This is a genomic window from Mesorhizobium sp. P3_A8 (genome assembly GCF_056402995.1).
On the sequence record NZ_JBFUGI010000002.1, the window covers coordinates 560,693 to 617,581 of the forward strand.

General features: G+C 61.0%; 51 protein-coding genes and 1 tRNA gene (2 of these 52 only partly in view). 20 read left to right on the plus strand and 32 right to left on the minus strand.

The window, feature by feature from the left end; translation table 11 throughout:
- Together AC1DX4_RS06845 and AC1DX4_RS06850 are read left to right on the plus strand one after the other, a co-directional pair.
- A protein-coding gene (locus tag AC1DX4_RS06845) for a glycosyltransferase (RefSeq protein ID WP_477219586.1) crosses the window boundary here: on the plus strand, positions 1–667 show its 3' end. The gene continues 1,673 nt to the left of window position 1, outside the view; 667 of the gene's 2,340 nt are visible here — the last part of the coding sequence; the start codon falls outside the window, past its left edge; it ends in the stop codon at positions 665–667.
- Between the two features lie 32 nt (positions 668–699).
- Positions 700–1,836: a glycosyltransferase gene (locus AC1DX4_RS06850; RefSeq protein ID WP_477219587.1), complete on the plus strand. Its 1,137-nt coding sequence runs from the start codon at positions 700–702 to the stop codon at positions 1,834–1,836.
- Positions 1,837–1,958: 122 nt separating this feature from the next.
- Here the strand turns inward: AC1DX4_RS06850 and AC1DX4_RS06855 are convergent, their stop codons facing one another.
- Positions 1,959–3,677, minus strand: a complete 1,719-nt coding sequence (locus AC1DX4_RS06855; RefSeq protein WP_477219588.1) for an FkbM family methyltransferase — start codon at positions 3,675–3,677, stop codon at positions 1,959–1,961.
- Between the two features lie 183 nt (positions 3,678–3,860).
- Here AC1DX4_RS06855 and AC1DX4_RS06860 point away from each other — a divergent pair, with 183 nt between their 5' ends.
- Both AC1DX4_RS06860 and AC1DX4_RS06865 read left to right on the plus strand, forming a co-directional pair.
- Positions 3,861–4,631 (plus strand): Stf0 family sulfotransferase, encoded by a 771-nt coding sequence (locus AC1DX4_RS06860; protein ID WP_477219589.1) that lies wholly within the window; start codon positions 3,861–3,863, stop codon positions 4,629–4,631.
- Positions 4,632–4,700: 69 nt separating this feature from the next.
- The gene (locus tag AC1DX4_RS06865) at positions 4,701–6,347 is read left to right on the plus strand and encodes a glycosyltransferase family 4 protein (RefSeq protein ID WP_477219590.1); all 1,647 of its coding nucleotides are present in this window, start codon (positions 4,701–4,703) and stop codon (positions 6,345–6,347) included.
- Positions 6,348–6,382: 35 nt separating this feature from the next.
- On the opposite strand, the gene AC1DX4_RS06870 is transcribed toward AC1DX4_RS06865, so the two are convergent.
- The 3 genes from AC1DX4_RS06870 to AC1DX4_RS06880 form a co-directional block, all read right to left on the minus strand.
- Positions 6,383–7,168: a hypothetical protein gene (locus tag AC1DX4_RS06870; protein WP_477219591.1), complete on the minus strand. Its 786-nt coding sequence runs from the start codon at positions 7,166–7,168 to the stop codon at positions 6,383–6,385.
- Positions 7,169–7,356: 188 nt separating this feature from the next.
- A complete protein-coding gene (locus tag AC1DX4_RS06875; protein WP_477219787.1) occupies positions 7,357–8,097 on the minus strand; it encodes an ABC transporter ATP-binding protein in 741 nt (246 codons plus the stop codon).
- Between the two features lie 8 nt (positions 8,098–8,105).
- Positions 8,106–8,915 carry an ABC transporter permease gene (locus AC1DX4_RS06880; RefSeq protein WP_477219592.1) on the minus strand — a complete coding sequence of 270 codons (810 nt, stop codon included), beginning with the start codon at positions 8,913–8,915 and terminating at the stop codon, positions 8,106–8,108.
- Between the two features lie 216 nt (positions 8,916–9,131).
- Here AC1DX4_RS06880 and AC1DX4_RS06885 point away from each other — a divergent pair, with 216 nt between their 5' ends.
- Entirely contained in the window at positions 9,132–9,920 is a 789-nt protein-coding gene (locus tag AC1DX4_RS06885) for a hypothetical protein (protein ID WP_477219593.1), read from the plus strand.
- 101 nt (positions 9,921–10,021) lie between these two features.
- On the opposite strand, the gene AC1DX4_RS06890 is transcribed toward AC1DX4_RS06885, so the two are convergent.
- From AC1DX4_RS06890 to AC1DX4_RS06940, 11 genes are all read right to left on the minus strand, one after another.
- A complete protein-coding gene (locus AC1DX4_RS06890; RefSeq protein WP_477219594.1) occupies positions 10,022–11,266 on the minus strand; it encodes a class I SAM-dependent methyltransferase in 1,245 nt (414 codons plus the stop codon).
- Positions 11,267–11,314: 48 nt separating this feature from the next.
- Positions 11,315–12,271, minus strand: a complete 957-nt coding sequence (locus AC1DX4_RS06895) for an NAD-dependent epimerase/dehydratase family protein (protein WP_477219595.1) — start codon at positions 12,269–12,271, stop codon at positions 11,315–11,317.
- A gap of 21 nt (positions 12,272–12,292) precedes the next feature.
- Complete coding sequence (gmd, locus tag AC1DX4_RS06900) at positions 12,293–13,282, minus strand: GDP-mannose 4,6-dehydratase (protein ID WP_477219788.1); 990 nt, start codon at positions 13,280–13,282, stop codon at positions 12,293–12,295.
- 107 nt (positions 13,283–13,389) lie between these two features.
- Entirely contained in the window at positions 13,390–14,805 is a 1,416-nt protein-coding gene (locus AC1DX4_RS06905) for a mannose-1-phosphate guanylyltransferase/mannose-6-phosphate isomerase (protein WP_477219596.1), read from the minus strand.
- Positions 14,806–14,808: 3 nt separating this feature from the next.
- A complete protein-coding gene (locus AC1DX4_RS06910) occupies positions 14,809–16,233 on the minus strand; it encodes a phosphomannomutase (protein ID WP_477219597.1) in 1,425 nt (474 codons plus the stop codon).
- Positions 16,234–16,659: 426 nt separating this feature from the next.
- On the minus strand, positions 16,660–17,544 hold the full coding sequence (gene rfbD / locus AC1DX4_RS06915) for a dTDP-4-dehydrorhamnose reductase (protein ID WP_477219598.1): 885 nt from the start codon (positions 17,542–17,544) through the stop codon (positions 16,660–16,662).
- A complete protein-coding gene (gene rfbB, locus AC1DX4_RS06920; RefSeq protein WP_477219599.1) occupies positions 17,541–18,611 on the minus strand; it encodes a dTDP-glucose 4,6-dehydratase in 1,071 nt (356 codons plus the stop codon). The genes rfbD and rfbB overlap by 4 nt, the downstream gene beginning before the upstream one ends.
- Positions 18,612–18,624: 13 nt before the next feature.
- The gene (gene rfbC, locus AC1DX4_RS06925; protein ID WP_477219600.1) at positions 18,625–19,176 is read right to left on the minus strand and encodes a dTDP-4-dehydrorhamnose 3,5-epimerase; all 552 of its coding nucleotides are present in this window, start codon (positions 19,174–19,176) and stop codon (positions 18,625–18,627) included.
- 3 nt (positions 19,177–19,179) lie between these two features.
- The gene (rfbA, locus tag AC1DX4_RS06930) at positions 19,180–20,061 is read right to left on the minus strand and encodes a glucose-1-phosphate thymidylyltransferase RfbA (RefSeq protein ID WP_477219601.1); all 882 of its coding nucleotides are present in this window, start codon (positions 20,059–20,061) and stop codon (positions 19,180–19,182) included.
- A gap of 81 nt (positions 20,062–20,142) precedes the next feature.
- Complete coding sequence (locus tag AC1DX4_RS06935; RefSeq protein ID WP_477219602.1) at positions 20,143–21,177, minus strand: NAD-dependent epimerase; 1,035 nt, start codon at positions 21,175–21,177, stop codon at positions 20,143–20,145.
- Positions 21,178–21,241: 64 nt separating this feature from the next.
- Entirely contained in the window at positions 21,242–21,832 is a 591-nt protein-coding gene (locus AC1DX4_RS06940) for a biotin transporter BioY (protein ID WP_172231271.1), read from the minus strand.
- A gap of 115 nt (positions 21,833–21,947) precedes the next feature.
- Here AC1DX4_RS06940 and AC1DX4_RS06945 point away from each other — a divergent pair, with 115 nt between their 5' ends.
- Positions 21,948–22,856 (plus strand): MBL fold metallo-hydrolase, encoded by a 909-nt coding sequence (locus AC1DX4_RS06945; protein WP_477219603.1) that lies wholly within the window; start codon positions 21,948–21,950, stop codon positions 22,854–22,856.
- Positions 22,857–22,912: 56 nt separating this feature from the next.
- Here AC1DX4_RS06945 and AC1DX4_RS06950 read toward each other — a convergent pair whose 3' ends face one another.
- Entirely contained in the window at positions 22,913–23,698 is a 786-nt protein-coding gene (locus tag AC1DX4_RS06950; RefSeq protein ID WP_477219604.1) for a DUF1499 domain-containing protein, read from the minus strand.
- An 80-nt stretch (positions 23,699–23,778) separates the two neighbouring features.
- A complete protein-coding gene (locus tag AC1DX4_RS06955; protein ID WP_477219605.1) occupies positions 23,779–25,407 on the minus strand; it encodes a fatty-acid--CoA ligase in 1,629 nt (542 codons plus the stop codon).
- A 324-nt stretch (positions 25,408–25,731) separates the two neighbouring features.
- Here AC1DX4_RS06955 and AC1DX4_RS06960 point away from each other — a divergent pair, with 324 nt between their 5' ends.
- Positions 25,732–26,088, plus strand: coding sequence for a hypothetical protein (locus AC1DX4_RS06960; protein WP_477219606.1), 357 nt, complete (start codon positions 25,732–25,734; stop codon positions 26,086–26,088).
- A gap of 130 nt (positions 26,089–26,218) precedes the next feature.
- Positions 26,219–26,608 (plus strand): DUF427 domain-containing protein, encoded by a 390-nt coding sequence (locus tag AC1DX4_RS06965; RefSeq protein WP_477219607.1) that lies wholly within the window; start codon positions 26,219–26,221, stop codon positions 26,606–26,608.
- Positions 26,609–26,633: 25 nt separating this feature from the next.
- On the opposite strand, the gene AC1DX4_RS06970 is transcribed toward AC1DX4_RS06965, so the two are convergent.
- The 3 genes from AC1DX4_RS06970 to ppdK form a co-directional block, all read right to left on the minus strand.
- A complete protein-coding gene (locus AC1DX4_RS06970) occupies positions 26,634–27,374 on the minus strand; it encodes a polysaccharide deacetylase family protein (protein ID WP_477219608.1) in 741 nt (246 codons plus the stop codon).
- Positions 27,375–27,531: 157 nt separating this feature from the next.
- Entirely contained in the window at positions 27,532–28,635 is a 1,104-nt protein-coding gene (locus AC1DX4_RS06975; protein ID WP_477219609.1) for a glycosyltransferase family 9 protein, read from the minus strand.
- A gap of 128 nt (positions 28,636–28,763) precedes the next feature.
- Complete coding sequence (gene ppdK, locus AC1DX4_RS06980) at positions 28,764–31,442, minus strand: pyruvate, phosphate dikinase (RefSeq protein WP_477219610.1); 2,679 nt, start codon at positions 31,440–31,442, stop codon at positions 28,764–28,766.
- Positions 31,443–31,667: 225 nt separating this feature from the next.
- Between ppdK and AC1DX4_RS06985 the strand changes: the two genes are divergently transcribed.
- Positions 31,668–32,012 carry a VOC family protein gene (locus tag AC1DX4_RS06985; protein WP_477219611.1) on the plus strand — a complete coding sequence of 115 codons (345 nt, stop codon included), beginning with the start codon at positions 31,668–31,670 and terminating at the stop codon, positions 32,010–32,012.
- 129 nt (positions 32,013–32,141) lie between these two features.
- A tRNA-Gln gene (locus tag AC1DX4_RS06990) sits at positions 32,142–32,216 on the plus strand.
- A gap of 47 nt (positions 32,217–32,263) precedes the next feature.
- Here AC1DX4_RS06990 and AC1DX4_RS06995 read toward each other — a convergent pair.
- From AC1DX4_RS06995 to rffA, 3 genes are all read right to left on the minus strand, one after another.
- The gene (locus AC1DX4_RS06995) at positions 32,264–33,562 is read right to left on the minus strand and encodes a tetratricopeptide repeat protein (RefSeq protein WP_477219612.1); all 1,299 of its coding nucleotides are present in this window, start codon (positions 33,560–33,562) and stop codon (positions 32,264–32,266) included.
- A 706-nt stretch (positions 33,563–34,268) separates the two neighbouring features.
- Positions 34,269–34,964, minus strand: coding sequence for a WbqC family protein (locus tag AC1DX4_RS07000; RefSeq protein ID WP_477219613.1), 696 nt, complete (start codon positions 34,962–34,964; stop codon positions 34,269–34,271).
- 60 nt (positions 34,965–35,024) lie between these two features.
- Positions 35,025–36,155, minus strand: a complete 1,131-nt coding sequence (gene rffA, locus AC1DX4_RS07005; RefSeq protein WP_477219789.1) for a dTDP-4-amino-4,6-dideoxygalactose transaminase — start codon at positions 36,153–36,155, stop codon at positions 35,025–35,027.
- 299 nt (positions 36,156–36,454) lie between these two features.
- Here rffA and AC1DX4_RS07010 point away from each other — a divergent pair, with 299 nt between their 5' ends.
- Entirely contained in the window at positions 36,455–37,459 is a 1,005-nt protein-coding gene (locus AC1DX4_RS07010) for a glycosyltransferase family 2 protein (RefSeq protein ID WP_477219614.1), read from the plus strand.
- Here AC1DX4_RS07010 and AC1DX4_RS07015 read toward each other — a convergent pair.
- A complete protein-coding gene (locus AC1DX4_RS07015) occupies positions 37,427–38,452 on the minus strand; it encodes a class I SAM-dependent methyltransferase (protein ID WP_477219615.1) in 1,026 nt (341 codons plus the stop codon). The genes AC1DX4_RS07010 and AC1DX4_RS07015 overlap by 33 nt on opposite strands.
- 68 nt (positions 38,453–38,520) lie before the next feature.
- Between AC1DX4_RS07015 and AC1DX4_RS07020 the strand changes: the two genes are divergently transcribed.
- The 5 genes from AC1DX4_RS07020 (at position 38,521) to AC1DX4_RS07040 (ending at position 42,589) form a co-directional block, all read left to right on the plus strand.
- Entirely contained in the window at positions 38,521–39,174 is a 654-nt protein-coding gene (locus tag AC1DX4_RS07020; RefSeq protein WP_477219616.1) for a class I SAM-dependent methyltransferase, read from the plus strand.
- The gene (locus AC1DX4_RS07025) at positions 39,171–39,836 is read left to right on the plus strand and encodes an acetyltransferase (protein ID WP_477219617.1); all 666 of its coding nucleotides are present in this window, start codon (positions 39,171–39,173) and stop codon (positions 39,834–39,836) included. Before AC1DX4_RS07020 ends, AC1DX4_RS07025 begins: the two co-directional genes overlap by 4 nt.
- Positions 39,833–40,759 carry a glycoside hydrolase family protein gene (locus AC1DX4_RS07030; RefSeq protein WP_477219618.1) on the plus strand — a complete coding sequence of 309 codons (927 nt, stop codon included), beginning with the start codon at positions 39,833–39,835 and terminating at the stop codon, positions 40,757–40,759. Before AC1DX4_RS07025 ends, AC1DX4_RS07030 begins: the two co-directional genes overlap by 4 nt.
- 120 nt (positions 40,760–40,879) lie before the next feature.
- Entirely contained in the window at positions 40,880–41,710 is an 831-nt protein-coding gene (locus AC1DX4_RS07035; protein ID WP_477219619.1) for a glycoside hydrolase family protein, read from the plus strand.
- A 129-nt stretch (positions 41,711–41,839) separates the two neighbouring features.
- Entirely contained in the window at positions 41,840–42,589 is a 750-nt protein-coding gene (locus AC1DX4_RS07040) for a class I SAM-dependent methyltransferase (RefSeq protein ID WP_477219620.1), read from the plus strand.
- 56 nt (positions 42,590–42,645) lie between these two features.
- Here the strand turns inward: AC1DX4_RS07040 and AC1DX4_RS07045 are convergent, their stop codons facing one another.
- Positions 42,646–43,062 (minus strand): DMT family transporter, encoded by a 417-nt coding sequence (locus tag AC1DX4_RS07045; protein ID WP_477219621.1) that lies wholly within the window; start codon positions 43,060–43,062, stop codon positions 42,646–42,648.
- Positions 43,063–43,396: 334 nt separating this feature from the next.
- On the opposite strand from AC1DX4_RS07045, the gene AC1DX4_RS07050 reads away from it, so the two are divergent.
- Positions 43,397–45,475: a hypothetical protein gene (locus tag AC1DX4_RS07050; RefSeq protein ID WP_477219622.1), complete on the plus strand. Its 2,079-nt coding sequence runs from the start codon at positions 43,397–43,399 to the stop codon at positions 45,473–45,475.
- Positions 45,476–45,509: 34 nt separating this feature from the next.
- Here the strand turns inward: AC1DX4_RS07050 and AC1DX4_RS07055 are convergent, their stop codons facing one another.
- The 5 genes from AC1DX4_RS07055 to AC1DX4_RS07075 form a co-directional block, all read right to left on the minus strand.
- Entirely contained in the window at positions 45,510–46,325 is an 816-nt protein-coding gene (locus AC1DX4_RS07055) for a phytanoyl-CoA dioxygenase family protein (RefSeq protein WP_477219623.1), read from the minus strand.
- On the minus strand, positions 46,322–47,464 hold the full coding sequence (locus AC1DX4_RS07060; RefSeq protein ID WP_477219624.1) for a class I SAM-dependent methyltransferase: 1,143 nt from the start codon (positions 47,462–47,464) through the stop codon (positions 46,322–46,324). Before AC1DX4_RS07060 ends, AC1DX4_RS07055 begins: the two co-directional genes overlap by 4 nt.
- 233 nt (positions 47,465–47,697) lie before the next feature.
- Complete coding sequence (gene smc, locus AC1DX4_RS07065) at positions 47,698–51,156, minus strand: chromosome segregation protein SMC (RefSeq protein ID WP_477219625.1); 3,459 nt, start codon at positions 51,154–51,156, stop codon at positions 47,698–47,700.
- Positions 51,157–51,213: 57 nt separating this feature from the next.
- Positions 51,214–51,957 carry a DsbA family protein gene (locus AC1DX4_RS07070; RefSeq protein WP_477219626.1) on the minus strand — a complete coding sequence of 248 codons (744 nt, stop codon included), beginning with the start codon at positions 51,955–51,957 and terminating at the stop codon, positions 51,214–51,216.
- Between the two features lie 154 nt (positions 51,958–52,111).
- Complete coding sequence (locus tag AC1DX4_RS07075; protein WP_477219627.1) at positions 52,112–52,621, minus strand: DUF721 domain-containing protein; 510 nt, start codon at positions 52,619–52,621, stop codon at positions 52,112–52,114.
- A gap of 114 nt (positions 52,622–52,735) precedes the next feature.
- On the opposite strand from AC1DX4_RS07075, the gene mutY reads away from it, so the two are divergent.
- Together mutY and AC1DX4_RS07085 are read left to right on the plus strand one after the other, a co-directional pair.
- Positions 52,736–53,809, plus strand: a complete 1,074-nt coding sequence (mutY, locus tag AC1DX4_RS07080) for an A/G-specific adenine glycosylase (RefSeq protein WP_477219790.1) — start codon at positions 52,736–52,738, stop codon at positions 53,807–53,809.
- A 10-nt stretch (positions 53,810–53,819) separates the two neighbouring features.
- The gene (locus AC1DX4_RS07085; protein WP_477219628.1) at positions 53,820–54,431 is read left to right on the plus strand and encodes an HAD family hydrolase; all 612 of its coding nucleotides are present in this window, start codon (positions 53,820–53,822) and stop codon (positions 54,429–54,431) included.
- Between the two features lie 66 nt (positions 54,432–54,497).
- Here AC1DX4_RS07085 and AC1DX4_RS07090 read toward each other — a convergent pair whose 3' ends face one another.
- Positions 54,498–55,631, minus strand: a complete 1,134-nt coding sequence (locus AC1DX4_RS07090; protein WP_477219629.1) for a DNA methyltransferase — start codon at positions 55,629–55,631, stop codon at positions 54,498–54,500.
- Between the two features lie 177 nt (positions 55,632–55,808).
- Between AC1DX4_RS07090 and AC1DX4_RS07095 the strand changes: the two genes are divergently transcribed.
- Positions 55,809–56,498 (plus strand): HAD family hydrolase, encoded by a 690-nt coding sequence (locus AC1DX4_RS07095; RefSeq protein WP_477219630.1) that lies wholly within the window; start codon positions 55,809–55,811, stop codon positions 56,496–56,498.
- A 53-nt stretch (positions 56,499–56,551) separates the two neighbouring features.
- Here AC1DX4_RS07095 and AC1DX4_RS07100 read toward each other — a convergent pair whose 3' ends face one another.
- Positions 56,552–56,889, minus strand: the end of a protein-coding gene (locus AC1DX4_RS07100) for a hypothetical protein (RefSeq protein WP_477219631.1). 424 nt of this gene lie beyond the right edge of the window; the window shows 338 of its 762 coding nt (coding positions 425–762); its start codon lies beyond the right edge, outside the window; its stop codon occupies positions 56,552–56,554.

Here is a 56,889-nt window from a genome sequence, read left to right on the forward strand (position 1 = left end):
CGTTCAAGAGCGCTTTTCCAAAATGGCGATCTATCTGCCCTTTTCGATCTATCGGCAGTGGGAGACCGATCCCACCGATCGACGGCTAAAATCAGCCGCCAGACTGAGGCTCGGCATCGCCAAAAAAGAATTTGCGATCATATCGCTTGGTTTTGTCCACTCCAATAAAGCGGCCGAGGAGTGCATTTGGGCCGTTGATCTTCTGCGCAGCTGGGGCATTCCCGCAAAACTGTATTTTGTTGGCGGATTTGCATCGGATGAAGGTCCGTTCAGGGATTTGGTTTCCAACGTCGGCTTGGCAGATCATGTCGTGTTCTCAGCCGACTTTGTCGGCGAGGCGCAATATCGAGACTATCTGCTTGCAGCCGACGCCGCCGTTCAGCTGAGAACCCACTTCTTCGGAGGCTTGTCCGGTGCGCTGCTCGACTGCATCGCCGTTGGGCTGCCCACCGTCGCAAACGAGGACTTGGCGCTGGCAATGGAGGGGCCGACATTTGTCTCTACCGTGCCGGATCACCCTAGCCCCGTTCTCATCGCGGAAGCGCTGGCCAAGATCAGCCGGAAAGGTGCCAGTCGGTCCCAATTCGACGATGAGCGGCGACATTACTGCGACGTTCATAGTTTCAAAAACTATGCGCAGCAGCTGTGCGAGGGGCTAGGATTCTGAGACTGTCGCCAAAGACCGTAAAGAGAAGCGAATTGTCACGAGCCCCAATCTTTGTCGATCTGACCGAGCTGACGGCCCATCCGTTGCGCACGGGTATCCAGCGGGTGGAACGCGAGATCTTGCGCCGCTGGAGCGGTCCGCGGCCGCTCGTCCCGTGTCGGTTCGACTCGGAGAAATTGGGTTTTTGCGCGCTCCCGGACGCGGTGGTGGAAATACTCACCAGTGACAGCGAGCACTCGGTCGAGGACGAAACAGAACGACTTCTGCCACATCTCCAAAAGGGCACCTCGATTTCCACGACCGATCTGAAAGCCGGACTGCACAACCCCGAGGTGTTTTTCGATCCGCAACGTGCCGAAGCATACCGGGCTCTGTGCCATGAGGACACCGCCTCGGTCAGTTGGCTGGTATACGATTTCCTGCCCTATCTTCATCCGCAGGACTGGGAGCCGCGCACGACAGGGCGACTGATGCACTATCTGCGCGCGCTTCGCGAAATACCGCGCGCTGCGTTTATCAGTGAACAGACCCGCCGCGAGTACGTGCATCGCGTCATACGAAAGGTTGGTCGCGCAGGTCCCGCGATCCCGCTGGGCGGCGATGGCGTAGCGATGTCCCGGCAAACGTTCGACGCCCAAAAGCGAATGTTCACATATGTCGGGACAATCGAGCCCAGGAAAAACGTTGCCGATATTCTCGAGGCCTTTGAGCTGCTTTGGCAGCAAGATATCGACGTCGAATTGACCGTCATTGGTCGGATAGAAAGCCGATCGACGCGCGAGCCTGTGATCCTGGAACGCCTCAAGGCCGAACCGCGCTTCAGATATCTGGGGCATGCAAGCGATGATGCGATCAGGCAAACCCTGGAAAAAACGCGAGCAACCCTGTTCGTCAGTTCACTGGAGGGCTTTGGCATTCCGCCCTATGAAAGCCTGGCAAGCGGCATTCCGGTCATTGCATCCGCAAACCTGCCCAGCCTCGACGTGCTGCCACCAGGCGGCCGTGTCATCCTCGACGAGATAAGCCCCACCGCGATTGCCAGCGCGGTGCATCAACTGCTTGACGATCCGTTCGCGGAAAGGCTTTGGGGTGAGGTGACGAGACTGCGAATACCGACTTGGGACGGGTTTGTGCACAAACTTGCATCGTGGCTGCACGGCGCAGGCTAGAGCAGTTCACCGCTTCACGGAAACAGCGAATCGCTCCAAGTCCTTGTTTTGACGCAACTCCCCAGGGAAAGCGCTGTCCACTTTTCCCGAGAAAGCCGTTTCACGCTTTTGCTGAAATTGCTCTAACGGCCTCGCGGCGGGTTTGACGCTATCGTCAGAGCTAGCGCTTCCAAGCTCCTCACGAGTTGAGCCTGCTCTTGTCGCAATGCCTGGATGTCATCCGAGCGTGCATGATTTTCCAGGCTCCTCGCGAGCTGGGCCTGCTCCTGTCGCAGCGCCTGGATGTCATCCGAGCGTGCATGATTTTCCAAGCTCCTCGCAAGCTCATATGAGCGATCGAGGTGTTCCTGGACGGGTCGCAACAGAAATGTTCTGGTCCGCCACATCACTGGACGCACGAAAGGCCTGAAAAGAGCCTTGTAGACGGCGAGAGCGCCCTTCTTCACGGTTGAGCGCAGGCGACCTGGAGCAGGGCTGGAGGGCGGCTCAGAACTAGCCTGTGAAACCATGGAACTCTCCATAGGAGTGACATCAATCGCATTATCACGACCGACAGCATGATGAAACCGGCGTAAAAGCCTCGCCAATGGCAGAACGCTCCCCAAGGCACGCGGCGCCGCCTCATCACGAAGTTCAAGGACGAGGCGATCGTAACGTGCGGCAAGCGAGGTCGCCGAAGCACGTGAATGACGCTCCTGCTCCAGCTGTCCGGACAGGGCTGCAATATCGGCCGCCTGACGCCTGCCGTCCTCCTCCGCCCGCTCGCGTTCTTGCTCCAGTTGCTTGGACAGAGCTGCCGCGTGGGTCGTCAGGCGTATGCCCTCGGCTCCGGCCTGCCGCTGTTCTTGCTCCAGTTGCGCAGACAGGGCCGCCGCTTGGGCTGTCAGGCGCTTGCGTTCGGCCTCCGCCTGCTTTTGTTCCCGCGCAAGGCGTTTGGTCAGAGCCGCTGCGTGGACTGTCAGACGCTGGCTTTCTGCCTTCACCTGCTCGATTGCCGCCGTGAGCTCAACCGATCGTTTTTGAATTTCCGCGCTCTCTTGGCGTTGGGCTTCGCATTCCGCGGAAAATTGATCTCGCTGCGCAATGATCTCACTGCGTTCGGCCGTCAGTTGTTCCACGGCTACGCTCGAATGCCATTGTTCGAATGTAACATGGCCATCGAGAACGTTTACCGGCACATGGAAGTGGCGGAGCAGCTCTTTGCTCTCGGCCCTCACATAAAAGACATTGATGCCGTCGAAGTACGCACGCAAGAACCCGCTCGCGAGCAGAACTGGCTCCCAACTCTGATTGACGAGCTCGTTCGACCACGGCGCAGTTGCTTCGATCACCAGAACCAGCGGTCGAATCAAGCTCCAGTCTGTCGCTCCAATGATTGCAGCTTCCGACCCTTCCGCATCGATCTTGAGAAAGTTGATCTCTTGTCCAATGGCATGCTGGGCGACGAGACCGTCGAGCGTCACAGCCCGAACTCGAAGCATCTCCCCTTCGCCGTCCGCCGTGACCGGCTCTTCGGCCACTTTGGACATGCCGGGATCGGATCGATTCTGGAAGAAACCGACTTCACCGTCCTGATCCGTGACCACGGCCTTTACATTCGTGTCACGCGATCGCTCCCGCGCCAACTCGTCGAAAACCGCTCCCGGTTCGACGTTTATGCCGGACCATCCGCGATCGTAGAAAGTTTTGGTGACGGATCCTATGGTCGGGTGATAGGCGCCGATGTCGATATAGAAACCTGTCGCGGCGTCCTTGAAAACGCGCTCGAGCAGAACGTCTTCACAATTTTGCGCGTAGCTGATCATTGCGGGCGCTGCCGGCGGGGTTGCGTCGGCGCCCATGGTTTTTCCGTGCATTTCATTCGAATCGAAAAAGCTCCATTGGGCCCCGCAGCCCCGTTGTTTTCTAACTTAGCTGAAGCCGTTTGACATCAGCGGGAAACTCGCAACCGAGGCAGGTCTGCAGCCCCTCTTTGTTGGACCGTCCATCAGCACACCTGCGGTCGGCTGCGCTTTGCTGGTCGCATGCTGCCGTGTCCGAAAATTGTCGAACTGTTTGCTGAAAACGGGACATCGGCTAAAAACCTGCCGATGGATCAGGATCGTCCTCTCTTGCGCGGTTTCGCGATCTGCACGGCGCCACGGTCGGGCAGCAATTTCCTGTCACAACTGCTTTCCAGTACCGGCCAACTCGGCCGTCCGCTGGAATATTTCAACGGCCCGGGACGACGCTATTTCGACGATCCGGACTACCCCGACGACAGGGGCATGCAGATCGACAGAATCCTGACCATGGGCGCCACGTCCAACGGGATCTACGGGCTGAAGATCTTCGCGCATCAGTACGACTGGATCGAAGGCCAAACCCAATGGACCTCGATGCTTCCGAACCTGCGATTCATATTCCTGCGCAGGCGCGATATGCTGGGCCAGGCGATGTCCTGGGCGCGGGCTTTGCAGACCGGCCAGTATCGGCATGGGCAAACGTCGACGGGTGAAGCGGAATTTGATGGTGAGGCAATTTTGGGCCGTCTTCGCGCGATCGCGACCGAATATGCCCGGTGGGAAATGTATTTCGCCAGAAACGAGATAGCAGCGCTTCACTTCGTCTACGAGGAGATCGTTGATGCTCCGCAGCAGGCAATCGATAGGGTAGCCGGGCTCTTCGACCTGCATCCTGTGCACATCGATTCGCGTCAGGTCGGCGTCATTGTGCAGCGTGACGAAATCACCGAAAGCTGGCGTAAGCGCTTTGTCGAGGAATTCGGCGATCCGAATAGCGTTGATAAGTTATAGAGTTGGTCGTGGCGCCGTGCGCCGTGGACTGCCTGAGCGGACAGTTCGTCGTAGGGAGCCTGCAGATCCATGACCTTCGAACAGCCGCTGACGGTCCTGATCGCCAACATTTATCTGACAGGCCGCTCGGGAACCGAGATCGTCACCCGGGAAGTCGCCTTCGCCCTCATGCGCGCCGGGCACAGGCCGATCGTCTATGCGCCCGGGCTGGGACCGATCGCGGAAGAGATTCAGGCTCGCGGCATACCTGTCACCGACGACATCTCGACCATCGCCGCAGACATTGACATCATCCACGGCAATCACACCCAGGTTACTGCGATCGCCACGGCGCGCTTTCCGAATGCCCCGGCCGTTTACTTCGCACACGATTTCGTCGCCTGGCACAGCGCCCCGCCGCTTCTCGCCAACATCCGCAAATACGTTGCCGTCGACGACACGGTTGCCGAGCGGCTGCAGTTCGAAGCCGGCATTCCGGCAGACCGTATCGTCACGCTGCTCAATGCTGTCGACACCGACCGTTTCGTCCCCGGGCCGCCGCTGCCGGAGCGTCCACGCCGAGCCCTGGCTTTTGCCAAGAACACGCAGCATTTGCACGCGGTGCGCGCCGCCTGCGCGGAGCGCGGCATTGAGCTCGATGTGATAGGAGCCTCCATCGGCAGCATCGCGAGCGAACCCGAAACCCTGCTGCCGCAATATGACCTCGTGTTCGCGTCTGCGCTAAGCGCCCTTGAAGCCATGGCATGCGGACGCGCAGTCATCGTCTGCGACGGCCGCGGCCTTGCCGGAATGGCTCGTTCCGACACTTGGGATGGATGGCGGCGGCGCAACTTCGGACTGCGGGTGCTGCAACAGCGCCTGTCGACCGAGGCGGTCGCAGCCGAGATCGACCGCTACGATGCCGTCGATGCGGCGGAAATCTCGAGCAGAACCCGCCAAGAGGCAGGCATGTCAAAGTGGCTGAACACTTGCCTGTCGCTCTATCGCGAAGCACTGAGCCAACACCGCGCCGCGCCTGCGGACAAGGACGAATTGAACCTGTCGCTGGCGCGTCACATGCAGACCTGGCTGCCGAAGCCCGGGCCGATATGGCCGTGGATGACGGAGCGTGAGGATCTGCTGGCGCAGCTGGCTCGCATGCGGGCCGAGTTGGAGCAGGCCGAGATGATGACGCAGGCCGCGTTGGAACAGGCCAAGCTGGCGCAGGCCGAGCTGGCGCAAGCCGAACCGGAACAAGCCGGGCCGGAACAGGGTGCGCTGCAACCGGTCGAGGCGAGCAAGGTGTTATCGTTCGCCAAGGCCGACGATCCCCAAAGATTTGTGCGCCTGACGGGATTCTCCGCGGTTGAACATTGGGGAGTCTGGACTGACGGCGACCTGGCGACAGTCGAATTCAAAATGTCCTCCACGGCTGCGCCGACCTGGTTAAGACTGGGTTTGGTGGCTTTTCTTCATGAGAACCATCCGGAAGTGTCCGCTGAGCTCTTCATCAACGGAATCTCGATTGAACGACGGGTGTTTGGGTCGACCACTCCCGGCGTACCGCTTTTCCTTCAGCAAGACTGGCAGGTGGCGTTGCCGCCCGACGCTGCACTGGCCCGCAGTCTCTCCGTTGGTCTGCGGATTGAGAACCCGGCAAGTCCGCTGGAGGTGGGGCTGTCAGACGATCGGCGGCGGCTTGGATTGGGGCTATGCCTGATCGAACTTGGCGAATGAGGTCCTGACCTTCGGCCAGGACGCTCGTTCGGGATTCAGATCGCCAGTCGCCTGGCTAGCGGCTCGACGTGTTCCTTGAAGCGAAGCACCGTCTTGTAGTAGCCGCTTTTCACTCGCTCCGTGCCCCAACGCTCATAGGCCGGCGGCTGCTCGGAACATTCTGAAATGTCCAGGTGGTAGTCGACCGGGGTGAGGTGTTCCACGCTGAAGCTCGTAAGACCATGCGCAGCGCGCAGACGGTCGGCCTCCTCGGTCAATTCCGGATAATTGTCGACGGCCCTGAGCTTGCGCTCGAAGGCGCCGGCGTCGAGATGAAGCTCTATTCCCTCCCGTGTGGCGGTTTGGCGCCGCAGTACAACCGCCTCGAGCGGAAATTCGAGATTGGGCAGATCGCGGCCATTTCGGTCGCGCAGCCGCGCCAGCGCTGCGTTGACGAGCAGCCGACAGACGTCATGCCCCGGATTGAACCCCTCGACCGCGTCGGCAGCGACATAGTCGATCGCCTCATCGGCGAGGATCTCGGCTATTTCGTCAACGAGCACCCTGAACGTCTCCACTTCGCCGGCCAGAATGGCCCGGTAGAGATCGCGGTCCGCCATCCTGCCGAAGAACGTTGCCGCTGGACGCGCGCCGGCGCCGGCCAGCACTTCGGCCGTGCGGTCGAGCCGGCCGGCATCGAGATGCCCCGAGCCGTCTGTCAGCACCAGGACCAGAGGCTTGCTGGTCTCCATCCAATGATGGACCCGCAATTCATGCCCCGGATGAGCAACGATCAATGCAGCCTTCCTGCTGCGCCACCAGCCTTGCTCGCTGCTAGCCATGAGACGCCGGTTCCGGCGGTAGGCTCGAGGCGGCGGCAACGGTGAATGCATCCCGTGCGGGCATTGCCTGGATCTCCATTATTTCTCCGTACATTTCATTCGAATCGTACGAGTTCCAGCGACCGCATGACTATTGATTGCTATTGTCGATCTCAACCGAGATCGTTCTACCTCCATTCGAAAAACTATCAACCGAAATAAGCTGGCAGAACCTCATTGGGGGGACCGTCCATCCGCACTCGACCATGTTCCATCCACAGGATGCGGTTGCAATTCTTTTGCAGCAGCTCGCGTGAGTGGCTGGCAAGCACAAGTATCTTGGTCGTCTCCACAATCTCGCGCAGCCGCCTGTCGGCCTTTTGCTTGAAGTCCTCGTCCCCGGTCGAAAGCCATTCGTCCATGACGAGTATTTCCGGCCGGATCGCCGTGGATGTCGAGAAAGCCAGGCGAAGCTGCATGCCCGACGAGTAGGTCCGGAACGGCATGTCAAGAAAATCACCCAGTCCGGTGAACTCGGCAATCCCATCGAACTGCTCGCGCAATTCGATCGGCCGCATGCCCATCATCGCTGCCCGCAGCCTGATGTTTTCGCGGCCCGTTGCTTCCGGGTCGATACCCAGAGAGATGTTGATAAGGGATACGCATTCGCCGTCGATCACCGCCGATCCGCTCGTCGGCTTGTAGATGCCCGACAGCACGCGCAGCAGTGTCGTCTTGCCGGAACCATTGTGGCCGACGAGGCCGATCCGGTCCCCCTCGTTCACAGAAAAGCTCACATCCTCCAGTCCGCGCACGATGACATGACCATCAACCCGACGGTCGATCGCACCTCCTGTGGCGACGCTCAGCACCCTGTTCTTGAGAGAGCGGCTTGCCGCGTTGAAGACCGGAAATTCGACCGAGACACCGGTCAGTATGATTGAGGTCATAGCAGGGATCATAGCCAATAGGGGATGCGATGACGATAACGGCCGAACAGCAACAGGGCGACCGTCCAGCCAATGATCGCAAACACGATGCACGCCATCCAGCTCGTCGCGGACGCAAGCTCGCCCAGCAGCGGGTCGCGCACGACGCTGATGAGGTGGTAGAAGGGATTGAGATCCAGCAACAGCCGCGAAATGCCCCCGGGCAGCGTTCGTGCCATCCACATCACCGGGGTCAGGTACATGATGACCTGCAGGAGATTCTGCATGACCTGCGTCATGTCGCGATAGCGGGCGCATAAGACACCCAGGATCACCATGATCCAGAGCAAATTGAGCGACAAGATGACAAAGCCCGGCAGCGCCAGGAAAACGTGCCATGTCGGCACGCGCCAGAAGACCAGGAGAACGAGAGGATAGATGAGGATGTTGTGGCCGAGAATGATGGCGTTGCGGTAGAGCGTGCGCAGTACGTGCGTGAACAATGGCATGCGCACCTGAAGGATGATGCCTTCGGCACCGATAAAGGTGGTGCACCCCTCGTTGATCGACGACGAAATGTACCCCCAGAAGATCAAGCTGACGCAGATGTAGGGCAGAAACTCCTGCATCGGCGCACGGAAGAGCGTGCCGAAGACGAGCCCAAGCGCGCTGATCAGGACGCCCATATTGATGGTCAGCCAAAACGCTCCGACCCGTGAACGCCGATATCGCTGGGCCACGTCCTGCCAGCTGAAAGTTGTCGCCAGGTGGTGTTTCTTCAGCGAGGCTCTTATGTCGGCGAAAGCCTCTGCGAGGACGCCTGTCTCAGTCGGCAGCATATGTCGAGATATCCCGATCGTGTGTTCTGCCCAGGCCCGGCGGTGTGCGACAGGTTCGATACATTATTGCCTCCAGGACATCAAGTTGATGGCTTTATCAAACTGATTGAGCAAAGCGCGCGATTCGCGGCGAAATTGCACGACGCATTCAATGGAAGGCTTCTTACGAAATCGTCGGGAGAGGCTACAAGTGGCCGGCGCAGAAGGAAAAAGACTATGGTATCTCGCGTCAGAGGCTGGATCGAAAGGCGGGCACGCGCACGCTTGCAGGGCCTCCCGATCTACTTCCAGCATATCCCGAAAACGGCCGGCGTTTCTGTCAGGACGTGGCTGCATTCCCACTACGGCGACAACCTCTGCCCGGCTTGGCTTGCGGACGATTTGGTGATGTGTCCACCGGAAACGCTTCGCGACTACCAGGCATTCGCCGGCCACTTCCATAGCTATCTCAAGCCCTATCTTGGTCGCGACGTCGTGACGGTGACTGTCTTGCGGGAGCCCGTCGCCAGGACGCGCTCGCACTGGCACCACGTTCGCCGGGCGCGTGAGCACCCGCATCATCTCAGGGTATTGGGCCAAACGTTCACCGACTTCGTGATGGACGATCTTAATCGGGTTATGATCGAGGAATATCAGGCTCGCTACCTTGTGAAACTGCCGCTCAGCCTGGCGGTGCTCGGTAGCCGCTACTCAGAGGCCGATCACGCACTGTTCGCCCTCTCCGAGGCGCTGGAGCAAACGTCACTGCCTCTGCTTAAGCCGGAGCTGCTGGAGGGGGCCAGGGCAGTGCTCAAGGGTATGGCGGTCGTCGGAGTGACCGAGCGCCTTCACGACTTCCTTGTCCGGGTCGCGGAAGTGGCAGATATCCCTCCACCCATTGCGGCGGAAGTACCTCGTGCGAACGGCACCGAACGCGACGACGCCGAGGAACTGCCGGAGGAAGCGCTTCGGAGACTGCGAGACCTCACGCGAGTTGACCAGGAACTCTATGATGCGGCCATTTGACTCCCCATGCCAGGCCTCATCATCTGATCACGACGCGGACGCGGCGCTGGACGGCGCCCAGAGCAGCGCTTGTAAAAAGCACGCGCTCTCCAACTGCCGATCTAGATTATCTCTATCTCGGGGAACGGGAAAATAAACCGCCCGCCGTCGGCGAGATATTCGCGCTCACGACGCAGGATACCGTCCTTGAAATGCCAAGGCAGGACCAGAAAATAGTCCGGCTTCATCGCACGCGCTTCGGCTTCAGAAATGATCGGTATGTGCGTCCCAGGGGTCATGCGGCCAAACTTCTCCGGATTGACTTCGGCGATGGCCGGGATTTCGGCTGACGTGAAGTTGCAGAATTGCAGGACGACATTGCCTTTGGTCGAGGCGCCGTAGCCCAGCACTTTCTTGCCGTCGGCCACGAGTGTCCTGATAAGACGTGACAGGTCGTCCTTGTGCCGGAACACGCGCTCCTCGAAGTCGCGAAAAGGCCGCGGTGTGGACAGGCCCATGCGGTCTTCCTGTTGCAGCAGCCAATCGATGACCGGCTGATCGGATTTGAGACTTGTGTTGCCCTTATGGGTGGCCGTGACAGCGAAACTGCCGCCGTTGATGTTGTTCATGACAACGTTGACGACCTTGAGACCAGCCGCCTCCAGTATCTTCGCCACGACTCCGAGGGAGTAATACTCGACATGCTCGTGGCAAATCGTGTCATAGGAGTTGAGGCGAAGCATCGACGGCATGTAGCTTTGTTCGAAATGCCAGATGCCGTCTTCGGCGAGGACCTCGGCCACCTGACGCGCAAAGGCGATGGGATCCTCAAGATCATAGAACATCGCAATGGATGTCACGATCTTGGCGCGCTTTTGTGAGATGCCACGATAGGCTTCGGCCGAGAAAAAGTCCGGCACCAGTTTCACATCGTCCGGATAATACTGCGCAAACTTCTTGCCCGTCGGATCGATGCCTATGCGCGTCAACCCTGCGGTCGAATAGGCCTTGAGGGTCGTGCAATCGTTGCTACCGATGTCGAGAACGACGTCACCGCCGCGTGGCGAGGCCAGCCTCTCCAGGAAGCGAACCTTGTGCGTCAGATGATCGACCATCGACTGGTTCAGACCCGAGCGATAGCCGTAATTGTCGCCGTACATTTCGCTCGGCTCATAGGAATGTCTCAACTGCAGAAGTCCGCTGGAGGCAGACCAGACCAGTTCGAGCGGCCCTTTGGTCACAGGTTCAGACGCCGATTTGGGAAACACCCCGGTGAGCGCCTGCTCGCCGAGATTGAGCACGGAGACCAGATCCTTGGCCTTGCCGACACGGCAGGTCTCGATGGCGTGATACCTTACCTCGTTCATGAATTCTGACTCTCAATTTGTTGGTGAAAGGGCATTGATTGCAGTTCTCTAAGCTTGGGCCACCCGTGCGCGGCAATCCTTCAGAACCGCGGCAAGGGCCTCCTCGAAGGGATGCTCCGGCACCCAGCCAAGACGCGTTCGGGCGCGGGTTGCATCCCCCACAATAGACGGCAGATCACTCGGTCGCAGCCGCAGCGGATCTTGTTCGGTGACGATCTTGACACTGCTTTGCGCCAGGAGCTGGTCCAAAATATCTCCCATCCGCCATGAGATGCCGGATGCAACATTGAAGATGGTGTTTGGCTGGAGACCATCGCTGTTCAAGGCGACGTGCGCATAAGCACTGGCGACGTCTCGCGCGTCCAGGAAATCCCGCTCCGCGTCAAGATTGCCGACGCGAATGACGGGCGGGGCCAGGCCTGCTTCAATCCGCGCGATCTGCATGGCGAAGGCAGGTACGGCAAAGGCCTCGGTTTGCCCTGGTCCGGTGTGATTGAAGGGGCGCAGACGAATGCATTTAAGGCCGTGACGGGAAAGCGCACCCAATGCGAGGTCGGCCGCGGCCTTGGTCACGGCATAATCGTCCATCGGCGCAAGCAGCGCATTTTCATCAAGCGGCCGGCCAGCTTTCGCGCTCTCGCCATAGACCAGGCCCGATCCGACGTAGAGCAGCCAACATCCCGGCGCCTCGTCAAGAATGGAATGGGCCACGTTGAGCGCGCCCTGGACGTGGATGCGCCAGGTGTTTTCAGGATCAGCCTGGGCGGCGCCAAGCGCGGCGACGGCCGCCAGGTGGACAACATGGGTCGGCTTGTGACGGGCAATCGCCTCATGAACGGCGGCCTTGTCCGTCACGTCGAGCGCTGCGATTTGACCGAACACGGGATGCGGTCCTGCATCCTTGGAGGTCGCAATAATCGTCAGGTCGCGACCGCAGATGCTGTGCAACGCTTCATAGACATAGGGACCGACAAAGCCCCGTGCGCCCGTGATCAAAACTCGCATGCCGACCTCGCTAACCGCACCTCAAAGGTGTTGGTCACGTCTTACACGCTCAAGATCGGCTTCGACCATCTCGATGACGAGTTCCTTGAGGCTCGTCTTTGCCTCCCAGCCCAATTTCTCCTTGGCCTTGGTCGGATTGCCATGCAGGACTTCAACTTCCGCAGGCCGCAGGAAGCGTTCGTCGATGGAGACGTGATCCTCCATATTGAGACCGGCATGTTCGAAGGCGAGCTTGCAGAAGTCCCGAACGGAGACGGTCTTGCCCGTGGCGACCACATAGTCGCTTGCCGTGTCTTGCTGCACCATCAGCCACATGGCTTCGACATAGTCGCGTGCGTGGCCCCAGTCGCGCTTGGCGTCCAAATTGCCGAGCGCCAGCTTGTCCTGCAGTCCAAGCTTAATGCGGGCGACAGCGTCGGTAATCTTGCGGGTGACGAATTCGATGCCGCGCAGGGGCGATTCATGATTGAAGAGAATGCCGCTCGACGCGTGGAGCCCAAAGCTTTCGCGATAATTGACCGTCATCCAATGTGCATAGAGCTTGGCTGCGGCGTAGGGAGAGCGCGGGTAAAAGGGGGTTTTTTCCGACTGGATGGGTTCCTGGATCAGCCCAAACATTTCCGAAGAAGATGCCTGGTAGAAACGGGTTTCAGGACACGTTATCCGCACCGCTTCCAGCACATTGGCGGCGCCAATGCCCGTCACGTTGCCAGTCAAAAGCGGTTGCTGCCAAGACGATTTGACGAAAGATTGCGCGGCAAGATTGTAGACTTCGGCCGGACGAACGTCCTGGAGGACCCGGATGAGACCGGAGAGATCCGTCAGATTGCCGTCGTGAAGCACGATCTTGTCGGCAATTCCAAGCCATTTCAGCCGTGAACCGACCACATCGGCCGAGGCACTGCGCCGCAGAAGGCCGTGGACCTCGTATCCCTTCTCAAGCAGAAACTTCGAGAGATAGGCTCCATCCTGCCCGGTCACGCCGGTGATAAACGCTATTTTGGAAGTCATGATGAACCTGTCTCTACTTTCTTGATCGCCATCTTCAGGAATGCAAACCATCTGCCCGATAACAGAAACATATCCAGATCGGGATGTTGCCTGGGCAACCTTACAAGTTACGTGCGTCCGTAAACATCATCGAACCGCACAATATCGTCTTCGCCAAGATATTCCCCGCTTTGCACTTCGATCATGACGAGCGGAAGAATGCCGGGATTTTCGAGGCGGTGCTTGTGGCCGCAAGGGATATAGGTGGACTGGTTGGTCGCCAGCAGGATTTCACTCTGGCCATTGACGACCTTCGCGGTCCCGCTCACCACCACCCAGTGCTCGGAGCGGTGATGATGCGCCTGAAGGCTCAGGCGCGCGTTCGGTTTCACCTCGATCCGCTTGATCTTGAAGCGCGGACCTTCCTCCAGGACGGTGTAGGTACCCCAAGGGCGATGCACGGTGCGATGCACGGTTGCCGACTCATGCCCCTCCGCCTTGAGGCGGTTGTAGAGGTCCTTGACTTCCTGCGCCTTGTCCTTGTGGGCAATAAGAAGCGCATCCGGCGTGTCGACGATCAACAGATCCGAAACGCCGACAAGACCGACAAGCCGGTCTTCGCTGTGCACGTAACAGTTGGTCACGCCATGGAGTATTGTCTCGCCGATCGTGCGGTTGCCGTTGTCGTCGGCGGGAACAAGCTTCGACAAAACGGTCCAGGAGCCGATGTCGGACCAATCGAAACTGCAGGGCACGAAACCCACGTTCTTTGCTTTCTCCATGACCGCATAGTCGATGGAAACAGCAGGAACAGCCGCGAAACCATCCTTGTCTATCTCAACAGTGGTGCGGTCCGCGGCCTCGCTTGTCCTGGCCGCCTCAAGCGCCGTGCGCGCATTGGACAACACATCCGGACACAGTTCCTGCATCGCGGCGATCATGGAGCGGGCCGCAAAACAGAACATGCCCGAATTCCAGAAGAACCGACCGCTGGCGATGAATTGGGCCGCTCGTTCCGCATTCGGCTTTTCCACGAACCGAAGGACCGTATCTCCCTCGGCCTCGATATAGCCAAACCCCGTTTCAGGGCTTTCTGCCTTCATGCCAAACGTGACGATCCGTCCCGTGGCCGCGATCGCCGCCGCCTTCGCCACGGCCGCGCCAAAGCCTGCTTCGTCCATGATCAGGTGATCCGCAGGCAGCACAACCAGAACCGCGTCTGGATTGTCGCGGGCGACCTGCAACGCAGCGAGCGCGACCGCGGCTGCCGTGTCACGGCCGAAAGGCTCCAGCAGGAACGTGTTCCTTACACCTGGCGCCGCCACCTCCGCATACTCGTCCGCCGTCAGGAACAGCAGATCGCGATTGGTGACCGTCACAATTTGATCAACGCCTGCAAGTCCGGCTGCGCGGGCGTAGGTCCTGCGAATGAGGGTCCCGCCTCCCGGCAAGGGGATGAACGGCTTGGGGTGCAAGGCACGCGAAATAGGCCAGAGGCGGGAACCGACACCGCCACTTATGATGACAGGAACGATATTGGTCAAACTTCAGCTTTCCAGGATTTGAGTTCGGCTGAGGTCAAGACCCCAACCGAGCAATTCGTCTGCGCGGGTTTCTGTCTTTGCCTCGATGTAGCACCGCAATTCGGGCGCGTTGCCTGACGCACGGAAGTGAACAACCTCTCCGTTGCGGGCGGTGATACGCACGCCGTCGCGATTGTCAATATCAGCGACGCCGCCCAGAACCTCGAAGAGAGTGTCGGCATAGACGGCATCCGTTGCCAGTCTTTTGAGGAAGGACGCGCTATTTTCCGCCGATACGCCTTCAAGCCGGCCACTTGACGCGGCAAGGAATCCGAAACCGGCCGCGATCTCGGCGAGCGGGCGACCTGTCGCCGCAATCGTTGATAGCGCACAGAGAATTGGCAACAGCGAATCCCGGGTTCGCAAGGCTGCGAGCCTGCGGCCATCCTTCTCGACGGATGACCCCAGAAGAACGCCGCCATTTGCCTCGAAGCCAACGACGCATTTTGCCCCTTGAGCGAAAGCTGCGCCGATCCCCTCGATGACATAGGGCGAACCTATGCGTGTGCGCAGCACGGTTGCGAAATGCCCGCAACGCTCCAAGGCAGAGTTGGAGCTGACCGGCGTAACGATGCAGTCGGCATCAAGAAAACGCGCCGTGATCGCGCCGATCAGGTCGCCGCGCACGAAACTGCCCTGCGCATCCGCCACAAGCGGCCGGTCGCCATCGCCATCAGCCGACACGATGGCATCGAACGGCCCCGCCGCCGCCCAGTTCTTGAGAAGCAGTAGATCCTCTTGCCTGAGTGCTTCGGTGTCCACCGGAATGAAATGCGTGGACCTGCCGAGCGGCACCGCCTCGGCCCCCAGCGCACGAAGGATATCGACAATGATGTCCCTTGCTACCGACGAATGCTGGTAGACCCCGACACGGAGACCAGACAGGCTACCTGGCTGAAAGAAACCAAGAAAATGATCCTTGTAGCCTGCGGACGGTTCGGAGCCCGGCTGTACGGGTTCGACGGATGGCTGTGATCGGTCGGCTATCTGCAAGCCTGCGTGGATGGCCACAATTTCAAGCTCATCGCGCTTGTCGATCTCGCCGTCCGCCCGGTAGAATTTCAGCCCATTCCTGTCGTCGGGAATATGACTGCCGGTCACCATGATCGCCGGAGCTCTGCCTGCTGCATAAAGTGCGAGTGCTGGCGTGGGCAAGGCTCCGCAATCGACCGGCACCAAACCGGCTTCGGCGATCGCTGCATGGACAATCCCCGCAATCTCGGGACTGGAAGAGCGAAGGTCGCGCCCGACAAGGATCTGGTCGCCCGCGCTCAACACACCACGCGCCATAAGCATGCGTGCGAAGGCAATCGTATAGGTGCGCGCCGGTGGTCCCATGAGCTCGCTGACGAGACCGCGCAGCCCGCTGGTGCCGAACTTCAAAGTCACTGATTGCTCCCTTTTTCCGGGAATGCCGCCCCAGCACAAATTGCGGCAAGGCCCCTCACCTGCCGCAGCCTGTCCTGGTGAGCGGAGACGTCGGACAGCGTGCTACTATAGATCAAAGCCACGCGACCTGATCTTCATGAATGGGCAGTTTTTGCTTAGAGGCCGCTAATATTATTGGGTACAGCCGGCTCTCATTGCCTCCAGCAAGGATTTTTCCTTTCAAGAAGCTCTCCGTGAATTGCCAAGCCCCCACCTGACACCCGAGTTGCCCGTGCTTAGGTTTCAGGCAATGGCTTGTCAATCTCGGACGCGGGACCGAGTTCGATTTCAACACGCTGCGGGAGATTCAGGTGACCTCGGCCGTGAAAAGCTATTGAGCAAGCCTACCGAGTTCAGGCAAATCGAACGCCGATCGAACCCTCGAGCTCACTGACGATCCAGGATGCGGCGCACGACCCGCTCGGTGGATTTTCGCCATTCCGGCGCGTTCCATCCGAATATGGCCGCGAATTTCGCGCTCGACAGGCGCGAACTGGCCGGGCGTCGCGCCTTGGTCGGATAGTCCTTGGTGGCAATATCCCGCACCTGCGCCCAGGGACCGCCAGCCGCTTGGCTTGTGTCCAGGATGTGACGGGCAAAGCCGCTCCAGTTGGTCTCACCCGTGCCGGCCAGGTGATAAGTACCGAACGCACCACTCTTGTCGTCATGCAGCATCGCCGCCGCATGCAGGATAGCGTCGGCGATATCGAGCGCCGAGGTGGGATTGCCCCACTGATCGGCCACCACCGAAATCTCGTCGCGGTCGGCAGCCAGCCGCAGCATGGTTTTGACGAAATTCTTGCCGAACGGGCTGTAGACCCATGCGGTTCGCAGGATCAGGTGACGCGGGCCGGCAGCGGCCACCGCCTGCTCGCCGGCGAGCTTGGAGGCGCCGTAGACGCCAAGGGGTGCCGTCGCGTCGGTCTCGACATACGCGTGAGGGCCACTGCCGTCGAAAACATAGTCGGTCGAAAGATGGATGATCGGAACGCCAAGGCGTGCGGCTGCCTGCGCCACCTTGCCGGCGCCGGTCGCGTTGACCGCAAAGGCAAGGTCGGGCTCGTCCTCGGCCTGATCCACGGCCGTGTAAGCGGCGGCCGAGACGACGATATCCGGTTTGCCCGCCGCGATGGCGTCGATGATCGTCCCAGGTCTTGCCAGGTCGAGATCCGGACGGCCGATGGCGACGACCTCCACGCCGGTGCGCGCCTGGCGGGCCTCCAGCAGGCTTGCCGCAACCTGACCGTCGCGTCCGGTGACGACGAGCCTCACGCGCCACCCTTGCGCGCTTCGCCCAGTCTTTCACCGGCGTAGCGCTGCTCGCGGATCGGCCCCCACCACCATTTGTTGTCGAGGAACCAGTCCACGGTTCTGGTCAGGCCGCTGTCGAAATTCTCCCTCGGCGCCCAGCCGAGTTCGCGGCCGATCTTGGAGGCATCGATGGCGTAGCGGCGGTCGTGGCCGGGGCGATCGGTGACGAAGGAGATCAGGTCGCGGTAGCTCTTGCCCCCGGCCCGAGGACGCCTGACATCGAGCAGGTCGCAGATCGTCTCGACGACGGCGAGGTTCGTCCGTTCCGAATTGCCGCCGACATTGTAGCTCTCGCCCGGTGTGCCCTTGGTGGCGACGAGTTCCAGGGCCCGCGCATGATCCTCGACGAACAGCCAATCGCGCACATTGGCGCCGGCGCCATAGACCGGCAGCGGCTTTTCGTCGAGCGCGTTGAGAATGACGAGGGGGATCAGTTTTTCGGGAAAATGATAGGGGCCGTAATTGTTCGAACAATTGGAGAGCACGACCGGCAAGCCATAGGTCTCGTGCCAGGCCCGCACCAGATGGTCCGAGGCTGCCTTCGAGGCGGAATAGGGCGAGGACGGTGCGTAAGGCGTCTCCTCGACGAACATGCCGCCATCAAAAGGCAGATCGCCGAACACCTCGTCGGTCGAGACATGATGGAAGCGGAAGCGGTTTTTCCTGTCATCGGCAAGGCCGCGCCAGTATTCGAGCGCCGCATTGAGGATCCGGTAGGTGCCGACGATGTTGGTCTCGATGAAGGCGCCAGGCCCGTCGATCGAACGGTCGACATGGCTCTCGGCGGCAAGGTTCATGACGATGTCGATATCGTCGTGGCGCAGGAGATCGAGCACCGCCCTCTCGTCGCAGATATCGGCATGGGCGAAGCTGTAATTATGCGCGTTTTCGATCGGCCGCAGCGAAGCCAGGTTGCCGGCATAGGTCAGCTTGTCGAGATTGGTCACCCGGTAGGCCGGATTGGCGCACAGATGCCGGCACACCGCCGAACCGATGAAGCCGGCACCGCCTGTCACCAGAAAGTTCATGCCCCTATCCCCATCAGGCAAACACCTCTGCGGCAGCAAGCATCGGTGCCTTGAGGTCCTTGTCCGAAAGCTGGAACCCACCAGCGATCGACGGCCACTTGATGCCGATGGCGGGATCATCGAAACGGATCGAGCGTTCATGGTCGGGCGAATAGGTGTCGGTGACCTTGTAGAGGACCTCGGTGTCGGGCACGAGCGTCACAAAACCATGTGCAAAGCCTCTTGGCACCAGAATCTGGTTGCCCTTTTCGGCCGAAATCTCGTGGGCGATCCATTTTCCAAAGGTCTTCGAGCTGCGGCGGATGTCGACACAAACATCCAGAATCCGGCCGCGGATCACACGCAGCAACTTGTCCTGGGTGCGGGGCGCAAGCTGATAATGCAGCCCGCGCAAGACGCCCGCCGCCGCGGAATAGGAATGGTTGTCCTGGATGAAATGCAATTTTATTCCGGCCTGCGCAAAGCGCTCGGCATTGTATGTCTCCATGAAGAAGCCACGTGCATCGCCATGCCGCTTTGGAACGATTTCCAGCACGCCTTCGAGGCCGAGGGACCTGATCTCCAACGCTCAGCCCTCCGACAGATCGGCGACGCGCCGGCGCAGATAGGCGGCATATTCATTTTTGCCCAACCGGGTTGCCCGTTCCAGCACTTGGTCTGCCGTCAACCAGCCCTGCTCGAAGGCGATCTCCTCAGGGCAAGCGACCTTGATGCCTTGCCGATGCTCGATCGTACGCACGAAGGAAGACGCGTCGTTCAGACTGTCATGGGTCCCGGTGTCGAGCCAGGCATAGCCGCGCCCCAATCGGTGCACATGCAGCAGGCCGCGATCGAGATAGGCGTTGTTGACCGCGGTGATCTCGAGCTCGCCGCGGGCCGAAGGTTTAATGGAGGAAGCGATATCGACGACGGTGTTGTCGTAGAAATACAGCCCTGTGACAGCCCAGTTGGATTTCGGCTTTTGCGGCTTTTCCTCGATCGTGAGCGCGGTTCCGGTGGCCTTGTCGAAGGACACGACGCCATATCGTTCTGGATCATCGACGCGGTAGGCGAACACCGAAGCGCCGGTCTCCCGCGCAGCGGCGCTGCGGCAAAGCTGCGACAGCCCGTCGCCAAAATAGATGTTGTCGCCCAGGATCATCGACACGCTGTCCTTGCCGATGAAGTCGCGGCCGATGATGAAAGCTTCCGCGAGCCCATTGGGTTGCGGCTGCTCCGCATAAGAGATATCCAGCCCAAAATCCGATCCGTCGCCGAGTAAATCGCGGAAAACGGGCAGATCACGGGGCGTCGAAATAACCAGGATCTCGCGAATTTCCGCGAGCATCAGTACGCTCAGCGGATAGTAGATCATCGGCTTGTCGTATACCGGAAGAATTTGTTTAGAGACTGCCAATGTCAGCGGATAAAGGCGCGTTCCACTACCTCCCGCAAGGATAATTCCTTTCAAGAAGCTCTCCCTGACATGCCCAAATCCCCTCGGCAGCAGTGGTAGCCATACGACACCTGAAAAGCTGCTGCCAGCGCCCGCTTATACCCTAGAGTCGTTACCAAAATACGCCTGGTACCACTCGACGAACCGCCCTACCCCGTCGGACACCGACGTACCGGGCCGATAGCCGACCGCCGCTTGGAGAGCCGAGGTGTCGGCGAAGGTGTCCGGCACGTCGCCGGGCTGCAGCGGCAAGAACTCGATGATGGCCTTGCGGCCAAGCGCGTTTTCCAGCGCCTCGACATAGGCGGTCAGCTTCACCGGATTGTTGTTGCCGATGTTGAAGATGCGCCAGGGCGCACTGCTCGTTGCCGGATCCGGATGGCCGGAATCCCAGGCAGGGTTGCCGGCGGCAGGGCTGTCGCTGGTTCGGATCACGCCTTCGGCGATGTCATCGACATAGGTGAAGTCGCGCGTGTGGTTGCCATTGTTGAACAGCTTGATCGGCTCGCCGGCCAGGATGCTCCTGGTGAACAGGAACAGCGCCATGTCGGGACGCCCCCAGGGGCCGTACACAGTGAAGAACCGCAGCCCGGTGGTCGGCAGCCCGAACAGATGGCTGTAACTGTGCGCCATCAGTTCGTTGGCGCGCTTGGTCGCGGCGTAGAACTGCAGCGGATGATCGGCCGGGCGGTGCTCGGAAAACGGCATGTCGGTGTTGGCGCCGTAGACACTCGAGGTGCTGGCATAGGTCAGATGCGCTATGCCGCCGCTGCGACAAGCCTCCAGCATGTTGGTGAAAGCGACGATGTTGCTTTCGACATAGGCGCGGGGGTTTTCCAGGCTGTAGCGGACCCCGGCCTGGGCGGCGAGATGGATCACCCGGTCGAAGGCGTGGTCGGCAAAGCAGCCGTCCACGATCTCTCTGTCGGCAAGATTGCCGTGGATGAAATGATATCCGGCATTGGTGCTTCGGCTTGCTTCGGTCAGCAGCCGCAGTCGCGCCTGCTTGATCGCTGGATCGTAGTAGTCGTTGACGCTGTCGATGCCGACAACCTCGTCGCCACGCTCCAGGAGCCGCCTGGCGACGTGATAGCCTATGAAGCCGGCGGCGCCGGTGACCAGAACCTTCATCAGAAGCGCCCGCCCTCGGGAATGGACCCCTGCCGTCTATGGCACGCCAAGCTTCCGACAGACCTCAGGAGCGCTTCAGCAGCGACCACACGGCCGGCACAAGGCTTGCCGCCAGCGCAACCTTGATCAGGTCGCCGACGATGAACGGCACCACGCCGAACTGCCAGGACTTTTCCGGACCGATCAGCAGCGCCAGCCAGGCGAAGCCCATCGCCATCATCACCACTTCGGCAACCAGCATCGCGTTGAAAAGCTTGATCGGGTGGCGATCCCAGCCGCGATCGGCAGCCCAGCCGACAATCGCCGCCATGACCACGAAGCCAGCGAGATAGCCACCGGTCGAGCCGAGCATGTAGGCGATGCCGACGCCCTTTTCCGGCGTACCCTGGAAGACCGGGAAGCCCATCGCGCCCTCCGCCATGTAGAGCAGCAGCGTGGCGACGCCGAGGCGCATGCCGAAGGCTGCGGCGATCAGCAAGACGGCGAGCGTCTGCATCGAGATGTCGACGGGGCCCAGCACGACCTTGGTCTTGGCCGACAGGGTCAAAAGCAGCGTGCCGGCGATCGCCAGCAAAAGCTGTGTTGCCAGTCGCGCCGCGCCTTCTTGCGGCAAAGCCAGAAAAACAAGCGGGCGCATCGTCGTTGCAGTTGCCATGATCTTCCCCAATCCGATCTGTCGCGATCCGATAATCGCGGTCTCAGCGTTTTCCTATATTGGCTTGCGTGCTATGCGGCAATCGGTTTTGCCGTTCCGGGAACATTGTGCCGATATGGCTCTCAAATTCGATACCAGCTTCGATCCGCACTACGGCCAGGGCGTGAGCGTGGCACCGGACATACAGCGCGTCACGGTTCGAAATCCCAGCCCCTTCACTTTTCATGGCACCAACAGCTATGTCGTCGGGCGCGATACGCTGGCGGTGATCGATCCCGGGCCGGAAGACGAGGCACATCTTCAGACCTTGCTCGACGTGATCGCCGGCAGGCCGGTCAGCCATATCTTCGTCAGCCACACGCATCGTGACCATTCGCCTCTGGCGGCCCGGCTGAAGGAACGCACTGGCGCTTTGGTGATGGCGGAAGGGCCGCACCGGCCGGCAAGACCATTGCATATCGGCGAGACCAATGCGCTCGACGCCAGCGCCGACACCGCTTTCGTTCCCGACATCGCGCTGCCGGACGGGGCGTTGGTCGACGGCGACGGCTGGGCGATCCGCACGGTTCTGACCCCCGGCCACACCGCCAATCATGCGGTGTTCGCCCTGGAAGGAACCGGCATCCTGTTTTCGGCCGATCATGTCATGGCGTGGGCGACATCCATTGTCGCGCCGCCGGACGGAGCGATGGCCGATTACATGGCATCGCTGGACAGGCTCATCGCGCGCGACGACAGCCTGCTGCTGCCTGGCCATGGCGGGCCGGTGACGAAGCCACGCGCTTTCATGCGCGGGTTGAAGACGCATCGCAAGATGCGCGAGCGGGCCATATTGGAGCGGGTCAGAGCCGGCGACCGGACCATTCCCGACATGGTCAAGGCAATCTATCGCGACACCGATCCCCGGCTGCATGGCGCCGCCGGACTGTCGGTGCTTGCCCATCTCGAGGACCTGGTGGCGCGCGGCATGGTGTCGACGGAAGACGCCCCCGCCATCGACGGCATTTTCACGCCAACCCGGTAGCCCTGCGCGGCCCGAGCCCTACCTCCCCGCAGGCGCGGAATTCGCAGGAAAGATGACTATTCGGCAGGCGCCGCCCCGACCTGGCCGGCGACTTCCTGGTCCAGTTCCGCCAGGAAATCGGTGACGCGCGCGGCATTGTCGCCAAGGTCATAGCGGCCGTAACGCGAAGCCGACCGCATGTCGACGATCACCGTATCGCCGTCGTCCGTCACGCGGATCGCCACATCAGCTGGCAGGCCGAGCACAAAGCCCTTGGCGACAGCGGTAATGGTGACGTCGGTTTGCCCGGCGAGGTCGGGATAGGGTTCGGAAAGTTCCCAGCTGCGCCGGTCGAGCACGGTTTCGACGGCATTGACGATGGTCTCGAATGGCAGGTCGTAGCTGCGTGCGGTGACCAGCGGATAGCTGTCGGTCTGCAGCCGCTGTTCGCCTGGTGTGGATGGGACAAGCACATTCATGTCCTTTGTCCGGTCGCTGACATCGAGCACGGGCGGATCTTCGAAATCGGTCGAGATATCCCTGAGCGGCGGATAGATCGTCGCCCAGTAGGCGGCAACGCCATAGGGGACCAGCACCAGCAGTGCCAGCAAGGCGCCGACGGTGAGGTCGCGGCCGCCGCGGTCGCCAAATTTCCACAGCCTCGAAAAGGCAAAGGCGGCAAACAGCAGCGCCAGCGCCGCCAGCAGCGCGACAATGCCCAACACCCACAGGAACACCGGCGTTTCGACGAGATCGAAGCGATGGCCGACGAAGTCGGTCAGCAAAAGCACCGCTGAAAATGCCGCCGTGCGCCGCGACCAGCCGGCAGCCTTCGACGTTTGCCGTTCGGGAATGCTAACCATTGTTCTCTGCGCTGCCCCAACCCGGACGGAGGTTTAGTGAATTTTCGCGGCGGCTTGAAGCCGAAACACGCAACATCCCCTCAATCCGTCGGCAAGCGATAATCCCTGAACTGCTGGCGCAAGGTGATTTTCTGGATCTTGCCGGTGGCGGTGTGCGGTATTTCGCCGACAAAAGCGACATCGTCGGGCATCCACCACTTGGCTACCTTGCCATCCATGAAGCCGAGAATATCCGCCTTGGTCGGTTCCTTGCCCGGCTTGGCAACGACGACCAGCAAGGGCCGCTCGCCCCATTTCGAGTGATGGACGCCGATGGCCGCCGCTTCTGCTACGTCCGGATGGCCGACGGCCAGATTCTCGAGATCGATGGTCGAAATCCATTCGCCGCCGGACTTGATGACGTCCTTGGCCCGGTCGGTGATCTGCATGTAGCCGCCGGCATCGATGTGAGCGACGTCTCCGGTATCGAACCAGCCGTCCTCATCGAATTGCTCCGCGCCGACGCCACCATAGTACGCACGAGCGACCGCCGGGCCGCGCACCTTCAGGCGGCCAAAGGTCTTGCCATCCCAGGGTTGCGCATTGTTCTCGTCATCGGTCACCTTCATTTCGACGCCGAAGGGCGGGTAGCCCTGCTTCTGCTTGACATCGAGCCGGGCCTCGCCCTGGAGATCGTCATATTCGGGCTTCAAGGTGCACAGCGTGCCGAGCGGCGACATTTCTGTCATGCCCCAGGCGTGGATGACCTGGACGTCGTAATTGTCCTGGAATTTGGTCATGATCGCCCGCGGGCAGGACGAGCCGCCGATCACGACCTTGTTCAGATAGGGCAGCTTCTTGCCGGTCTCCTCCAGATATTGCAGCAGCATCATCCATACCGTCGGCACGGCGGCGCTGAAGGTCACCTTCTCGGTGTCGAGCAATTCATAGATCGAGGCGCCGTCCATCTTGCAGCCGGGCATGACCAGCTTGGCGCCGATCATCGGGCCGGCTTGGCCAAGGCCCCAGGCATTGGCGTGGAACATCGGCACCACCGGCAGGATCGTGTCGCGCGACGACAGGCCCATCGCGTCGGGCATGGCGGCGATCATGGCGTGCAGCACGTTCGAGCGGTGGCTGTAGACGACGCCCTTGGGATCGCCCGTCGTGCCCGATGTGTAGCACATGCCGGCGGCGGTGCCTTCGTCGAAGGTCTTCCAGGCGAAATCGCCATCGGCCTCATCAAGCCAGTCCTCATAGGCGACGGCATTGGGCAAGGTCGTTTGCGGCATGTGCGCCTTGTCGGTCAGCACGATCACCTTTTTCAGCGATTTGACGGCACCGGCGATCTTCTCGAGCAACGGTATGAAGGTGAGGTCGACGAAGACAACCTTGTCTTCGGCATGGTTCATGATCCAGACGATCTGCTCGGGAAACAGCCGCGGATTGAGCGTGTGATAGATCGCGCCGATGCCCATGATGCCGTACCAGGCCTCGATGTGGCGCGCCGTGTTCCAGGCGAGCGTGGCGATGCGGTCGCCCAACCCATAGCCGTCGCGCTCCAGCCGCTGGGCGACCTTGAGAGAACGACGATGGATGTCGGCGTAGGTGGTGCGCACGATCGGTCCCTCGATCGAGCGCGACACGATCTCGCGCACCCCATGCTGCCGTTCAGCGTTGTCGATAAGCTTGTGGCACAGCAGCGGCCATTCCTGCATCAGCCCCAGCATCTGGTTCCTCCTCCCTCGCGCATTTTGCGTCGTAGCTTTGGTTCATTGTGAAGCGAACCGGCGGATTGTCCAGTCATCCGCTTGCGCGGGACACGAATTTCAAAGTCCCTGCCGCAACGGCAAGCGGTTGAATTCTGGCATGTTTTGGATTTCGGGTTGCTGGGCACTCGTGCCAACGCGATGGCAGGAGGATCAAAATCACCACAATGGCGGCGGTGTTCTACCCCGTGAAATCACCGGGAAATCCGCCACAATCCGGCCATTCTCGGCGTTAAGTTTCGTTAACGGGCAAAGGGGTGCGATTGGCGACTGAAAGAGGTTCGCATGGACGCGCAACTCGACGACAAGGTCTTGGAGAGCACACTGGCCGAAAGTCTGGCCGATCTGGTGCCGGACGAAAAGACTGTTTCCGAAGACGAATTTGTTGAAGTGGTCGGCGGCGCGCTCGAAGCGGTCGGCGGCACGCTGCTGTTCAAGATGTGCGTGGATAACGAAGGGGCAGGCCAGCACGTCGCGGCCGCCTCCGTCGGTGCTGGCGGCAATCGCCAGTTCCTGCTGCTCACCTTGCCGACCGGCGGCGGCTCGCTGAAAGTTGAGACCGTTTCGAGAAGCAGCAATCCGGTCGCGGGCATCGCGGCCGCCTATGCCGGACTGATGGACGCATTCAAAACCGCCGCCTGAGCTTCGGCCGGCACTCGAAAACGCTGGTGCTCCACGCCTCGGCGGTTGGCTCCTGTTTTCGTGATGCGAACCGACCTTGCGCAACAGCTGTGCCCGCCACACTTTAAGGGGCCAGGCAAGGAGAACCAGCATGGACAAAATCGCCAACCCGGCACCGGGCTTCCAGCGCAATCCCGACAAGATCATCACCATCGAGCCCTATGTCGGCACCGTCACGGTGCGCGCCGGCGATACGGTTATCGCATCATCCACCAAGGCCAAGGTGTTGACCGAAGCCCCCTATTCCCCCGCCTTCTACGTTCCGTTCGCCGACATCGATTTCGACGCTCTGAGCGGCACCGAACACTCGACGCATTGCCCCTACAAGGGCGATGCCAGCTATTGGAGCGTGCTGCCGGCCGGCGAGACCGGCCAGAATGCGATGTGGGCCTACGAGCGGCCTTTCGACGAAATGACCGAAATCCGCGACCACGGTGCGTTCTACGCCAGCAAGGTGACGATCGAAGCCACGCCGGGCTAAACGCTTCGACTTGAAGGCACCACCCTCAGTCGGTCGTGCCGTGATTGCCTGTGCCATCGGCGTCGTCGAGACGCACGAAGGTCATGCCCTTTTCCTTCAGCGCCAGCAGGCCCTGAACCACGCCCTCGCCAGCTGCATGGGTCGGCTGGTTGATGTGCGAGATGATGACGTCGCCGTCCTTGGCTGCGGCGATGCGCCTGGCGGTCTCCTTGGCGCCCAGCAGCGAACCGCCATCGCCATTGATCGAGAAGCCGGCAATCTTGAAGCCGAGCTTGCGGATCATCGCGATCGCCGAGGGGCTGTATTCGGCGGTTGCGCCGCGGAACCATTTCGGCACCGGCTCGCCGGTCCTGGCAAGCGCCGCGGCCCCCGACTCGACCTCGGCCAGCACAGCCTCCGGGCTGCCGGCGCTCTTTATGCCATAGATCTTCTGCGGCGTGTCGACCGCCGGAACATGGCGCCCGCCGTGATTTTCCAGTTCGAACAGGTCAGGGTGCGCCCGCATGATCTCGACCGCCGCGGCGTTGCGCTTCAGCCAGATGCCGGTGACGAAAATGGTGGCGGGGATCTTGTTTTCCACCAGCGCCGAGAGAATGCGTGTGTCGGTCTGTCCGCCGCAGGCATCGAGCGTGAGCGCGACGCGGCCGGCCCCACTTGCCGCCGGCTTGATGTGCAGCGTGGGTTCGACCAGCGGCGCGGCATGGGTGCTGGACACCACCGCCAACGACATGGCGATCATACAGAGATGTTTTTGCAGCAGACGCATCAAACCAAATTCCCGAGCAGCGATTTCAAGCCGGTATCCCAAGACCCGCATGAAGGCGGAAATCGGGACGATGGATAGCAGAAAATTGCCTGGCGCGGCAATTTGACCGCGCACTGGTGCACGAGCCATTCGACAGCCCTCGACGTTCGATTGCCGCTCAGACAGCGCGTTCCCGCTTCATCTCGGTGCGCGCGAGGAGTTCGCGCGCTGCTTCGACGACGGGCTGCACCTCAAGCCGCCAGACGCAGCATGCCTTGCTGGGGTCCTTCGGGCGGCACAAGCCCTTGGCCACGCAATCGCACGGCATCGACGGCCGAAGCGCGATGCTGGGCACGCCGACAGGCCCCCATCGCGACGGATGCGTCAGGCCGAAAAGCCCGACAACCGGCGTGCCCACGGCAGCGGCCATATGCATCGGGCCGCTCTCATTGCCAACAAACAGCCGCGCCTGTTTGAGGACAGCCAGCAAGGTCTCGAGCGACAGCGTCCCGACAAGGTCGACGACCGGCGTCGCCGTCCTGGCGATGATCCGCCCGGCGATCTCGCGTTCGTCCGGACCTCCCACCAGGGCAACGGCCAATCCGCTGTCGGTGGCAATCTCGTCGATCGCCTCGGCAAATCGTTCCGGCTGCCATTGCCGGCCCTTGAAGCTCGCACCCGCATGCACGGCGACGAAGCCGTTTGGGTGGAGACGGTGCTTGCTCAGAAGCGCCAGGGCTTTCATGGTCTCTGACGGCAGCGGCTGAATGGTGGGCACCGTCACGCGCAGATCGATGCCAAGCGCTTCAAGGGGCGACAGATAGCGATAGACAAAATGCTGGCCGCCAAACCCCTGTGGTTTTGCAAACAGATTGGCGGGCTGCCGCTCCAGCAGTTTCAGGGGCCTCTCGGGCGGATTGTAGCCGATGCGTGTCTTGGCGTTGACGAGCCCGCTAACGAGGCGCGAGGTCTTGGAATCAGTCAGGTCGATCGTCAGGTCGAATCGAAAGCGGCGCAGAGCCCGCACCATGGCATAGAGCTCTTTCCCACGCTCCAGCGGGGTGCCCCGCATGCGGGACCGCCTGAACGGAACCACCTCGGAAGCAATGCCATGCGTCACCACGAAGCTTTCGAAATGAGCCTCGCAAAGGAACACGATCCTGGCGCCGGGGAATTCGAGTTGCAGGTTCCTGGCGAGCGTCGAGGCGAGAACAATATCGCCGATGAACTTCGTTTGAATGATCAGGATCGAGCGAAATGGCGCGGGTGAGATCTGCAACATGTGATTCCGGGTGCAATTGGCGGGCCATCCGCAAATTGGGCAGGAACAATGTCGAGATTACGCAATGCCTTCAGCACGTTCGCGTGAGTTTTCATACAAAACGGTAAATTTTAGTGAGGCCTAAGTTCCTAACCTTTGCCTGCCTTCGCGACCAGCACCGCGGCCTGCGCGGCCGCCAGCCTGGCGATCGGCACGCGATAGGGCGAGCACGACACATAGTCGAGACCGACCTCCTCGCAGAAACGGATCGATGCAGGGTCGCCGCCATGTTCGCCGCAGATGCCGAGCTTGATGTCGGGTCGCGTCGCCCTGCCCTTTTGCGCCGCCATGCGCACCAGTTCGCCGACGCCGTCGATGTCGAGCGAGACGAATGGGTCCTGCTCGATGATGCCCTTCTGGCGGTAGGTCTCCAGGAACGAGGCCGCATCGTCGCGCGAGATGCCAAAGGTGGTCTGGGTGAGATCGTTGGTGCCGAAGGAAAAGAACTCGGCCGATTCGGCGATGACATGGGCACGGATCGCCGCGCGAGGCAGCTCAATCATGGTTCCGGTCAGATAGTCGATCTTGACGCCGGTCTCCTCCATGACGCTTTTGGCGACTGCATCGATACGCGCCTTCACATAATCGAGTTCCTTCACCAGGCCGACCAGCGGCACCATGATCTCGGGCACGACCAGCGCGCCGGCTTTCTTGCCGGCCTCGACGGCGGCCTCGAAAATGGCGCGCGCCTGCATCTCGGCAATCTCCGGATAGGAGACGGCCAGCCGGCAGCCGCGATGGCCGAGCATCGGGTTGAATTCGTGCAAGGCCTCGGTACGCTGCCTGAGTTTGTCGGGCGATACATTCATGACGGCCGCGACCTCGGCGATTTCGGCTTCGGTCTTGGGCAGGAATTCGTGCAGCGGCGGATCGAGCAGGCGGATCGTCACCGGAAGGCCGGCCATGATCTCGAACAATTCCAGGAAATCCGAGCGCTGCATGGGCAGAAGCTTGGCAAGGGCGGCGCGCCGCTCCTTCTCGGTGTCGGCCAGGATCATCTCACGCATGGCGACGATGCGCTCGCCGTCGAAGAACATGTGTTCGGTGCGACAGAGACCGATGCCTTCGGCGCCGAAAGAACGGGCCATGCGGGCATCGAGCGGCGTTTCGGCGTTGGTGCGCACCTTCATGCGGCGCACCGCGTCAGCCCATTCCATGATGGCGGCGAAATCGCCTGACAGTTCGGGCTGCAGCATCGATACGGCGCCCTTCAACACCTGGCCATTGCTGCCATCGATGGTGATGATGTCGCCCTTGCGGAACGTCTGTCCCATCGAGAGCAGCGTGCCGGCCTTGTAGTCGACGCGCAGCGAGCCGGCGCCAGACACGCAAGGCTTGCCCATCCCGCGCGCGACGACGGCGGCATGGCTGGTCATGCCGCCGCGCGTCGTCAGGATGCCTTCGGCCGCATGCATGCCGTGGATGTCCTCAGGGCTGGTCTCGATACGCACCAGGATCGCCTTGCGGCCTTGCGTCTTCAGATCCTCGGCATCGCCGGAGGAAAAGACGATCTCGCCGGTGGCAGCTCCCGGCGACGCCGGCAGGCCGACGCCGATGACGTCGCGCGCGGCCTTCGGGTCGATCGTTGGGTGCAGCAACTGGTCGAGCGAGGCGGGGTCGATGCGCGCGACGGCTTCCTCCTTCGTGATCAGGCCGTCCCTTGCCATTTCGACCGCAATCTTCAGCGCCGCCTTGGCGGTACGCTTGCCCGACCGGGTCTGCAGCATCCACAATTTGCCGCGCTCGATGGTGAATTCGAGATCCTGCATGTCGCGGTAGTGCTTTTCCAGACTGTCGGAGACGGTGACGAAGGACTGGAAGGCGTCCGGCATCAGCTTCTGCAGTGAAGGCTTGTCGGAGCCGGCGGCGATGCGCGCGGCCTCGGTGATATTCTGCGGCGTGCGGATGCCGGCGACGACATCCTCACCCTGCGCGTTGACCAGAAACTCGCCATAGAGCTGCTTTTCGCCGGTCGACGGGTTGCGGGTGAATGCGACGCCGGTGGCCGAGGTCTCGCCCATATTGCCGAACACCATGGCCTGGACATTGACCGCCGTGCCCCAGCTTTCGGGGATGTCGTGCAGACGCCGATAGGTGATGGCGCGGTTGTTCATCCAGCTCGAGAACACCGCACCGATGGCGCCCCAGAGCTGTTCGTTCGGATCCTGCGGGAAGGGTTTGCCGAGTTCCTCCTCCACCTTGGCCTTGTAGAGTTCGATGACGCCCTGCCATTCGGCTGCCGTCAACTCGGTGTCGAGCTCATAGCCCAATCCGCCCTTCTGGTCCTCCAGGATTTCCTCGAACACCTCGTGGTCGAGGCCCATGACGACATCGGAATACATCTGGATGAAGCGGCGATAGCTGTCATAGGCAAAGCGGGCATCGCCGGAATCGGCGGCCAGCGCCTCGACGGTCTCATCGTTAAGCCCGAGATTGAGCACGGTATCCATCATGCCGGGCATCGACGCGCGAGCGCCGGAACGCACTGAAACCAGCAGCAGCTTCGACGGATCGCCGAACCGGCGGCCGGTCAGCCGGCCGACCTGATCGAGCGCGACCGCGACATCGGCTTCCAACCCTGCCGGATAGGCGCGGCCATTGGCGTAGTAGGCGTTGCAGACCTCGGTGGTGATGGTGAAGCCCGGCGGCACCGGCAGGCCCAGGCTGCACATCTCGGCCAGGTTGGCGCCCTTGCCGCCCAGCAGATTCCTGTCGCTGGCACGGCCTTCCGCCGCACCATCGCCAAAGGTGAAAACCCATTTGGTCATGCTTTGCTCTCCGGTTGCAGGAGATTGGAAAGATTGGCGAAACGGAAAGTTCCGCCCTGCTCCGACTTTGGAGCGATATGATGCTGCAGTGCGAAAGGCAAGCGCCGGCAAAGCCGTCCTGCCGCTACAATCGATTAAGAAAAAGCCCTGCCCGGGCATGCGGCAAAAAGACTTGCCACCTCACGGTTAGACGAATAGAACATAAAGGGAACACAGAGGTGCCCCATGAAACTGACTGGAAAACTCGACTATCTGGAAATGCCGGCGACCGGCGGCACGCTGGACCGGTTGAAGGCTTTCTACAGTTCCGCCTTTGCCTGGTCGTTCACCGACTATGGGCCAACCTATTCGGCCTTTGCCGAAGGCCTGGATGGCGGTTTTCAGGCCGATGCCGCGGAAGCAGCGGCCAAGCCTCTGCCGGTGCTCTATAGCGAGAACATCGAGGAAACGCTGAGCGCCGTCGAAAGCGCCGGTGGCACGATCGTCAAGCCGATCTTCCCGTTCCCCGGCGGCCGGCGCTTCCACTTCGTCGATCCGGGCGGGAACGAGCTGGCTGTCTGGGGTGAATAGCCCGCTCGGACAGGATCCGGTGGCATTGTGGATTGCTCGATTTTGGGCGTTCTTGCCCTCGCTCATAAAGCATTGTGCTTTTCGGCTGCTCTGCTAATAACGCGCCGCACAAGCGACTCTGACGGCAATTGGGGCGTCGCCAAGTGGTAAGGCATCGGTTTTTGGTACCGACATTCCCAGGTTCGAATCCTGGCGCCCCAGCCAGAAATTGTGGGTCCGTTCCGTAGGGACGAATTATGAATTCAAATTCATTACAAAAGACGCTTAATGGCCTCTTTTGCTTTTAAATTGCCGCCATCCGCAGCTTTTTTGTAGTACATAATAGCCGTTGATCGATCTCTTGTTACACCAATACCAAACTCAAAAATGGTACCAAGCGCACTTTGGGCGTTTGCGTCGCCATTTTTGGCACTTTCTTCAAACAATTTTATTGATTTTTCAGTATTCTTTTGAAGACCCATGCCATTCATATATATCATAGCCAGATCATATTGCGCCCTAGGATTGTTTTGATCTGACGATTTTTCAAGCCAGTGACGAGCAAGGGCATAATCTTGCCCAACGCCTTTGCCGGCTAAATACGCCACTCCGAGATTATACTCACCCTGAACATCCCCGCTTTGAGCCGCGCTCGAAAACAATTCCGCAGCGCGTCGATAATCTTGCGGCACTCCTTTGCCAGCTGCGTAGAGGACACCAAGGTTGGCACTGGCCGCGGAAAATCCCTGCGCCGCGGCCTTTGCGTACCAAATGGCGGCCTGTGCGGCATCGGGTGCGACGCCTTTACCGCTGTCATAAAGTCCGCCTAGATTGTTTTCCCCGATAGGGCTGCCTACCGCGGCAGCAGCCCGATACCAGCGCATGGCAGCAGCGAAGTCCTGTGGGACACCCCGGGCATATTCATACAAATAGGCAATTGCCGCCAGCGCCGCGGGATCGTTCTGGGCTGCCGCTTTCTGATACCACATCATCGCTTGCCCATAATCTCGCCCAACGCCTTCGCCGCTTTCATAGGCTGCGCCGAGCTGAAATTGGGCAGGGGCAAACCCTTGGTCCGCCGCCTGGCGGAGGAGTTCGGCGGCCCTGACCGGGTCCTTTGGTACTGCTCGTCCGATCTGATACATTTGGGCCAGGCTCAATTCGGATTTAGCAAATCCCTGGGCCGCCGCCTTAGTATACCAGGCAAAGGCGAGAGCGCTGTTCTGAGCCACGCCGATGCCGCCCTTATCATAGAGGTATCCCAGATTGTGCTCTGCATGCGCGTCGCCCTGGCCGGCGGCTTGCTCTAAGTAGTCCCTTGCCCGTTGGGCGTCCGGCTTCACGCCGCAACCCGATAAGTAAATAAACCCGAGATTGTTTAGCGCCGCCGTCTTGCCTAAGGCAGCGTCATTTTCCCATTGCTGTCGCTCTGAACCCCCGATCGTTCCACATGCCAATTGTTGGGTGACAATAAGCTCGCCTGCGATAGAGTGTGACGAGGGAATGAAAAATGACATTCCGACGCAGGCCACGGTCAGAATTATTATTGTGTACTTTGATGGATTAATCATTGTTACGATCCACGCGGGATTTAAGACTTCTGAATTTACAGTAAGTCCACACGATCCATCTGCGATTTGTGCAGGAATCTCTGCCCTAGCAACGACATTTCAGAACAGTTACGGTGCTCCGATGCTCGTTAAAGCGTCTCCTTAGACCATCCGAACAACTCGCTTTTAGCCAATAGCAACAGTTATAAAAGCCGCACATTAAGTCAACCGACCTACGGCCTATTTGCGATTCGGCCGCAAGTTTCCCTGTACACAAATACTTGATTGACGGAATTTCATCAAATCTGACGTGCGCCTTAACGCCGCTCGCGTCGACAGACGCTGGAACCAACCAGTATGAGAATCTGCATCAATCACGGCGGAGCATGAGGAATTGGCCCGCGCGCCCAAAGTCCTGCATGCAGAATTCAAGCGCGCGGGCAGAAGGAGGTCGGCCGTTTTCCGAGCGCAAAGGGTTTCCTTGACACCTTCCTACATGTCCTAAAACAAGACCCCCAAAGGGAGATAATTGGGTTCTGCGTGGCAGAGACTGAAGTGGCCAATCGCTTCCAGATTGTCCAAACGATCCTTCAGCCGGGCGCGTCAGTTCGCCTCGCGCATCGCCTCTGCCGCCTGCAGATCGACCGACACAAGCTGGCTGACGCCCTGCTCGGCCATGGTCACGGCGAACAGCCGGTCCATGCGCAACAGGGATCCGAAACTAAGCTCACTTGGTGACGAACCGCATGAACCGAGGGGACTGCTTGCCGCAATTGAACAGCAGATCGAGGATCGACACCTGGTGAATGAACCCCTCCCAGAGCTGGGGATAGGCAGGATAGCCCTCGTAGTCGAACCATTCGAGATCGATGCCCTTGAGCTCGAAGATATCAGGCACGATGTAGTCCTTCGCGGACGGCCCGGAAACGTAGACCGTCCCTCCGGCCTGGGCACAAATATCGGCCAACCGCTCGGTTTTGGCACCGTTGAGCTGGTATGCGCTGGACGATGTGATGGCCGTGGTGATCCCCAAATACCCGCATATTGCCGCGATGAAGCAGCGGTTCAGCTCCGATATGTGCGTGTAGTGGCGGCTATAGAGCGGCTCCAGCCATTCGGCTATTTCCGAAAAGCAGCTCGCCCGGCGATAGTTTAGCTGTAGCTGCCGCCAGTGGGATTGAGCCCAGTCGGCGCCGTCTATCTCGGTTTCCACGATCTTCTGAAGGTATTTTCCCTTGGTCACGACAGGCACGGTCAGCCATTGGGCTCCGGCGGGTGTCTTGATCTTGTTGCGATTGCGCCAGTCGCGACGGGTATATTGCATGTCGTCGTAGAGGATGAACTCGTCGACCGACGCGATGAGGTCGAAATATCCCTTCCAGGGGATATAGTTCGATTGGAGAATGGCCACCCGCTTCGTCATCTGCTCGCAGCTTCACCCACCCAAGAATCCCAGGAATAGCTCAACGTCCTTGCGGATTGTTCAGCGGTGACCGGCGCTCAGCACCGCGGCCACGCCCTCCTGGGCGGCGAGACTGAGGCCATACCACAGCGGCAGTCTGATCAGGCGCGCGGCGGCTTCGGTGGTGACGCGCAGGTCGCCGTGGGTCCGGCAGTAGCGTCGGCCCGCCGGCGCTTCGTGCAGCGGAACATAGTGGAAAATGGCGTCGATGCCATTTTCCCGGAGGCGGGCCAGCACGCCACGCCTGTCCACTCCTTCGGGCAGCAGCACGTAGTAGAGGTGCGCATTGTGCTCGCACTCGGCCGGAACGATTGGCCGGCGAAGCTGTCCGGCCTGCTCCAGCGGCGCCAGCAGCTCGTGATAGCGGTTCCATACCCGTAAACGTTCGGCGGTGATCGATTCCGCATCCTCGAGCTGGGCGAGCAGGAATGCCGCCAGCAAATCGCTGGGCAGATAGGAGGAGCCGACGTCCTGCCAGGTGTATTTGTCGACCTCACCACGGAAGAACCGGCTGCGGTCGGTTCCTTTTTCGCGGATGATCTCGGCCCGATGGCTGAGTTCTGGGTCGTTGATCAACAGCGCGCCGCCCTCACCCGAAATCAGGTTCTTGGTCTCATGGAAGCTCAGCGTCCCAAGATCGCCGATGTTGCCGAGCGGCCGCCCCTTGTAGCGCGCCATCGCGCCCTGGGCAGCGTCTTCGACGACCTTCAGCCCGTGCCGGTGCGCGATATCGAGGATGGTGTCCATCTCGCAGCCCACTCCGGCATAGTGGACCACCACGATCGCCCGTGTCCTTGGGGTTATCGCGGCCTCTATCAGGCGCTCGTCGAGATTGAGGGTATCCTCTCTTATGTCGACGAATACCGGCACGCCGCCGCGCAGCACAAACGCATTCGCCGTCGATGTGAATGTGTAGGACGGCATGATGATTTCGTCGCCGGGAACAATATCCAGCAGGAGAGCCGACATCTCCAGCGCCGCCGTGCATGAATGGGTGAGCAGCGCCTTTGCGCACCCGACATGCTCCTCGATCCAGGCATGGCAGCGTTTGGTGAAAGCCCCGTCACCGGACATGTGCTGGGCGACCCGCGCCTCAGCGATGTAGAGCATCTCCCGCCCGGTCAAATGCAGGCGATTGAATGCAACAGGCAGCGACCCGGCAGTCCGCAAAGGCTTGTTCAAAGAATCGGACACTGTCGTCCCCCCGCCAAACGGCGCTACTGGTGTCGCCGAAAGAAAGCACCTCCTGTACTTCAACCAGGACAGTTCCATTAATTGCCGGCTTGAGCAAGCCAACTTGCGAAATTGGATGTGAAGACATCCGATTTTGGCATTGAGGGCGTAGAATGAAGGAAGCCAGGTTGACGGTGTTGCTTTTCCTGGGGCAACGATAGCTGAAATGAGACGTTGGGCGGAAGCGCCTGGCGCGGCAATGGACCGGTTCCCCCGTCATGAAGCTTTCCGTCGTCAGCACGCTCTACAAGTCAGAGCCCTATATCGCCGAGTTTTGCGACCGGGTCTCTGCCGCGGCGCGTCGCCTGGTCGGGGATGAGTTCGAGATCATTCTCGTCAATGACGGCTCTCCCGATGGCAGCCTGGACCTTGCGGTGGCGCGCAGCGTGGTTGATCGGCACGTGACCGTCATCGACCTGTCGCGGAATTTCGGTCACCACAAGGCGATCATGACCGGGCTGGCCCACGCCAAGGGCGATCGGGTGTTCCTCATCGACAGCGATCTCGAGGAAGAGCCCGAGTGCCTGCTGCCCTTTGCGGAGCAGATGTCGGAACACAAGCTCGATGTGGTCTATGGGGTGCAGGAAGCTCGCCGTGGCGGCGCCTTTGAACGATGGACCGGCGCGCTATTCTTCACAATCAATGACTGGCTGAGCGACTTCCATCTGCCGCGCAATCTGGTGATCGCGCGGCTGATGACTCGCGCTTACGTCGCCGCGCTCGTCAGCCATCAGGATCATGAGTTTATCATCGCCCATCTGTTTCAGCTGACCGGCTTCCGGCAGGATTCACAGATCGTCGTCAAGCACGCCCTGTCCCCAACGACGTATTCGATCAGTCGCCGCATTCAAATGGCGGTGCGTTATCTTATGACGACTTCGACTAGAATACTTTACCTGATATTGTATTTTGGATTAACGATTTCGATTTTATCGGTGTTGACGATGGCGTTTTACCTCATAAGATATCTCGCCCATGGCATTGGCGTTACAGGATTTACATCCATAATCATTTCGATTTGGTTCTTCGGTGGAATGACGATGCTTGTTCTTGGCCTTCTCAGCGTCTACATTGCCAATATATTGTCCGAAACCAAACGCCGTCCCTACACGATAATTCGAGATATTCATCGCGGCGCAGCGATGGGGATCGAGGGGCAGGCCGATGGCAATGCCGTCGCTGAAGATCGATCATCCCTTGGGTCGGAGCGTGTTCGCGACTAGCTGGTCTTCGACGCCATCACGTTCGGTATTCTGCACGGCTCCGCCAAGTGTTCTTTCCAGCCAGTCGACCACCGATACCCCCTCGGCCGCAGCCGCATCCAGCACCTGGTCGCGCAATTCCGGGGAAACGCCCTCCAGTTTGCCGAAATAGCGGGTCCGGTGCGATCCGCCCCGTCGCCCGGGGAATGTGACGTCGAGATCGAGCCGCGGCTCTCCCTGGCCCTTCACGAAGCTGATCAGATAGAAGGAGCCGCCGAGAATCCACCGGCAGGCGACCTGTCGCGCATCGACCGGGATGCAGTCCAGCGGCGCACGATGGCGAAACAGGGGATTGGAGTTCTCCAGGACCCTGGCGAACTCGCTGTTCGCCAGCCAGGGCGCGATTCCTTCGTCGCCGACCACGACCCGGCCGTTCGGCTTCACGACGCGGGTGATTTCCGCCAGGGCTTCCTTGCGGTCGGGGAATAGGTTGAAGCCGCCGAAATGATAGGCCGCATCGAAGAAGCCGTCGGCGAAAGGCAAGTGCATCACGTCGGCGCAGAACAACTGCAGGCGTGAAGTGTCCTTCTTGGCGCGGCGCAGGCGATCCTGGCCCGTCAGCAGCATCTCGAGTGAGAGGTCGCCGGCAAATACGTCAATGGGCATATCGAGCAGATGGATGGTGTCGCGGCAGGTCCCACAACCGATCTCGAGCACTCTGCTGTCCGGCCGAAGCTCGAGATGGGCAAACATGTCCCTGCGCGTTTGCTCCTCGTCCGCCAGCAGGGTGGCAAATAGCGCCTCGATGCCGCGATCATATTCGCTTGCCCGCTCGCGGTAATAGGCCTGGCTCTCGGAAGAGGCCTGCGCCTGACCGGAGCGGATGAGCAGTTGCGGAATGCCGTCGATCAGGGGATAGCGCTCATCTGGCCCGCCCAGCAAAGCGGAGCCGTCCGGCGCCTCTGTCAGCGGCTGCCTTGTCAAGGGGGAAACAAAATTCAATTCCGGTATCATTCGCGGAACCGCCCATTTAGACTTGGAAACACGATTCTGTGAGCGAAAACCCACTGATGGTTATGCCCATGACGTCTATTGGCACCCCTGCAACGGACAAAAGCGGAGCAATGTTGCTTGAGGTCGCCCGCTACTATGGCGACAAAGTGCAGGCGCACGGCCCCAGCCCCAAGGGTGTGGATTGGAATACGGAAGAAGGCCAGATCCTTCGCTTCAGGCAATTGGCATCGTTGATCGACCTGCCGGGCGACTTCACGGTCAACGACCTGGGGTGTGGCTACGGTGCCTTGCTGCCGTTCCTCGCCGATCGCTTTCCCGGCGTACGATACTATGGCTGCGACGTGGCTGCAGAGATGATCGAAGCAGCAGCCACACTTTTTGGTGATCATTCGCAAGCGCAGTTTGCCGTCGGATCAGTCCCGGCGCAGATTGCCGATTTCGGCTTTGCCAGCGGTATCTTCAACGTCAAGCTCACACGTCCGGACGATGAATGGGCGGCTTATCTGGAGTCGACGCTGGATGTCCTCAATGCCACCAGCCGGCGCGGCTTCGCCTTCAATTGCCTTACCTCCTATTCGGACCCGGACAAGAAAAGAGCCGATCTTTTCTATGCCGATCCAAGGCAGCTTTTCGACATCTGCAAGAAAAAATACGCGCAGCGCGTGGCATTGCTGCACGATTATGGTCTCTATGAATTCACCATCCTGGTCAGGAAGTCATGAAGCGGCCCATCGTCATATTCGGAGCAGGCGATATCGCTGAACTCGCCCACTACTATTTTACACGCGATTCCTCTTACGACGTCGCCGCCTTTACCGTGGACAGTGCATACCTGACCCAGGACCAGCTGGCGGGCCTTCCTGTCGTGCCATTCGAGACATTGACCCGGGACTATCCGCCGAACAGCCATAGTGTGTTCGTGGCGCTCAGCTACAGCAAACTGAACGAGGTCCGCCGCGAAAAATACCTGGCGCTCAAGGCGCTGGGCTACGATTTCGCCAGCTACATCAGCTCCAGGGCAACAGTGCTCAACGACGGCAAAATCGGCGAAAACTGCTTCATTCTCGAAAACAACGTGATTCAGCCTTTCGCATCGATCGGCAACAATGTGACGCTGTGGAGCGGCAATCACATCGGGCACCACTCGCGCATTGCCGATCATTGCTTTCTTGCCTCGCATATCGTGGTCTCAGGTGGGGTCGATATCGGTGAGGCCTGCTTCCTGGGTGTCAACGCGACGCTGCGCGATCATATCCGTGTCGGCGAGAGGTGTGTGATCGGCGCCGGAGCGTTGATCCTGGCGGATGCGGCGCCCGACGGGGTCTATCTCGGCAACGCGACGGAGCGGTCGAAAGTGCCGAGCTCTCGGCTGAGAAAGATATGACGCGACTACGCTTCAAGCGCGCCGGATTGGTATGCCGGCCTGGCGGCTCGTCCTGGGAGCGCTCACATTGCCAGAATCCTTTTGCCCAGAGGCTGGGCGACGAAAAGTACCGTATTCATTTTGCCAGCCGCGATGACAGCAATCGCTCGCGAGGCGGCTGGGCCGAGGTCACCGCGACGGCTGACGGCCTGACCGAGACCGCCCGCTCGGAGCGTCCATCCCTCGATATTGGCCAGCCGGGGACATTCGATGATTCCGGCGCCATGCCCGGCTGTCTCGTCAATCACGAAGGCAGCTTGTTGCTCTACTATACCGGCTGGTCGCTCACCCGCACGGTGCCATTCACCTTCTCCATCGGGATCGCGGAATCGCGCGACGGAGGCCGGCATTTCGATCGTCTGTCCGAAGCGCCTGTGCTCGGCCGGAACCACTACGATCCTCTGCTTGCCGGCGCGCCCTGGGTGCTCGTCGAAAACGGCAATTTCCGCATGTGGTATGTGTCCGGCCTGCGATGGGAGGTCGACCCGGAAGGGAAGAATGCCCCGATCCACTACTACACCGTCAAGCACGCGACGAGCCGCGACGGCATGAATTGGACGACCAACGAGCAAATCTGCCTGCCCTTCCATGAGGGAGAGCACGCCATCGCCCGACCGGTCGTCCAGAGGACCGATGCCGGCTACGAAATGCTCTATTGTGCAAGGCGTTTGGGCGAAACCTACCGCGTGTACCGCGCCACATCCGTCGACGGGGTACATTGGGAGCGCGACAGGGTGCCACTGCTCGACACCAGCGCCAGCGGATGGGATTGCGAGATGGTCTGCTATGCCAGCTTGTTGCACACCGCCGAGGCCAGCTTCCTGCTTTACAACGGCAATGGTTATGGGAGGGATGGGGTCGGCGTCGCCATCCTGGAACCATGACGGGGCGGTCGACAGTGCCGCGTTCGCGGCTCAGGGGGATATGACCCGGTGCGATGGGAGAAGCTCGGCCGCCTGTTCTGCCCGACTGGTGATATCGAGTGGATGCGCTCGCACGCCACCATGCCGATCGCCGAGCATTTTTCGGGCGATCTGTTCAAAATCTATTTCGGCTCTCGGGATGCATCGCAACGCTCGCATACCGGCTATGTCATCGTCGACCTGTCGTCGCCGGCGCGGATCATCGAGGTAGCCCGGTCGCCTGTCCTGGTGCCAGGAGCCCTCGGCGAATTTGACGACAGCGGCGCCTTGGCCAGTTGGCTCACGGTCGCGGGTCCGACGCGATATCTCTACTATGTCGGCTGGAATCTGGGCGTCACCGTTCCCTTTCGCAACGCCATCGGCCTCGCCACGGCCCCGCCCGATGGTTCGTTTTCACGGTTCGCGACGGGTCCGCTGGTTGATCGTTCGATGACAGAGCCGCATTTTGTCGGCAGTTGCTGCGTGCTGCATGAGGCCGGCCTCTGGCATATGTGGTACACGTCCTGCGTCGATTGGAGCCCATCGGCGAATGGACCAATCCATCGCTACCACATCAAATATGCGAGCTCCGACGACGGCATCCACTGGCGCCGTGACGGACGGGTTGCCATCGATTTCGCGAACGACCAGGAATACGCTATATCTCGCCCGGCGGTTAAGCGAGACGGCGACCTGTGGCGCATGTGGTATGCTTATCGCGGCGACAGCTATCGCATCGGCTATGCCGAGTCGGCCGATGGCCTGAACTGGACCCGGATGGACCAGGACGCGGGCATCGCGCGCTCGGAGTCAGGCTGGGATTGTGAGATGATCGAATATCCCTTTGTGTTCGATCATGGGGGGCACCGCTACATGCTCTACAACGGCAATGGCTACGGGAATACAGGCTTCGGCTTGGCCGTGCTCGTCTAGCGGGGCTTGAGCGGACATATGATTATTTGTCCGTGCTGCAGTCTACACCATGCATCCCCGGGCGCTGTCTGTCCGGCCTGCGGCTTCGCTCCGGCCAGCCTGAACGGCTTCCCTGCCTGGGCACCCGAAATGGCAAACGAAGGCGGCGGGTTCCACGAGAGTTTCTTTGCCGAACTCGCTCGGCGCGAGGCCGGGAATTTCTGGTTCGAGTCCCGCAATGCCATCATCGTTCGCACCCTGCGGCGTTTCTTTCCGCAGTTGCAGTCATTCCTCGAGATCGGCTGCGGCACTGGGTTTGTGCTGAGCGGCATCGCCCGCGCCTTTCCCGATGTCCGGCTCGCCGGGACCGAAATCTTCATTGCCGGCTTACCCTTTGCCGCTGCCCGCGTGCCGTCGGCAAGTTTTGCGCAGATGGACGCAAGACGATTGCCCTATGCTGCGGAATTCGACGTCGTGGGGGCGTTCGACGTGATCGAGCACATCGAGGAGGATGTCGATGCGTTGGAGAACCTGAAACGCGCGGTAAAACCCGGCGGGGGTGTCATCATTTCCGTGCCGCAGCACAAATGGCTTTGGAGCGACATCGACAAACAGTCGTTTCATTTCCGTCGCTATGAAAAGCGGGAACTGCACGAAAAGATCGAAGGCGTGGGGCTGGAGATCGTCTACAGCACGTCCTTCGTGTCGCTTCTATTGCCGCTGATGTTCCTGTCGCGGCGGCGCAAGAGCCTCGAACCCGACGCCGGCAGGGAATTGCGTCTCGGGCCGGCCGTGAATGCTTCCTTGCGATCCGTGATGGGGATCGAGGGCCTGATCCTGGCGACAGGCCTCACCCTTCCTGTCGGCGGATCCAGATTGGTGGTGGCAAAGCGTCCATGACCGTTGGTGCTCGTCGGGAAAGCAGCCGGCACCTTACCGACAACAGCAGCCTTGCCCTACGGCAATCGGGCCGCCGCCAGCACTACACCGAGGACAATCAAGCCGTTACCCGCAAGGGACTGCCAGCTAAATCGCTCGTGCAGGAACAGAACCGAACTGGCAAAGACCAGGGGATAAGCCAGCGCCGCAAACGGGAAGGCTACCGATAGCGGAATTCTTGAGATCGCGGCGTACCAAAGAGCGCTCGAGATGACGAGGCCAAGGCCGCCTATCCAAACCTTCCAGTCGGCGAGCAAACCAAGCAAATAGGGCCAGCCCTGCTCAAAGCTGAACGGCACCGTCCCATGTTCGGTCAGGCGAGACTTGATGATGATCTGGGCTGTGGTGAGCAGAAGCACAGCCGCAACAATAAGGGCAATGCCGGTGGCACGGTTATCCAGTTTGCTTCTCCATCTGCTCGAATCGGCCGGCACCTTAGCCTTTGGACTGTAGCATGCCAGCTGTCCATTTTGGGCTGAGCTGGCGGCTGCAGGCGCGGCGTACCCTCCCGGCAAGCCTCCCCGTCGACCAGGAACCGTTGATGCCGGCTTCGATTGGCCGGTTCAGGTTGACAAAGGCGAAGCCAAACGGTCCATCTAGGCCAGTTGTCGTGCCCGGCCCAGGTTTCGGGCTGCGTGCACGGCATAGAGCAATTCCAGGAAAAGTGTGTAACGGTTTTCCCATAGGAATTGCGTCAAAACAAAAAGTTGGAGTGGCTCGCCGTTTCCGTGAAACGGTGAACTGCTCTAGGGGGAGCCCAACCGAACCATGGCAATCCAGGAGCAGTCCCGGACAATCCCGGCTGAGCAGAATTTGCCAGCAGAGGGATTGTTCAAAGCCAGGTCCTATTGGTTTCCTGCGGCTGTATTAATTCTGGCGATCAATTTCTGCTTCCTCGTATTTTATGTTTTCGTGAAATACAAAACCCTGTTTCACTCCGACAGCGCAATGAAGGTGCTGCTGGCGCGAGAAATCGTCCAAAGTCGGAATTTCTTCCCGCCGGATTGGTATTATGGAAACAATGACATTGTCGTTGTATTCGGCCATCTCTTTATCATACCGGCCCTGGCTTTTCTTCCTGCCGGCTTTACAGTTCATGCGATCTCGGGCCTCGTCACATCCATACTCGTGCTGCACAGCGTCTGGCTGGCTGCCGGCCTGGCGCCGATCGGCAAGACACGGCGGACGCTGATAACCGCATCGGTAGCGGCGGGAATATCCGGAGTTCTGGCTGAAAATCTCTACGGACAGGCGTCATACGGCACGATCCTCTACATGTCGCTGTATTCGATATACTGCCTCGTCAGGCTGATGAGAGAGACGTCGACGAAGAACGTCGTCATGTGGAGCGTTTCGCTCTGTGCGCTGATTACGGCCGAGTTCTGGGGCAATCCTCAGCGCGCAATCGTTACCATAGGGATGCCGCTCATCGCCGCCGCGCTGTGGTCGACACACAGGCTGCATCCCGCAGGTGTTGGAAGAGCTTCCTTGGTGGGCGCGGCCGCTTCGATCGGCGCAGCGATAGGTGGCGGCACCATCCTCTATGGAGTGACCTTTGCGCATGTAAACAACGCCGCGCGCGACGCGTCCTCCGTCCAATGGCTGCCATACGAGACGATCGTCAGCAACCTCGTGGTCCTGGGCAAGGAGGTCCTGGCAGTTTTCGGCGGGTCTCCGCCCGGAGGCAGCGGGCTTCTGACCGTGGTCGGCCTCTACGGCGCGCTGCGATTGATTGTGGCAGTCCTGTTGGTGTCCTTGATCGTGCGGTCGGTGGCAGCATCGGCAAGGCCGGACGACGAGGTCAGGCCGCTCGCCATCTATGGATCGTTGGCGCTTCTGTCGGTTTGCCTTCTGCAAGTGGCAACGACCATCCCCAACCTTGCCGATCCGATCGGCAGTTCCCGCTACCTGGTACCGTCACTGGTCACGATGGCCATCGTTGCGTTGGCCACGCCTCTCGACATGCGACAGAGACCCATCGAGTTCCTCAGCGTAGCGGTCGTCCTTGCCGGATTGCTGACAAGTGCCTATCCGACGTTTGTCAGGTCGGATGCGTGGTCGCGTCTGAACCCGGAGCAGCAGAAAACACGTGCCGTCGATCTGTCGGACCTGGCGCGCTACCTCCAAGACAATGGGCTGGCCTATGGCTACGCCACCTATTGGAACGCCGGCACGCTCAGCGTGTTGTCCGACGAACATGTCCTGGTTCGGCAGATTGCCCTGGACAGCGCCCTGCCGAAGCCCATGCGCTTCCTGTCTGCTGACCGTTGGTACAATGCCGATACGTGGAAGGGCGAGACGTTTCTTCTGCTGACACAGGAGGAAGCAAACAAGATCGACTGGAAGCGGCTGGCGGCACTCGGCTTACCCGTTTCGCGGAAACTTCAATTCGGCAATCTTGGCATCTTTGTATTCGCGGAAAACATAGCTGCGAAGCTGCCGGGCTGGGATGTTCGGTTCACACAGCCGGTAACATTTCATGCGGACGCCCAGGCGCTTACACAAGTGGGCTCCCTGCAAGAGCGCGGCGACGGGAAGGCGCTGGTGGCGCCGCCGGAAGCGAACGGCGCGCTGTACTATGGTCCCTATGTGAGCGTCGCCCCGGGAACGTATCGCCTTATCTTTGACGTCGAAGCCAACAGCAGTCCGACTGCCGCGCTGCGCATTGACGCAGCTGCATCACCGGGCGGAATAGTTATAGCTCAGAAGGATTTGACGGAAAGTCACGGCCCCCAACAGCTGCTCTTCTCGCTCGACCACACATCGGTTATGGAGTTTCGGGTCTGGACCCTGGGAACCGGCACGGCGGCGTTCAAATCGGTCACCATCGAGCGGGCAGTTCCGTAGCATCGGAAGCAAGGGCGTGCCGCTTTCGCGGCATCTACTTCTTTGCCCGCGCGCCGAACCACGCGTCCACCGAGCGATACTCGTCCAGACCAAATCCGAGAATCTTCTTCTGATCCGCGCTTAATCCCGGGAAATCGGACAGGACCGACGGAAGATGAAGCTGTTGCCGCAGCATCGGGATGGTGAAAACGTGGTTTACGCCGCGCCGGTTCCGGTCCGTGTGGTTGGTCGATCCGCCGTGGTAGAGCATGCAATCCAGAATGATGAATGTCCCCCGCGGCACGGTTATCTGGGTCTGCCTCCGCCGCACCGTCTCGTCCGAGGGAAAAGCCTCGCGATGATGGCTGGCGGGGATGACCCGGGTGGCTCCATTTTCGGCCGTGAAATCGTCAAGCGCGAACAGCGCATTTATGGCAAGCGGCCGTGAACTGACGAAGTGCTGGTAGGGAATGTCGCGATGGAAGGCCGCCTGTCCGTATTGGCTGCTGTTGGCGCGATTGATCAGCCCATTGACCTGATTGAGGATGTAGTAGCCACCGAGCATCCTTGAGAGCAACTGCGCCAGCCGCTCATTGAAGGCGATGGCCATGAACGCCGGAGCGTATTTGGGGAGAACGCGGATCGTGTCGCGCTCGCCGATCGTCGAAAGGTCGTAGCCCGCAGTCGCGGCTTGTTCAGCGTATTCCACTTCAGCAGCGTCGAAGTCACGGGACAACGCGTCCAGTTGCTCGCCGGTCAGCCCTGCGTCGAGCGTCGTATAGCCGGTGAGCCGGAGATCTTCGATCAGGACATCGATCTCGTCGCGAACGACTGCGGTTTCCTTGACACCGTAGCGATCGATCTCGGTCACAGCTGCTCCTTGAGACGGCTGGAGAAGAGGTAGGGATGGACGATCTGCATGCCGCTGCCCCGAAACTTTCCGGCCAGCGCCGGCCAGCTTCGCGAATTCACGGCGGCCACTATGATAGTCTGGGGATGCGCGGAAGCATATTCCTTGGCTCTCGCCCACGGCCGGTCGTCGAGAGTGGTCGCGAGCGGCTCGTCCGTCAGGAATGCTTCGGCTCCTTTGACGAGCCGGGGGGCATAGGCGCGCAGCAGATTCCGGAATTCCCCGGCTCCAAACATCGCGTAGGGCTTGTCGTCCAGCCATTCTGACGCGCCATCATCAATTTCCGACCAGCCCTTCAGGAAATCCGATCGCGCCTGCGCCAGCGACAGGTATTGGAGGTCCATGGGATCCTCCAGCGCGGTCGGATCGGGATTCAGAAGGGTCAATCGAAAGCCCTTTTGCTGTCCACGCAGTTCGACGCTTCCAATGACGTGCAATCCCGCTGCCGCCGCGACCATCCGCAGGGACAGTTGAGAGAAACTCGACACATGATCGAGGAACAACAGCTCCGTGTCGGCAACATCACCGTCCGGGCAGATCACCACCACGGTGCCTTCATCGGCGAGGGCCCGCCTGGACACGGAGAGGAAGACTTCCGGGCTGAGGGCGTGCTCAAGGACGTTCACCGAGAGGCAGAGGTCGTACCGCCCGGCAATCTCACCAAGGGCTTCCTCGGCATAGCCTTGCCGGATCGTCGCCCGTACTTGATTCCGCTGCCGAGCAGCAGCGACCAGTTGAGATGCCGCTTCGAAGCCCAGCGCCTCCCTCAATTGCCATCGCCGCGCAAGCTCTTCGAGCAGGGCACCGGTCCCCGCCCCAAACTCGACGACGCTGCGAGGGCGAAGAGTGCGTCCGAGAAGCGTGACCGCGGATTCGTCTATGCAAGCGGCAAATCCTTCGGCACGAGCGGCATCGGCGGCCGGATCAGCCAGGCCGAGATCGTATCCGTCGCTGTACACAGCATCCCGGTCTTCGCGCTTCAGTGGGGTGAGATGAAAACCATGTCCGCACCTCAGACATGAGGCCTTCTGCAGGGGGCGGCTGAGAATTGCGCCATCGCTCGTCATCGAAAGGGATGGATGGGGCAGCGCCAGCCTCATTGGCGCGCCGGCCCCGCAAGCAGGACAAACGGATTCAATCAACCTGTTCGCCCTCCATCGCCTCTATGCCCGGCAAACGACCATCTTGCGTAAATACCCAAGGCACCATCGAGTTCCGAGGCAAATGGGGTCCACACAGAAACGGTTGGCCCGAGCGCAAACTGAGTCCTGCGCAGCCGATGGCCAATCGCCTGATCCTTCAAGCAAATCCGGACGCGTTGGCCCGAGCGCCGTCAGCTCGCCTCGCGCATCGCTTCGGCGGCCTGCAGATCGACCGACACCAGCTGGCTGACGCCCTGCTCGGCCATGGTCACGCCGAATAGCCGGTCCATGCGCGCCATGGTGATGGGATTGTGGGTGATGATGACGAAGCGCGTTTCGGTGGTCTTGGCCATCTCGTCCATGAGATTGCAGAAGCGTTCGACATTGTGATCGTCGAGCGGCGCGTCGACTTCGTCGAGCACGCAGATCGGCGCCGGATTGGTCAGGAAGACGGCGAAGATCAGCGACATCGCCGTCAGCGCCTGCTCGCCACCCGACAGCAGCGTCATGGTCTGCGGCTTCTTGCCGGGCGGGCGGGCCAGGATTTCAAGCCCTGCCTCGAGCGGATCCTCGGATTCGATCAGCTGCAACTCCGCCGTGCCGCCGCCGAACAGGTGTGAGAACAGCCGCTGGAAATGGCTGTTGACGACATCGAAGGCAGCGAGAAGCCTTTCGCGGCCCTCGCGATTGAGGCTCTGGATCGCTTGCCGCAGTTTGCGGATCGCCTCGATGATGTCCTCGCGTTCGGTGACGATCGCCTCCAGCCGGTCGGACAGCTCTTTTTGCTCTTCCTCGGCACGCAGATTGACTGCGCCGAGCCGCTCGCGCTCGATCTTCAGCCGATCGAGCTGGCGTTCGGTCTCGGGCATGTCGGGCATCGGATCGTCGGCTTCCAGGCCCGTATGGCGGATGACCAAATGCGGCGGCGTGTTCAGCGTTTCCTGGATACGCGCCTCGACTTCGAGCCGGCGCTCGTCGGCCGCCGTCAGCCGCTCCTCGGCGCGCACGCGGGTCTCGCGCGCCTCGGCGAGCGACTGGATGGCGCCGGTGGCCGCCTTGTCCAGTTCGGATTGCCTGTTCTCCGCTTCCTGCAGACGGTCGGCAGCCGCCTTGCGCAAGGTCTCGGCCTCGGTGAGCTGCGACAGCAGCGCACGGCGCTTGGCGTCGATCTCGTCGGGCGCATCGGCCAGCCGCTCGCGCTCGGCTTCTGCCTCGGCCTTGCGCTCGCCGAGCGATGCAATCTGCGTCGAGGCGTTTTCGGCACGCACCAGCCAGTTGCTGCGCTCGGCGCCAATGGCATCGAGCCGGCGTACGCGTGCCTCGGCTTCGCGCCGCAGCCCCTCATGCACGGCACGCGCGTCGGCCAGCGTGGCGCGGTCGCGGGAGACATTGGCCGAGGACTGTTCGAGCTGCAATTGCAGGTCGCCAAGATCGGGCGCGTCCTGCAGCAGCATCTCGGCCTCGACGAAAGCCGCCGAGGTCTCCTCGTGGCTGTCGACGATGCGCGCGCGTGCCTCGTCGAGTGCCGCGCGCCGGCTCGACAGTTCGCCTCCGGCTTTTTCGGCTTCGGCCAGCGCATTGCGGGCAGCATCCAGCCGATGCTGGGCATCGCGTCCGGCCTGGCGCGTGTTGCGTTCGGACTCGCTCGCCTGGCGAAGCGCCTGCTCAGCCTGTGCCAGCGCTTCCTCGGCCTGGCGCAGCACAAGCGTCGCCTGCACCGCCTCGGCATCGAGTTCGGCAAGCCGGTTCTTCTGCGCCAGCCTTTGTGCCGCGGCCGTCGGCGCATCGGCGCTGGCGGTAAGACCGTCCCAGCGCCAGAGCGCGCCCTCGCGGCTGACCAGACGCTGGCCGAGAGCGAGAAGCCCTTGCAACCGGCGGCCATCCCCAGCGTCGACGATGCCGATCTGCGCCAGGCGGCGGGCAAGTTGCGCTGGGGCACGCACCACGCTGGCAAGGCTCTTGATGCCTTCCGGCAGCGCGGCGTCGCCGGGCTGGATTTCGCTTTCACCCCAATGCGCCGGCGCGCTGCGATCAAGCGGCACGTCGAGGTCTTCGCCAAGGGCCGCGCCCAGCGCCGTCTCGAAGCCGCGCTCGACGCTGATCTGTTCGAGCACCGAAGGGAAGAGATCGCCGCTGGCGGCGTTGAGGATCTTGGCCAGCGTGCGTGCTTCGGTCTCAATCCGCGCCAGTTCGGCCCGGGCATCCTGAAGCGGCGGACGGGCAGTGCTTTCGGCGGCACGGGCATCGATGACCGACTGCTCGGCCTGCGCCACAGCGGCCTCGGATTCCTCGAGAATCTCCACCGCCTGCTCGACCAGAACGCGCTTTTCGGCCGGATCCGGCAGGCCGGCGACCTTGGAGAGAATATCAGACAGTTCGCGGTCGACCTCGGCGAGCTGGCGGGTGAAGCGGTCGCGGCGCTCGGCGGTTTCGCGCAAAGTCCGTTCGATCTGATGGCGCGAGGCGGCGGCCTCGGCGCGCTCGGCGGTCAGCGCAGCGAGCTTGGCTTCGCTCTGTGCAAGCGTCGATGCGGCCTGTTCGAAGGCCGCGCGGGTGGTTGCTTCGCGCTCGGCGGCGCCGGCATTTTCGGAATTGAGTGTGGATTCTTCGGTGCGCAGGCGTTCGAGAACATCGGCATTATCGCGCACCATCCGCTCCTCGCGGGCGATGTCGCCGTCGAGCTGCTGCAATCGTCGCTCGATTTCGGCCTGGCGATTGCGGATGCGGCCAGCCTCTTCCTCGATCTGCGACTTGGCGATCGACAGGCGCTGGAAGGCAGCCGCGGCCGCGGCCTCGGCGTCGCGCAGGTCCGGCATGCGGTGAGCGCCGATGCCTTGCTCCCTGGCGGCGGCCATCTGCGCGGCGGCGCGGTCGCCGACAAGTGCCGTGGCAACCGCCAACGCCGAGCGCGCCTCGCCTTCCTGCGTCTTGGCCAGCGTCCAGCGCAGATGCAGCAATGTCGCTTCGGCCTTGCGGATATCGGCCGACAGGTTCTTGAAGCGGGAAGCCTGGCGCGCCTGGCGCTTGAGGCTTTCGATCTGGCTTTCCAGTTCGCCGACGACGTCGTCCAGGCGTTCGAGGTTCTGTTCTGCCGCCTTCAGCCGCAGTTCCGCCTCGTGGCGGCGGGTGTGCAGGCCGGAAATACCGGCGGCCTCTTCGAGCAGGGCCCGGCGCGCCTGCGGTTTGGCCTGGATCAGCTCGCCGATACGGCCCTGCCCGACCATCGAGGGCGAGCGCGCGCCGGTCGACTGATCGGCAAACAGAAGCTGCACATCCTTGGCGCGCGCTTCCTTGCCGTTGATGCGGTAGAGCGAGCCGGCCTCGCGCTCGATGCGGCGCGAGACCTGCAATTCGTCGGCATCGTTGAAGGCTGATGGCGCCGAGCGGTCGCTGTTGTCGAGGAAGAGCGTGACTTCGGCGGTGTTTCTTGCCGGGCGCGTTCCCGAACCCGAAAAGATCACGTCGTCCATGCCGGACGCACGCATGTTCTTGTAGGAGCTTTCGCCCATCACCCAGCGCAGCGCCTCGACAAGGTTGGACTTGCCGCAGCCGTTCGGCCCGACAATACCCGTCAGGCCGCGTTCGATGACGAACTCGCCGGGCTCGACGAAAGACTTGAAACCGAGGAGGCGGAGGCGTGAAAATTTCATTCACGCGCCCCATAAAGGCGAGCGCCGAAACGCTGCCGCTTCAGCGCTGACCTGATGTCAGAGCAGAGGGTCGATGATGGCCGACATTTCCTCAATCGACATCGCCCCTTTGTAGGTCTTACCGTTGATGAAGAAGGTCGGTGTCGAGTCGACCTTGAATTCATTGGCGCCGCGCTTCTGGACCGATCTCACATCGTCCAGAAGTTTCTGGTCCGTCAAGCAGGCCTCGAAGGACTCCTGTGTAAAACCGGCGAGCTTCGAGATTTGCAGCAGCGCATCCTTGGTGTTGGACACGCCAACCCAGTTCGCCTGCTGCGCAAACAGCACGTCCACCATCGGGAAATAGTTATCCTTGGCGCAGCGCGCCAGCATGAAACCGGCTTCGGCGCTCGGATCGAACGGGAATTCGCGCAGGATATAGCGCGCCTTGCCGCTGTCGATATACTTCTTCTTCAGGTCCGGAAAGGTGGTTGCGGCGAAATGCGCGCAGTGCGGACAGGTCATCGAGGCGTATTCGACAATGGTGACCTTGGCGTCGTCCTTGCCGAGCTGCTTGTCAGGCAATGCGCCCGGCTTCAGCAATTCGGCCATGTCGACGTTGCCCTGAGACTCGGGAACCTGAACGGCAGCCGGCGTGGCCGGCTTTGCGGGAGCGGCCGGATCCGCCGGCTTCACATCCGCCGCCTTGGCCTCTTCGCCGGAGTTGCTGCAGGCGGCGAGCAGAGCCACCGCCGGAATGGCGGCCAGCGACGACAGGACGTTTCTGCGAGACAGACTTTTGCCGAACGGAGGACGGTTCATACGAATCACCTGACAAGGGTTGAATTTTGCAATGCAAAGGCACGAAAAGGCGAGAGTTGGCGCGAATTAAGGCATCTCCATCCCCAATCCAATCGCGAAACCTGACTAAGTCGATCACGAATGCGAGATGTTGACGACAAATCGATGACTGTCTTCAAGGGGTTTTTGACTTCCTTTCACCCAGAATGGTTGCGCCAAGCCTTTCCAGAGAGGCGCGCAGCCCGTCATCCTCGATCAGTTCGACCGTACTGGACAACTTCGTCTTCTCCGCTGCCGTCAAAGGCCTGAAGGTCGGTTTAGGCCGTCCTTTGTCCGCCGTCACCGGTTTTTGCACGATCCTGATGCGGCCTATTGCCGTAAAGCCGAGAAAAGCGTTGACCCGGTTGATGATCTCGCCGGTCTCGTGCTGCAAATGCAGCGCCGCCATGCCCTCACAGGCAATGACCAGCACGGCCGGCTCGAACGGATCGTCCTCATGCAAGCGGCGCGGCCACTGGATCTTTTCAGGCCGCGATCGGCTGGCGAGGCGCGGTCCGGCGATCTCTTCCCAGGACTGGACGAGACCAATCGAGATGCCGGCCCGCTTGCGCAGCACCGGATCGAGGATTTTGGTCGCAAGATCGCTCACCGGGACGGGATTGCCGTAGGGCGTTCTCCCTGCCATGTACGTTCTCCAGCCACGACCCCAGCAGATACCGGCCAGGCCAATACACGATCAATGGCACCAGCAGACCAGACCCGCAAGGCCCATCCCCCCAAGGCCCAGACCCCTGAGGCTATGCCGGACGATACCGCGTCGCTCCTTCTGGCCTGGTACGACGTGCATCATCGCGAGTTGCCGTGGCGCGTGAGCCCACGCGAGCATGCACGCGGCGTGCGGCCCGATCCCTACCGCATCTGGCTGTCCGAAGTCATGCTGCAGCAGACCACGGTCGAGGCGGTGAAGTCCTATTTCCGCGCCTTTGTCGAGAAATGGCCCGATGTCGGAGCGCTGGCCGCGGCGCCAACCGAGGACGTGATGAAGGCCTGGGCGGGGCTCGGCTACTATTCCCGCGCACGCAACCTCAAGGCCTGCGCCGATCTCGTGGCGGCGCGTGGCGGCCGGTTTCCCGACACCGAGGCTGCTCTGCGAGACCTGCCCGGCATCGGCGCCTACACCTCGGCGGCCATCACGGCGATCGCCTTCGACCGCCCCGCCGCCGTGGTCGACGGCAATGTCGAACGCGTCATTTCGAGGCTGTTTTCGATCACGACGCCGTTGAGCGAAGCCAAGCCTGAGATACGCGCCCATGTCGAGGCCATGGTGCCGACGTCAAGGCCGGGCGACTTCGCCCAGGCAATGATGGATCTCGGCGCCACGATCTGCACGCCGCGCCGGCCGCGCTGCATGCTGTGTCCGCTGCGCGAGAACTGCAGCGCCGTCGTTTCAGGCAACCCCGAAAACTTCCCGGTGCGGCTGCCAAAGGCCGACAAACCGCAGCGACGCGGCGCTGCTTTCGTGGCTGTGCGCGAGGACGGTGCCATTCTTCTGCGCAAACGGCCGGACAAGGGCCTCTTGGGCGGCATGACCGAGGTGCCGACCACCGCCTGGACCGCACGCATTGACGGCGCCACCACGCAAACGGCAGCTCCGTTCCCGGCTGACTGGAAGCGCGCCGGGGCAATTTCGCATGTCTTCACCCATTTCGCCCTGGAACTCGAAATCTTCCTGGCCCGTAGCAATGGCGAGACGCCGGCCAACCATTTCTGGTCATTGCGTCAGGACATTTCCGGGGAGGCCCTGCCAACTGTCATGAAAAAGGCAATCGAGGCTGCGATACCCGGGGCGACGAAAAAGCAACGTCCGCATTGAAAGAGGCTTCATGACTGAGATCCGCCACATCGTTTTCGACATCGGCAAGGTGCTGGTCCACTACGACCCCAACATCCCCTTCAGCCGGCTGATTCCCGATGAGAATGAGCGGAAATGGTTCTTCGACAATGTCTGCACGCATGACTGGAACATCGAGCAGGACCGCGGCCGGACGTGGGAAGAGGCCGAGGCGCTTGCCATCGCCGATCATCCGGACCATGCGGAAAACATTCGTAATTTCCGACGGCACTGGCACGAGATGGCGCCGCATGCCTATGCGGACAGTGTTGCTATCCTGGAGGGCTTGATCGACACCGGCCACGATGTGACGCTGCTGACCAACTGGGCCGCCGACACGTTCATCGAGGCGCGCGGCCGCTTTCCATTCCTCGACCGCCCGCGTGGCATAACCGTGTCGGCCGAGATCGGGCTGATCAAACCGGATCGCAGGATCTACGACCATCACGTCGCTGCATTCGACCTTGATCCGGCTGCATCGCTGTTCATCGACGACAGCCAGAAGAATGTCGACGGCGCCAAGGCCGCAGGCTGGCAAGCGGTGCTGTTCACCGATGCCAAGACGCTTCAAGCAGATCTTGAACGCCTCGGAATCAAGGCGTGATCTGAATCGCTTCCAGCGATCCGCTCATATCTTGAATCAACGCGAAAGTGGCAATCGGCAGGGGGTTCAGGCCCCTGCCCGCTCCATGCCCAACCGAGCAATGCGGCGCAGTTCGTCGATCGGGGTGAGCCCGCCGCTGCGCTCATAGTGCCAGAAGGTCCAGCCATTGCAGGCGTCCAGTCCCTGCACTTCGGCGCCGATCTTGTGGATCGAGCCGGCGCTGTCGCCGATCGCCACCGTGCCGTCGGCACGCACCTTGGCGGCCCAGCGCTTCTTGGCGTCATAGAGCGTGGCGCCCGGCGTCATCAACCCGGTGTCGATCAGGCTGACGAAGGCGACACGCGGCTCGGAGCGCTTGCCGGTCAATACCGTCAGATCCGCATCCTCAAGCGGCCGCACCGCATCGATGCGCTCGTTGGCGGCGTCGATATAGGCCTGCTCGCGCTCGATGCCGACGAAATGGCGGCCAAGGCGCTTGGCAACCGCACCCGTCGTACCGGAGCCGAAGAAGGGATCGAGCACGATGTCACCCGGCTTGGTCGATGCCATCATGATGCGGGCGAGCAGCGCTTCCGGCTTCTGCGTCGGGTGCAATTTGTCGCCATTGTCGTTCTTCAGCCGCTCGCCGCCGGTGCAGATCGGAAACAGCCAGTCGGAGCGCATCTGGATGTCGTCGTTGGACGCCTTCATGGCTTCGTAGTTGAAGGTGTAGCCCTTGCCCTTCTGGTCGCGCGTGGCCCAGATCATCGTCTCATGGGCGTTCTGGAAACGGCGGCCACGGAAATTCGGCATCGGATTGGTCTTGCGCCAGACCACATCGTTGAGGATCCAGAAGCCCAGATCCTGCATCTTGGCACCGACCCGGAAGATGTTGTGATAGGAGCCGATGACCCAGATGGTGCCATTGGGCTTCAGCACCCGCCGCGCCGCTAGCAGCCAGGCCCGGGTGAACGCGTCATAGGCTTCAAAACTCTCGAACTGGTCCCAGTCATCGTCGACCGCGTCGACCTTGGACTGGTCGGGGCGGTGCAGATCGCCGTCGAGCTGCAGATTGTAGGGCGGATCGGCGAAAATGACGTCGATCGATTTTTCGGGCAGGCGGTCGAGCGCCGCGACGCAGTCGCCTTTCAGGATCGTGTCCAGCCATTCGGATTGCTGGGGAGCATGGGAAAGGTCGGCGAGAAGACGCACGGCAGACATTTTTACACCCAGGGCACGCGTTACTGTTTACTCCCCGTTATGGTTACCGATCAGCGTAAATATTCGGTGAAGGCCCGCGCGATGACCTCCCAGGTTTGCGAAGGCCGGCCCATTGGTGTATGCCGCGCCGCCTGAGCCCATAGCGGCCATTCCTCATCCACCTTGTTCCGGATCACCATGCCCCAGCCAGACCTTGTCATCTTCGATTGCGACGGCGTGCTCGTCGATTCCGAAATCATCGCCGCGCGGGTCGAGGCCGAGCTGATAACCTTGGCCGGATATGAAATCTCCGCCGAGGAAATTGCCGAGACATATGCGGGCCTGACGTTCAAGGACATCCTGATGCGGATCGAGGAGAAGTCCAAAATCCCTTTCCAGGCGTCGCTGATCGACCGCGCCGAGGAGCTCGTCGACCGCAAGCTGCGCAGCGATGTTCGTGCCATCGAGGGGGTGCGCGAAGCGGTCGCCTCGGTCACGGCGCAACGCTGCATCTGCTCCAACTCACGCTCGGAGCGCATAGAATTCATGCTGGAGAAGGTGCATCTGCTGCCGTTTTTCGCCGGCCGCATCTTCTCGGCGCTGGAAATACCGGGCAAAAAGACCAAGCCCGCGCCGGACGTGTTCCTGCTCGCGGCCGAAAAACTCGGCGCGAACCCGGCCAACACTTTCGTCATCGAGGATTCCGTGCACGGCGTTGCCGGCGCCAGGGCAGCAGGCATGCGTGTGATCGGCTTCACCGGCGCCAGCCACAGCTATCCTGGCCATGCCGACGCGCTGACCGAGGCCGGCGCCGAGACGGTGATCCGCCGCTGGGCAGAGCTGAAAAGCGTCATCGCGGCACTGTCTGAATGGTCGGCTGACGCCTGAGCAGCGCGCGCCGCGACGCACGCTGCCCCTAGAATACTGAGACCGGACCGGGACTAGTTCGTCGCGGGGGCCTTCTTCCGGTGGGTCTTCTTCGGTTTGTCCGTCGTCGCCTTCGGCGCGGTTTCGTCATAGCCGGCATAGGCCTGATAGTCCTGCGCCGCCGGCGCCGGCACGACGACATTGGAATCGGTGAAGACGAACTGGGTGGCGACCGAGGGATCGGTGACCTGGACCTGATACTGGTGAATCTGCGAATAAAGCACGTCGGTGCCGTGCATCACCGCGGTGCGGATCGGCATGGTGATGGTGCCGGGTGTGAACTTCGGTCCCGGCACAATCTTGCCGGCGACCGCGATCTTCATCGTCAGCTGGCCGTCGGCGCGGCTGCAAT

Excerpts from the sequence above, each read along its gene's own strand:
- AC1DX4_RS06855 (WP_477219588.1), bottom strand. The coding sequence starts at position 3,677 with ATGGGCGCCGACGCAACCCCGCCGGCAGCGCCCGCAATGATCAGCTAC.
- AC1DX4_RS06860 (WP_477219589.1), top strand. The coding sequence starts at position 3,861 with ATGCTGCCGTGTCCGAAAATTGTCGAACTGTTTGCTGAAAACGGGACA.
- AC1DX4_RS06865 (WP_477219590.1), top strand. The coding sequence starts at position 4,701 with ATGACCTTCGAACAGCCGCTGACGGTCCTGATCGCCAACATTTATCTG.
- AC1DX4_RS06870 (WP_477219591.1), bottom strand. The coding sequence starts at position 7,168 with ATGGCTAGCAGCGAGCAAGGCTGGTGGCGCAGCAGGAAGGCTGCATTG.
- AC1DX4_RS06875 (WP_477219787.1), bottom strand. The coding sequence starts at position 8,097 with ATGACCTCAATCATACTGACCGGTGTCTCGGTCGAATTTCCGGTCTTC.
- AC1DX4_RS06880 (WP_477219592.1), bottom strand. The coding sequence starts at position 8,915 with ATGCTGCCGACTGAGACAGGCGTCCTCGCAGAGGCTTTCGCCGACATA.
- AC1DX4_RS06885 (WP_477219593.1), top strand. The coding sequence starts at position 9,132 with ATGGTATCTCGCGTCAGAGGCTGGATCGAAAGGCGGGCACGCGCACGC.
- AC1DX4_RS06890 (WP_477219594.1), bottom strand. The coding sequence starts at position 11,266 with ATGAACGAGGTAAGGTATCACGCCATCGAGACCTGCCGTGTCGGCAAG.
- AC1DX4_RS06895 (WP_477219595.1), bottom strand. The coding sequence starts at position 12,271 with ATGCGAGTTTTGATCACGGGCGCACGGGGCTTTGTCGGTCCCTATGTC.
- gmd (WP_477219788.1), bottom strand. The coding sequence starts at position 13,282 with ATGACTTCCAAAATAGCGTTTATCACCGGCGTGACCGGGCAGGATGGA.
- rfbB (WP_477219599.1), bottom strand. The coding sequence starts at position 18,611 with ATGAACTTTCTGGTGACAGGCGGTGCCGGCTTCATCGGTTCGGCGGTG.
- AC1DX4_RS06935 (WP_477219602.1), bottom strand. The coding sequence starts at position 21,177 with ATGAAGGTTCTGGTCACCGGCGCCGCCGGCTTCATAGGCTATCACGTC.
- AC1DX4_RS06940 (WP_172231271.1), bottom strand. The coding sequence starts at position 21,832 with ATGGCAACTGCAACGACGATGCGCCCGCTTGTTTTTCTGGCTTTGCCG.
- AC1DX4_RS06945 (WP_477219603.1), top strand. The coding sequence starts at position 21,948 with ATGGCTCTCAAATTCGATACCAGCTTCGATCCGCACTACGGCCAGGGC.
- AC1DX4_RS06950 (WP_477219604.1), bottom strand. The coding sequence starts at position 23,698 with ATGGTTAGCATTCCCGAACGGCAAACGTCGAAGGCTGCCGGCTGGTCG.
- AC1DX4_RS06955 (WP_477219605.1), bottom strand. The coding sequence starts at position 25,407 with ATGCTGGGGCTGATGCAGGAATGGCCGCTGCTGTGCCACAAGCTTATC.
- AC1DX4_RS06960 (WP_477219606.1), top strand. The coding sequence starts at position 25,732 with ATGGACGCGCAACTCGACGACAAGGTCTTGGAGAGCACACTGGCCGAA.
- AC1DX4_RS06965 (WP_477219607.1), top strand. The coding sequence starts at position 26,219 with ATGGACAAAATCGCCAACCCGGCACCGGGCTTCCAGCGCAATCCCGAC.
- AC1DX4_RS06970 (WP_477219608.1), bottom strand. The coding sequence starts at position 27,374 with ATGCGTCTGCTGCAAAAACATCTCTGTATGATCGCCATGTCGTTGGCG.
- AC1DX4_RS06975 (WP_477219609.1), bottom strand. The coding sequence starts at position 28,635 with ATGTTGCAGATCTCACCCGCGCCATTTCGCTCGATCCTGATCATTCAA.
- ppdK (WP_477219610.1), bottom strand. The coding sequence starts at position 31,442 with ATGACCAAATGGGTTTTCACCTTTGGCGATGGTGCGGCGGAAGGCCGT.
- AC1DX4_RS06985 (WP_477219611.1), top strand. The coding sequence starts at position 31,668 with ATGAAACTGACTGGAAAACTCGACTATCTGGAAATGCCGGCGACCGGC.
- AC1DX4_RS06995 (WP_477219612.1), bottom strand. The coding sequence starts at position 33,562 with ATGATTAATCCATCAAAGTACACAATAATAATTCTGACCGTGGCCTGC.
- AC1DX4_RS07000 (WP_477219613.1), bottom strand. The coding sequence starts at position 34,964 with ATGACGAAGCGGGTGGCCATTCTCCAATCGAACTATATCCCCTGGAAG.
- AC1DX4_RS07010 (WP_477219614.1), top strand. The coding sequence starts at position 36,455 with ATGAAGCTTTCCGTCGTCAGCACGCTCTACAAGTCAGAGCCCTATATC.
- AC1DX4_RS07015 (WP_477219615.1), bottom strand. The coding sequence starts at position 38,452 with ATGATACCGGAATTGAATTTTGTTTCCCCCTTGACAAGGCAGCCGCTG.
- AC1DX4_RS07020 (WP_477219616.1), top strand. The coding sequence starts at position 38,521 with ATGACGTCTATTGGCACCCCTGCAACGGACAAAAGCGGAGCAATGTTG.
- AC1DX4_RS07025 (WP_477219617.1), top strand. The coding sequence starts at position 39,171 with ATGAAGCGGCCCATCGTCATATTCGGAGCAGGCGATATCGCTGAACTC.
- AC1DX4_RS07030 (WP_477219618.1), top strand. The coding sequence starts at position 39,833 with ATGACGCGACTACGCTTCAAGCGCGCCGGATTGGTATGCCGGCCTGGC.
- AC1DX4_RS07035 (WP_477219619.1), top strand. The coding sequence starts at position 40,880 with ATGCCGATCGCCGAGCATTTTTCGGGCGATCTGTTCAAAATCTATTTC.
- AC1DX4_RS07040 (WP_477219620.1), top strand. The coding sequence starts at position 41,840 with ATGGCAAACGAAGGCGGCGGGTTCCACGAGAGTTTCTTTGCCGAACTC.
- AC1DX4_RS07050 (WP_477219622.1), top strand. The coding sequence starts at position 43,397 with ATGGCAATCCAGGAGCAGTCCCGGACAATCCCGGCTGAGCAGAATTTG.
- AC1DX4_RS07060 (WP_477219624.1), bottom strand. The coding sequence starts at position 47,464 with ATGAGGCTGGCGCTGCCCCATCCATCCCTTTCGATGACGAGCGATGGC.
- smc (WP_477219625.1), bottom strand. The coding sequence starts at position 51,156 with ATGAAATTTTCACGCCTCCGCCTCCTCGGTTTCAAGTCTTTCGTCGAG.
- AC1DX4_RS07070 (WP_477219626.1), bottom strand. The coding sequence starts at position 51,957 with ATGAACCGTCCTCCGTTCGGCAAAAGTCTGTCTCGCAGAAACGTCCTG.
- AC1DX4_RS07075 (WP_477219627.1), bottom strand. The coding sequence starts at position 52,621 with ATGGCAGGGAGAACGCCCTACGGCAATCCCGTCCCGGTGAGCGATCTT.
- mutY (WP_477219790.1), top strand. The coding sequence starts at position 52,736 with ATGCCGGACGATACCGCGTCGCTCCTTCTGGCCTGGTACGACGTGCAT.
- AC1DX4_RS07085 (WP_477219628.1), top strand. The coding sequence starts at position 53,820 with ATGACTGAGATCCGCCACATCGTTTTCGACATCGGCAAGGTGCTGGTC.
- AC1DX4_RS07090 (WP_477219629.1), bottom strand. The coding sequence starts at position 55,631 with ATGTCTGCCGTGCGTCTTCTCGCCGACCTTTCCCATGCTCCCCAGCAA.
- AC1DX4_RS07095 (WP_477219630.1), top strand. The coding sequence starts at position 55,809 with ATGCCCCAGCCAGACCTTGTCATCTTCGATTGCGACGGCGTGCTCGTC.